General features: G+C 40.1%; 49 protein-coding genes (1 of these 49 only partly in view). 34 read left to right on the top strand and 15 right to left on the bottom strand.

From position 1 onward, the window contains the following. Positions 1-122 precede the first annotated feature (122 nt). The 6 genes from ACXAF2_RS10730 to ACXAF2_RS10705 form a co-directional block, all read right to left on the bottom strand. Entirely contained in the window at positions 123-2948 is a 2826-nt protein-coding gene (locus tag ACXAF2_RS10730; protein WP_475138622.1) for a DEAD/DEAH box helicase, read from the bottom strand. Next, positions 2941-4584, bottom strand: a complete 1644-nt coding sequence (locus tag ACXAF2_RS10725) for an SWIM zinc finger family protein (protein WP_475138620.1) — start codon at positions 4582-4584, stop codon at positions 2941-2943. The genes ACXAF2_RS10730 and ACXAF2_RS10725 overlap by 8 nt, the downstream gene beginning before the upstream one ends. 394 nt (positions 4585-4978) lie before the next feature. Further along, positions 4979-6598 carry an alkaline phosphatase gene (locus ACXAF2_RS10720; protein WP_475138619.1) on the bottom strand — a complete coding sequence of 540 codons (1620 nt, stop codon included), beginning with the start codon at positions 6596-6598 and terminating at the stop codon, positions 4979-4981. A gap of 158 nt (positions 6599-6756) precedes the next feature. Further along, positions 6757-7995: an efflux RND transporter periplasmic adaptor subunit gene (locus ACXAF2_RS10715; RefSeq protein ID WP_475138617.1), complete on the bottom strand. Its 1239-nt coding sequence runs from the start codon at positions 7993-7995 to the stop codon at positions 6757-6759. A 19-nt stretch (positions 7996-8014) separates the two neighbouring features. Continuing rightward, on the bottom strand, positions 8015-8680 hold the full coding sequence (locus ACXAF2_RS10710) for a hypothetical protein (RefSeq protein WP_475138616.1): 666 nt from the start codon (positions 8678-8680) through the stop codon (positions 8015-8017). A gap of 129 nt (positions 8681-8809) precedes the next feature. Then, positions 8810-8938, bottom strand: a complete 129-nt coding sequence (locus ACXAF2_RS10705; RefSeq protein WP_299744173.1) for a hypothetical protein — start codon at positions 8936-8938, stop codon at positions 8810-8812. A gap of 281 nt (positions 8939-9219) precedes the next feature. On the opposite strand from ACXAF2_RS10705, the gene ACXAF2_RS10700 reads away from it, so the two are divergent. The 12 genes from ACXAF2_RS10700 to ACXAF2_RS10645 all read left to right on the top strand — a co-directional run bounded on the left by ACXAF2_RS10700 (position 9220) and on the right by ACXAF2_RS10645 (position 20536). Beyond that, positions 9220-9378 (top strand): YwzD family small protein, encoded by a 159-nt coding sequence (locus tag ACXAF2_RS10700; protein WP_187443716.1) that lies wholly within the window; start codon positions 9220-9222, stop codon positions 9376-9378. 393 nt (positions 9379-9771) lie between these two features. Then, positions 9772-9993 (top strand): hypothetical protein, encoded by a 222-nt coding sequence (locus ACXAF2_RS10695; protein ID WP_475138614.1) that lies wholly within the window; start codon positions 9772-9774, stop codon positions 9991-9993. Positions 9994-10175: 182 nt separating this feature from the next. Further along, on the top strand, positions 10176-10769 hold the full coding sequence (locus ACXAF2_RS10690; protein ID WP_475138613.1) for an REP-associated tyrosine transposase: 594 nt from the start codon (positions 10176-10178) through the stop codon (positions 10767-10769). A 90-nt stretch (positions 10770-10859) separates the two neighbouring features. After that, positions 10860-11342 carry a hypothetical protein gene (locus tag ACXAF2_RS10685; protein ID WP_475138611.1) on the top strand — a complete coding sequence of 161 codons (483 nt, stop codon included), beginning with the start codon at positions 10860-10862 and terminating at the stop codon, positions 11340-11342. A gap of 267 nt (positions 11343-11609) precedes the next feature. After that, on the top strand, positions 11610-12056 hold the full coding sequence (gene hutP, locus ACXAF2_RS10680; protein WP_262372014.1) for a hut operon transcriptional regulator HutP: 447 nt from the start codon (positions 11610-11612) through the stop codon (positions 12054-12056). Positions 12057-12324: 268 nt separating this feature from the next. Beyond that, a complete protein-coding gene (gene hutH, locus ACXAF2_RS10675; protein WP_475138609.1) occupies positions 12325-13857 on the top strand; it encodes a histidine ammonia-lyase in 1533 nt (510 codons plus the stop codon). Further along, positions 13850-15520: a urocanate hydratase gene (gene hutU / locus ACXAF2_RS10670; RefSeq protein ID WP_475138608.1), complete on the top strand. Its 1671-nt coding sequence runs from the start codon at positions 13850-13852 to the stop codon at positions 15518-15520. The genes hutH and hutU overlap by 8 nt, the downstream gene beginning before the upstream one ends. Before the next feature lies 1 nt (position 15521). Then, the gene (gene hutI, locus ACXAF2_RS10665; protein ID WP_475138606.1) at positions 15522-16817 is read left to right on the top strand and encodes an imidazolonepropionase; all 1296 of its coding nucleotides are present in this window, start codon (positions 15522-15524) and stop codon (positions 16815-16817) included. Then, positions 16795-17739: a formimidoylglutamase gene (gene hutG, locus ACXAF2_RS10660; RefSeq protein WP_475138605.1), complete on the top strand. Its 945-nt coding sequence runs from the start codon at positions 16795-16797 to the stop codon at positions 17737-17739. Before hutI ends, hutG begins: the two co-directional genes overlap by 23 nt. Positions 17740-18150: 411 nt before the next feature. Further along, the gene (locus tag ACXAF2_RS10655; RefSeq protein ID WP_187443718.1) at positions 18151-18717 is read left to right on the top strand and encodes a sigma-70 family RNA polymerase sigma factor; all 567 of its coding nucleotides are present in this window, start codon (positions 18151-18153) and stop codon (positions 18715-18717) included. Further along, positions 18710-20041, top strand: coding sequence for a hypothetical protein (locus ACXAF2_RS10650; RefSeq protein ID WP_475138603.1), 1332 nt, complete (start codon positions 18710-18712; stop codon positions 20039-20041). The genes ACXAF2_RS10655 and ACXAF2_RS10650 overlap by 8 nt, the downstream gene beginning before the upstream one ends. Positions 20042-20215: 174 nt before the next feature. Then, a complete protein-coding gene (locus ACXAF2_RS10645) occupies positions 20216-20536 on the top strand; it encodes a hypothetical protein (RefSeq protein WP_475138601.1) in 321 nt (106 codons plus the stop codon). 59 nt (positions 20537-20595) lie between these two features. On the opposite strand, the gene ACXAF2_RS10640 is transcribed toward ACXAF2_RS10645, so the two are convergent. Together ACXAF2_RS10640 and ACXAF2_RS10635 are read right to left on the bottom strand one after the other, a co-directional pair. After that, positions 20596-20919, bottom strand: a complete 324-nt coding sequence (locus ACXAF2_RS10640) for a hypothetical protein (protein WP_315635382.1) — start codon at positions 20917-20919, stop codon at positions 20596-20598. A gap of 211 nt (positions 20920-21130) precedes the next feature. After that, positions 21131-21262 (bottom strand): hypothetical protein, encoded by a 132-nt coding sequence (locus ACXAF2_RS10635; RefSeq protein ID WP_315635384.1) that lies wholly within the window; start codon positions 21260-21262, stop codon positions 21131-21133. A gap of 198 nt (positions 21263-21460) precedes the next feature. On the opposite strand from ACXAF2_RS10635, the gene ACXAF2_RS10630 reads away from it, so the two are divergent. Next, complete coding sequence (locus tag ACXAF2_RS10630) at positions 21461-22342, top strand: helix-turn-helix domain-containing protein (protein ID WP_315635386.1); 882 nt, start codon at positions 21461-21463, stop codon at positions 22340-22342. Between the two features lie 427 nt (positions 22343-22769). Continuing rightward, positions 22770-23456 (top strand): hypothetical protein, encoded by a 687-nt coding sequence (locus ACXAF2_RS10625; RefSeq protein ID WP_475138599.1) that lies wholly within the window; start codon positions 22770-22772, stop codon positions 23454-23456. 20 nt (positions 23457-23476) lie between these two features. Here ACXAF2_RS10625 and tagU read toward each other — a convergent pair whose 3' ends face one another. Then, positions 23477-24418 carry a polyisoprenyl-teichoic acid--peptidoglycan teichoic acid transferase TagU gene (gene tagU / locus ACXAF2_RS10620; protein WP_475138598.1) on the bottom strand — a complete coding sequence of 314 codons (942 nt, stop codon included), beginning with the start codon at positions 24416-24418 and terminating at the stop codon, positions 23477-23479. 200 nt (positions 24419-24618) lie between these two features. On the opposite strand from tagU, the gene ACXAF2_RS10615 reads away from it, so the two are divergent. Then, positions 24619-26358, top strand: coding sequence for a cell wall-binding repeat-containing protein (locus tag ACXAF2_RS10615; RefSeq protein ID WP_475138596.1), 1740 nt, complete (start codon positions 24619-24621; stop codon positions 26356-26358). A gap of 40 nt (positions 26359-26398) precedes the next feature. Here the strand turns inward: ACXAF2_RS10615 and ACXAF2_RS10610 are convergent, their stop codons facing one another. Then, positions 26399-27646, bottom strand: a complete 1248-nt coding sequence (locus ACXAF2_RS10610) for a C40 family peptidase (RefSeq protein WP_475138595.1) — start codon at positions 27644-27646, stop codon at positions 26399-26401. Positions 27647-27745: 99 nt separating this feature from the next. After that, the gene (locus tag ACXAF2_RS10605) at positions 27746-28543 is read right to left on the bottom strand and encodes an SGNH/GDSL hydrolase family protein (protein ID WP_475138593.1); all 798 of its coding nucleotides are present in this window, start codon (positions 28541-28543) and stop codon (positions 27746-27748) included. Between the two features lie 204 nt (positions 28544-28747). Between ACXAF2_RS10605 and ACXAF2_RS10600 the strand changes: the two genes are divergently transcribed. From ACXAF2_RS10600 to ACXAF2_RS10530, 15 genes are all read left to right on the top strand, one after another. Then, positions 28748-29494: a YveK family protein gene (locus ACXAF2_RS10600; protein WP_475138592.1), complete on the top strand. Its 747-nt coding sequence runs from the start codon at positions 28748-28750 to the stop codon at positions 29492-29494. A 16-nt stretch (positions 29495-29510) separates the two neighbouring features. Continuing rightward, positions 29511-30182 carry a CpsD/CapB family tyrosine-protein kinase gene (locus ACXAF2_RS10595; RefSeq protein WP_475139175.1) on the top strand — a complete coding sequence of 224 codons (672 nt, stop codon included), beginning with the start codon at positions 29511-29513 and terminating at the stop codon, positions 30180-30182. A gap of 104 nt (positions 30183-30286) precedes the next feature. Further along, positions 30287-31054 carry a tyrosine-protein phosphatase gene (locus ACXAF2_RS10590; RefSeq protein WP_475138590.1) on the top strand — a complete coding sequence of 256 codons (768 nt, stop codon included), beginning with the start codon at positions 30287-30289 and terminating at the stop codon, positions 31052-31054. A 375-nt stretch (positions 31055-31429) separates the two neighbouring features. Next, entirely contained in the window at positions 31430-32755 is a 1326-nt protein-coding gene (locus ACXAF2_RS10585; protein WP_475138588.1) for a UDP-glucose dehydrogenase family protein, read from the top strand. Positions 32756-32776: 21 nt separating this feature from the next. After that, positions 32777-33658 carry a UTP--glucose-1-phosphate uridylyltransferase GalU gene (gene galU / locus ACXAF2_RS10580; protein WP_475138586.1) on the top strand — a complete coding sequence of 294 codons (882 nt, stop codon included), beginning with the start codon at positions 32777-32779 and terminating at the stop codon, positions 33656-33658. A 15-nt stretch (positions 33659-33673) separates the two neighbouring features. Next, the gene (locus ACXAF2_RS10575) at positions 33674-34345 is read left to right on the top strand and encodes a sugar transferase (RefSeq protein ID WP_475138584.1); all 672 of its coding nucleotides are present in this window, start codon (positions 33674-33676) and stop codon (positions 34343-34345) included. Further along, positions 34345-35820, top strand: coding sequence for a hypothetical protein (locus tag ACXAF2_RS10570; protein WP_475138582.1), 1476 nt, complete (start codon positions 34345-34347; stop codon positions 35818-35820). Before ACXAF2_RS10575 ends, ACXAF2_RS10570 begins: the two co-directional genes overlap by 1 nt. Continuing rightward, positions 35813-36760: a polysaccharide pyruvyl transferase family protein gene (locus ACXAF2_RS10565; protein ID WP_475138580.1), complete on the top strand. Its 948-nt coding sequence runs from the start codon at positions 35813-35815 to the stop codon at positions 36758-36760. The genes ACXAF2_RS10570 and ACXAF2_RS10565 overlap by 8 nt, the downstream gene beginning before the upstream one ends. After that, a complete protein-coding gene (locus ACXAF2_RS10560; protein ID WP_475138578.1) occupies positions 36757-37971 on the top strand; it encodes an oligosaccharide flippase family protein in 1215 nt (404 codons plus the stop codon). Before ACXAF2_RS10565 ends, ACXAF2_RS10560 begins: the two co-directional genes overlap by 4 nt. Before the next feature lie 2 nt (positions 37972-37973). Continuing rightward, positions 37974-38951: a glycosyltransferase gene (locus tag ACXAF2_RS10555; protein ID WP_475138576.1), complete on the top strand. Its 978-nt coding sequence runs from the start codon at positions 37974-37976 to the stop codon at positions 38949-38951. Beyond that, positions 38948-39418 carry a PssD/Cps14F family polysaccharide biosynthesis glycosyltransferase gene (pssD, locus tag ACXAF2_RS10550; protein WP_475138575.1) on the top strand — a complete coding sequence of 157 codons (471 nt, stop codon included), beginning with the start codon at positions 38948-38950 and terminating at the stop codon, positions 39416-39418. The genes ACXAF2_RS10555 and pssD overlap by 4 nt, the downstream gene beginning before the upstream one ends. Then, a complete protein-coding gene (gene pssE / locus ACXAF2_RS10545; protein WP_475138573.1) occupies positions 39415-39903 on the top strand; it encodes a PssE/Cps14G family polysaccharide biosynthesis glycosyltransferase in 489 nt (162 codons plus the stop codon). Before pssD ends, pssE begins: the two co-directional genes overlap by 4 nt. Continuing rightward, positions 39900-41276 (top strand): sugar phosphate nucleotidyltransferase, encoded by a 1377-nt coding sequence (locus ACXAF2_RS10540; protein WP_475138571.1) that lies wholly within the window; start codon positions 39900-39902, stop codon positions 41274-41276. Before pssE ends, ACXAF2_RS10540 begins: the two co-directional genes overlap by 4 nt. Positions 41277-41339: 63 nt before the next feature. Then, positions 41340-43082, top strand: a complete 1743-nt coding sequence (locus tag ACXAF2_RS10535; RefSeq protein ID WP_475138569.1) for a phospho-sugar mutase — start codon at positions 41340-41342, stop codon at positions 43080-43082. A gap of 82 nt (positions 43083-43164) precedes the next feature. Then, on the top strand, positions 43165-44025 hold the full coding sequence (locus tag ACXAF2_RS10530) for an aldose epimerase family protein (protein WP_475138567.1): 861 nt from the start codon (positions 43165-43167) through the stop codon (positions 44023-44025). A gap of 2042 nt (positions 44026-46067) precedes the next feature. Here the strand turns inward: ACXAF2_RS10530 and ACXAF2_RS10525 are convergent. Then, on the bottom strand, positions 46068-46802 hold the full coding sequence (locus ACXAF2_RS10525; protein ID WP_475138565.1) for a PIG-L family deacetylase: 735 nt from the start codon (positions 46800-46802) through the stop codon (positions 46068-46070). Positions 46803-46922: 120 nt separating this feature from the next. On the opposite strand from ACXAF2_RS10525, the gene ACXAF2_RS10520 reads away from it, so the two are divergent. Then, positions 46923-48068, top strand: a complete 1146-nt coding sequence (locus tag ACXAF2_RS10520; protein WP_475138563.1) for a heparan-alpha-glucosaminide N-acetyltransferase domain-containing protein — start codon at positions 46923-46925, stop codon at positions 48066-48068. Positions 48069-48111: 43 nt separating this feature from the next. Here the strand turns inward: ACXAF2_RS10520 and ACXAF2_RS10515 are convergent, their stop codons facing one another. The 3 genes from ACXAF2_RS10515 to ACXAF2_RS10505 form a co-directional block, all read right to left on the bottom strand. After that, positions 48112-48669 carry a hypothetical protein gene (locus tag ACXAF2_RS10515; protein ID WP_475138561.1) on the bottom strand — a complete coding sequence of 186 codons (558 nt, stop codon included), beginning with the start codon at positions 48667-48669 and terminating at the stop codon, positions 48112-48114. A gap of 127 nt (positions 48670-48796) precedes the next feature. Continuing rightward, positions 48797-50197 carry a cell wall-binding repeat-containing protein gene (locus ACXAF2_RS10510; RefSeq protein ID WP_475138560.1) on the bottom strand — a complete coding sequence of 467 codons (1401 nt, stop codon included), beginning with the start codon at positions 50195-50197 and terminating at the stop codon, positions 48797-48799. 128 nt (positions 50198-50325) lie between these two features. After that, positions 50326-51702 (bottom strand): cell wall-binding repeat-containing protein, encoded by a 1377-nt coding sequence (locus ACXAF2_RS10505; RefSeq protein ID WP_475138559.1) that lies wholly within the window; start codon positions 51700-51702, stop codon positions 50326-50328. Between the two features lie 302 nt (positions 51703-52004). Here ACXAF2_RS10505 and ACXAF2_RS10500 point away from each other — a divergent pair, with 302 nt between their 5' ends. From ACXAF2_RS10500 to ACXAF2_RS10490, 3 genes are all read left to right on the top strand, one after another. Next, positions 52005-52952, top strand: a complete 948-nt coding sequence (locus ACXAF2_RS10500) for an NAD-dependent epimerase/dehydratase family protein (RefSeq protein ID WP_475138557.1) — start codon at positions 52005-52007, stop codon at positions 52950-52952. A 172-nt stretch (positions 52953-53124) separates the two neighbouring features. Next, entirely contained in the window at positions 53125-54438 is a 1314-nt protein-coding gene (locus ACXAF2_RS10495; RefSeq protein ID WP_475138556.1) for a cell wall-binding repeat-containing protein, read from the top strand. A gap of 441 nt (positions 54439-54879) precedes the next feature. After that, positions 54880-57671, top strand: the 5' portion of a protein-coding gene (locus tag ACXAF2_RS10490) for a cell wall-binding repeat-containing protein (RefSeq protein WP_475138554.1). The gene runs 1432 nt beyond the window's last position; only the first 2792 of its 4224 coding nucleotides appear in the window; its start codon is at positions 54880-54882; its stop codon lies off the right edge, out of view.

Raw genomic sequence — 57671 nt, 5'->3', positions numbered from 1 at the left:
TGTAAAAAAGGATTCAAACCTAACTCCTTAAATATAACCCCAATAGCGACTATCTAAACGCCAGCTCAGCCCATTTCATACAAAAAACCTCTTTCCCACACAAGGAAAGAGGTCACATGCAACTACTCCAACACCAACAACGATTCCAAATCCTGATCCGACAATTCCGTAACCCATTGATCACTGCGAATGATCTCATCGTTCAATGCCTGCTTTTTCGTCAGCATGGCATCGATTTTTTCTTCAAGTGTACCTGAAGAGACCAGTTTATGAACATGGACGAAACGCTGTTGTCCGATCCGGTAAGCACGGTCGGTTGCCTGGTTTTCTACTGCCGGGTTCCACCAGCGATCGTAGTGGACGACGTGGTTGGCGGCGGTCAGATTCAATCCGGTTCCACCTGCTTTCAGTGACAACAGGAAGACTGGGAACTTGCCATTCTGGAATTTCTCCACGAGTTCATCGCGCTTTCCTTTTGCCATGCTTCCATTCAGGAATGGGACATCGACGTTGAATTCTTCTTTCATCACTTCCTGGATCATTTCACCCATTGAAATATATTGAGTGAAGATCAGGCAGGCTTCACCGGATTCCAGTGCGGTTTCCACGATGTCCTTCAGCTTCTGCATTTTTTCAGAACGGGACAGGATCGATTTGGGATCCGGTTCTTTTAAGTAGAGAGCAGGGTGGTTACAAAGCTGCTTCAGCTGGTTGAGCATTTGCAGGATTAACCCTTTGCGCTCAAATCCACTCAATGTTTCAATTTTAGCGAGAGTGTCTTTCACCAGCTGCTCGTACAGCGCTGCCTGCTCAGTGGTCAGGTGACAATACTCTTTCTGCTCTAGTTTTTCAGGCAGATTCAATTCCACTTCAGGATCTTTCTTCGTACGACGCAGTAAGAACGGCTTGATTTTTGCCTGAAGCTCTTTGACTTTTTCTTCAGATTCATCCTTTTCAATGGGAGCGATATAGTTTTTCTGATACTGCGTGAATCCACCAAGGTACCCGTGATTAAGGAAATCAAAGATCGACCACAGTTCGGATAACCGATTCTCCATCGGGGTCCCGGTCAGCGCAATATGATGCTTCCCACTGAGTTTACGGATCGCCCGGGATTGCTTCGTATTGGCATTCTTGATATTCTGCGCTTCATCGAGGGAAATCGATGTCCAGACGACTTCTGATAACTCTTCAAAGTCGATGTGGGACAAGCCGTAAGAAGTGAGGACCACGTCTACGCCTTTGATTTCCTTGGCAAATTGTTCGCCTTTCGCCCGGGTCGGTCCATAATGAAGGTGGACCTTCAAATCAGGAGCAAATTTCTCCAACTCACGCTGCCAGTTTCCGAGAACGGAGGTAGGGGCCACAATCAAGGAAGGAGATTCCGGTTTCTCCGTTTCTTTTACATGCTGCAGGTACGTAATCAGCTGTACCGTTTTTCCGAGTCCCATATCATCCGCTAGACAAGCGCCAAAGCCGAATTTCCGTAAAAAGAGCATCCAGCTCATCCCCAGCTGCTGGTAAGGACGGAGCTCACCGATAAACGTGTCAGGTGTTTCCGTTAAAGGAATCGAGGACACATTTGTCAGCTGATGAATCATCTTTTTCATCGAACGGTTGAGTTCCAGCTGGATTTTGGCATATTTATATGGATCATGTTCGTCGTCATCGGGCTCAAGATCCGATTCATTGGAATCCCGGGGAACAAGCTCCTGCTCCAGCATATCCTGGATCGAAATCCCTTCCTGCTTCGCTTTCGTCATCATTTGCTGAATCCTTCTAATCATAGCGGGATCAAGCTTCATCCATTGACCGCGGATCTTCACCAAGCGGCGCTGATTATCGACGAGCTGATTAAAGTCATCTTCTGACAGATTGACACCGTTCATGGATAATCGCCAGTCGAAATCAAGCATGGCATTCAATCCTACGAATGAAGGACGATAGCTTGTATCCGTGTTTTTCAGTTTGGCTTTGACCAGGACCTGAGCATCTTTCATCGCTTCCCACCAGGATGGCAGGAGGATTTCAATATCCAAGTCGATAAGCTTCTCACTTAATACGGATAGAAAATCCCAGGCATCGTGCTCACCAAGAGCTGTACGGAAGGACCCATCCACGTCACGGAGAATCGGCATCATCTTCATCCACCGTTCCTGTTCTTCGGATACATCAGGCAGGTGCTTTTTCCAGGAAGGAGGGACTGTGTCTTCAGCCAGTGAAATGACGCGATTGGTTTTCTTGCGGTCTCTGAGGATCGTCTCAAGCTCCCAGGACTCATCCTCGTCAAGCGGCTCAGAAATCCTCAGGCCGATCGAAAACGGAAGTTCCTCATCTTCACCGGCAATCCACTCACTCCAGCGCTTCTCATCAAAATACGCATCCAGCTCCTCAGATGTAAGCGTACTTTCCTTCAGCTTCTGGATCCTCTTCATCGCACTCGATCCACCCGAAGCCATCGCCTCATTCAACGCACCCTGAAACCAATTTTCGGTGAGATTTTTGAGGGACGGACCTCCATCAGGAAGCTCTTCCTCCCAGAACTCATCATTAAAATTCGTCCAGACCTCATCGGGGATATGAAACTGCAACCCTTTTTCCTGCCATTCCTCGAAGCGGGGCAGCCAGCGACCGGTATCCACAGCTTCGTAAATCACCGGGGCAATTGCAATACACGCCTGCCCGGTTTCGTCCCAGTCCCATTGAATCATGCTGCTGAAATGCTCACCGGCAAGCAAGGTGAGCAGCTGCCACTGAGTCACTCTAATCCCGTTTCCCGAATCCTCAAGGAGTGTCCCGTAGTAACTCTCTTCATGCCAAAGAAACAACTGACCCTTCCATTCTTTTGGAGGCAGAATTTTGCCTTCGTCGTTTTCCGCAGTGATGAAGAAACGGTCTTCATATTCAGTTGTGTTGACGTTGATTTTTACGGAAGACAGTTTAAGCATCGATTAACTTACCCTTTCTGCACTCTTCTTGGAACGCACGTAATCGCTTGTATTTATCTAAAATGTAGGGGAGATAGACATCCCATTTGTCTGTTTTCTTCGTCTTTTTATATATTGTCCGAATCTTTTTCATATAGCGGACCGCAAGCTTATAGCTGTCCCGGTTTTTCTGGTCGATCGCATCCATTACCCCGGCGTAATAAATCGGAAGGGCAAGCTCAGGCGCTTCCTTCGTCACATCGCGGAGCCCCATGCCTTCCATTTCCTGAATACTGTAGCTCATGTACTTTTGCAATTCGACCCATTCACGATAGGCCTTCGCACTGATGAGATACTCATTGTACGAGAAGAAGCTGTACGGAAGCATGGAAAGAAGAAGTTCGTTCACAAGGGAGCTGTCCTTTTCCATCAGCCAATCCATCGGCAGGATCCGCACAAACCAGCGTACGAATCGGGTGGCTTCATAATAGTCGAGGGTTTCCAGGTGGTCCGGCATTCTGGATAAAATATTGCGTACCAGGAAGAAGCCGACTTCGAAACGCTTCCCTACGAAAAATTTACGCAGCCAGAATTCACTGAACGCGACCAGCTCGGTACCGAGTTCATCCACCATTTCACTCGCCTTGTTAAGGTCTTCAAGGAGTAGGTATTGATGAAGGATGGCGACGTTGTAAAAAGTAGAGTCCTTCGCGCTGTCTTCTTCTAAACGCGCAACCTCTTCACGGCGCCACGACTTTTGTTTGAACAAGTAATACCAAAGGAAGCGGTACACTTCGGCTTTCATCATCGTACTATTTTCTGTGGAATCACTCATTTCAATCGTCTGCTTTTTCAAAAAAGCAATGTAGGGATCGAAGCTGAATGGCATGGCGTGAATCGACAGTTTTTCAACCGCGTCTTCCATTTCCCCTAACAGAAAATCATACATGCTGTACTGCTCGCGGCTCAGTTCTACATTCCTTTTTTGTAAATAAAGGTCGATGTAAATCGACAAATAAAAGGTAGCAAAGAGCTGATAAAGAGGCTTCCATTCCCGTTCGAATGGAGCTTCCTTCATGAAGCGTTTTGTTATATTTTGAACGAGGACATCCATCAAATAGGGCTGTCTTTCAAGTAACTCCAGGTCTTCCTGTTTCAGAAGAGAGTTAAAGAATTGCCACCATTCCTCAGGCGTGTTCCCCCGTGTTTTCCGTTCGTTTAATAGATCGCTTGCTTTCTTTAGAGCACCGGTACTGCTGTGCTTCTTCAATAAATCCTCCAAAGACTGGGATTCCTGAGTAGCAGGCTGGGACTGACTCCGCCAATTCTGGATCCACTCACTGACCCGTCCAACCTTGTTATATAGCATAAAAAAGGTCGCCATTTGATGCCGGCACCAACTACCTTGAGGACACGAGCACTTGCTTAAAAGGGGAAACGAAAAATTCAGCTCGAGGGTGACAGGCGTCACATCCTGCACCTCTGCCGTCACTTCCTCATCCCGGACCTTTACGTTCGAAACCAGATTTTGACGGAACAAAAGAAGGCCCTTGGAAACGACATTCTTGCTCTCGTCCTGATTCGGGTCCAGTTCACCCTGTATCGACTGACTCATGGGAAGTAACTTATCCTTCAACTCCTGAATACGAATCGACATCAACCAACCTCTCCAATCTATAAAATCGCATTCTTTTATTATAACGCAAAAGGAGGGGGAAAAGGAACATGTGGCGGGGGAAGTGGTGGAAGGGGGTGAGGTGAGGGTGGAGGAGTTTGTCGAATTGTGTAGTGGTGGTGTGGTTCGTTGATAGGCAGAGTGGGATTGGGACGCTTGGGAGAGCGAAGTTGATATATGTAGAAAGTTGATAATTTATGGTCCCAACTCGATAATAAAATTTGAAGATGAGTAAAAAACCTACAAAAAGTTGCCTGGTACCGGTCGATGGAGGTGGATTTGAAAATGAGAAGTGCGTTTTTGATAATAATTCCCCCGAATCCCGAATTTGAAAATAAACCGCTAGAATTAACTCAAAACCTCCCCAATCCCCGCATTACTCCTCCACATGCACATAAAAAGTCTCCCCATCGTACACATTCACACTCTTCAGCCTCACTTTTTCACCATTTTCCCAATAAAAATCCTTATTTTCAGGAAAACGCAGCTCTTCGTCCCCACGTTTCACCACCATCACAGGATTTTTCGAGGTCCGTCCCTCAATCTTCACATCAAAACCTCTTTCACGATAAAATTCCGCACCATCCACGTACCAGGAGACATATTCACCTGAAGATAATGAAAATCCCAGATACTTAGATATCACTGTGGGTATATCGGTATTTTCTATAAGACCAACAGGCTTCCCAGGGCCATATGCATATAAAAAGACATCTTCACCGGTGTGTCCATGAGTCGTAAAACCAAGATTGGCCCGATTCGCCATCAGCTTCACCATTTCATCCTCCAAATCCGCTGCTTTTTTAGAAGCATCCTCCATCGCACAGAATTCTTTTTTACTCAAATTCCCTAACCCATAGTTTTTAAGGACCTCTTTTAAATTTGAACGATCCTTATTAAGCTGAGAAACAGCACCTTTAACCGTAAGCTCAGCTTTACGCAAAGGTTCCACAAACTTTTCAACAGGCTGATTTTTATAGTCCCCGTTCGTACCCTGATTCCCAAGTGTCAGCCCGCTATTTCCGTGATCGGTCACGGCTACCACCATCGTATTTCCGTCTTCACGAGCGAATGCCAAAGCTTCACCAACGGCGTCATCAAAGCTCAGTACCTCACTGATCATCCCTACAGGATCATTTTTGTGAGCTGCCCAATCCACCTTACTGCCTTCGACCATTAAGAAGAATCCCTTATCACTTTGAGAAAGGCGCTGGATGGCAGCGCGAGTCATCTCCGCAAGGGATGGTTGTTCAGGCTTTAACGTCTTCCTGTCCATTTCATAGGCAATGTCCTCTTCAGCAAACGCACCCCATAATTTAGATGCGCCTTTTCTTTTTAAAAGTCCGTCCCTCTTCAATACCAAATCATAGCCCTCTGAGCCGATGACTTCCACGAGATTTTCTCCATCTTCGCGACTGACTTCTTTCGTTTTAAGCATGCCGTCATCGTTTTTTACATGGTCTTTTGATTTCGGTTTCAGCCAGGCGGCACCTCCACCTAGGATAACGTCGAGACCTTGGTACACCTGTTGTTCGCCGATATCTCCAAATTCATCACGGTTCAAGACATGGGAAGTGAATGCAGCCGGAGTGGCATGTTGGACAGGTGAAGTAGCTACGATACCGGTTTTATAGCCGGCCAACTTGGCACCTTCAAGGACGGTCAAAACGGGACGACCATCCGGGCTCATTCCGATGTAATCAGCTTTCGTCTTCAGACCTGTGGACATGGCCGACCCGGCTGCTGCGGAATCGGTGATCGCTGACTGAGCTGAATATGTCCGGGCGCCACCTACCAGAATTTTATCCAGTTGTAGGTCCGTCCCTCGGTACCACCGTGACAGCGTGACGATGTCGGAGTTGGTGCCGTCCATGATCATGAGGATGACGTTTTTCTTGGGTGGGGTTGGGGCTGCGAATAGGCAGGTGGATGGGAAGGAGAAGGCTAGGAGGGATAGGAGAATGGTTAGGATGATGAGGCGTTTTAGTGTATTCATGGTGAGAGCTCCTTTTTTGAAGTAATTAACCAATAGTATTTGTTGGTTGAGAAGGAGTATGTATAGAAAAATGAATCATCCTTTGAATAGGTTGCATGAACATGAAATCATGAAAAAAGCCGCATCCGAAACGAACATAGTTTCAGATGCGACTCCCATTATTTCCGTTCCAATATTCCTACCAGCAGATTTTCTAAAACCGTTGGACGATCTACTTTTTTCAACTCACGCAATTTGATTTTATTCCAATCAATGCCCGTTACGAAAGGAGTACCGTTCTCTAACGCAGGGATGTCCCCGGGATAGACAATGTAGTATTCACCGGCCTTCACGCCGGACTTGATTTGTTGCTGCCCATGTACTTGGATACCGGTTTCAACTTTACGCTGTTCAACGGTTCCTTTTTCTGTGAGGATCCAGACGTATTCAGAAGAGCCTTCTTTTTCAATCGCAGTGACGGGCACGACCAATGCACCTTTTACTTCCTCCGTAATGATCGATAGGAAAACGTGATGACCAGGTAAAAGCTTATTCTCACTGTCCTGGAGCTTCACTTCTACAGGATACATGCTGTCCGTTTGCAAGTGTGGATCGTTTTTGGGGATAGTGGCAACACTGGTCACAATTCCTTTTTGAGTCTTTTTCTCGATGTCGGATTGAACGACCGCGCTCATATTTTCTTCCACGGTAACGATTTCTTTTTCCGTAAGATCAGTCGCTACAATGATGGACTGTGAGGCAATCGTAATCAATGGATTATCAATTGCATGGGATAGATCCTTGATGGTACCGTCGACACTGCTTTGCACCGTTAATGTTGTTTCATACGAATCGATATCTGAAATTTGGCGTTCAAGATTATCGATTTGATTCTCTAAGCGGTCAATCTCCAATTCTTTAGCGGCGATTTCTTTTTTTATATCGTACTCCGACTGAAGTGCACTGGCGTCAATCGGAATTTCTTTGTCGTCCGATGAAGTTGAAGGAAGGGACGATTCCAGACTTTCCAAATCATCGATGTTGTCTTCAATACTATCAATCTCATCTTCTAATTGCTCTACTTCTGATTCCAGAACACTTTTTTGCTGAGTATGATCAGTTACTTCATATTCATATAGTGGCGTTCCGGATTTTACCTGGTCACCTTTTTTAACAAGGAATTTCTTGAAGGAACCAAATTCGTCGTTGAAATAGATGTAGCTTTCTTCTTCAGCAGTAACGACACCCGGTTTGGGAAGCTCTTTAACCAAATTGTCTTTTCCGCTTATCTCCCAATTTGCTACCCGGACTTCGCGGTCGACCTTGCTGTTCGCTTTTTCAATTAGATATGTATTTGCACCAACAAACAAAAGAGAGAGCGTTAAAGTACTATAAAAAATGGTTCTTCTTTTCATCATGTTCACAGCCTTTAGAAAGTTAAATTAAGGTTGATATGTTTAAGAAAGCGAGTAGTGCGTTAAGAGACCACAAGAATAAATTGGTTAAAAGAATCACTAACCAGATGATCCAGTTTTTTTGATTGGTTAACTGTTTGATGCCTTTGTATTGAATGTAGAAAACCCAAACTTTAAAAAGTGAGAAACTTCCCATTAAATAGATGACATACGATTTTGATGTTATATATTGGGTAATTACCCCTAAAGAGAGTGGTGAAGAGTGCCATTCGAGTGAAAAGAATAGGGATAATGGTATATAGGTGAGTTTTTCAAGTAATAAAATGATTAAGACCAGGCCTTGAGTGATAACCAGTTTACGGTATTCACCTTCATTGGATATTGTCCAGAAGATTAATGATGAAAAAAAGAGAATGATAGCTGCATAAAGCATTCCAGCTATTAGTCTGCCTAAGAAAAATAAAAATTTCTCCAACTCGAATACAGTTGGGGATAGCTTCGTCATTTCTTTAGACAAAGGGTCCATTCCGATCCCGAAAGACGAGATCAATCCAAATATAACAATGGATAATAGGAAGAGAAATGAGACTCGTTTCTTAAAACCTTTTAATGCCTCCATCTCATTGAGTTGATAAAAGAAGATTGATGGTTGTTTCAAACCACTGAAAAGTCTGACTTCTCTATGCATAAAATGTTGTCCTCCAACTTGAATAGATTCCACCTCTTATTCTATCGAAAATCATCGAACTTTTCCATAAATTGTAGAACGAATTAAGAAATAAAATAAAAAAGCGTCGAATGGACGCTTTTTGTCAGCTTATGCTTGATAGGTTAGGTAGGTAGTCCCTGCTATTAGTAGAATCGTAATAATAACGAAACTTACATATGTAACTACTTTCTGCGTTTTCTTCTTTCTCATTGCCTCTTCCGGTGTTAAAAATGCCATTATAAAAATCCCCCTTTTCCCGACTTGAAGCTGCTAGACAATAACGAACGTATGTATATATTTTTTGACGAACGTTAATTTTTCCCCATACCAACATTTTATCGGAAATATATGCTAATAATTAATAGGTCTTTAAGCCTATTTAAATTGACGGATGTCGAAAAATATTTGTAGAATTTTGTATATATATGGTAATATAACTAGTAATTGATGTTTGAACTTTCGTATAATAGTGTAATAAAGTGATAGAAACTGTTTTATATTGTAGGAGGTTGTCTTTTTTGAAAGGAAACGTAAGCAAGGAACAATATGTTCTCTCTGTTATCCAGAAAGCGTATGACAAGGGTCAGCAAGGAGATATGAATACAGATAAAATGATTGATTGGCTAAAACAAGAATTGCAAACTGGATATGCTTTAAATCAACGAAAAGCGCTGTAGAATCCTTAATGGGAATCTCAGCGCTTTTTGTTTTTTATGAGGGACGGACCTCTATTGATAGAACAATAAAGTTAAAATGCAGATTTCCTCACATATTGAATTAAATTGAGGATCCTTGAGGTCCGTCCCTACTTCGCCTGTTAGAGGTGGTTGACCTGGGAGATAAATTTTTCATTGCGCTTTTCTGTGAAGGAGGATAGGTCCGTTTGAATTTAGGATGATCGTGAAGGATTTTAAGGATTTACCTGTTTTCTTCGTCTTTGAATTTTCTATTAGAATTATTGATCACAATTAAAGATAATTTGAAAAAGATATACAAAATTACACTAAAACGTATTGAAATGTAAATATAATTGTAATTTTGTCGAATTGGGGGTAAAGGTGGAAGATAGAATGGGAGATCAGAACAGAGGGAGAAATATATGCGCTATATGGGTCACGGAATCCAATTTAACGGGAAAGGTCAAATGGATACGTTTGAAATCAGAGTCAAACCTGGTATTCAGTACTAAAAATTACGGCAAACAGCGTGTGATCTACTATTCTCAAAACAGCTTTACCTGCGAGGAACAGAAAAGAAAAGATTACCTATTAATAGATAGAATAGAAGAATAAAGGTGGTTCACTAAAAAGATGAGGGACGGACCTCCAAAGTATAACTTGAAGCCAAGAAGCTTAATTTAACTTCTTTTGTGAATTACCAGAGGTCCGTCCCTCAAAAAAAGAGGATTTTTCGGAGTTGTGTCGAATAGGTAATTGTACGAAATTTAGTTTAAACCAAGAGAAGGAGTGATGTTATGGTCCGAACGCCTCGGGATTGGTGTCCGGGAGCCACTTATCATGTAACAGCAAGAGGGAACCGGAAGCAAGATTTGTTTCATGATATTGAAGACCGAAAGAAGTATTTATCCTACCTGCAGGAAACGAAAGACAAGTATCCCTTTACTATCCACGCTTACTGTTTGATGTCCAACCACATTCATCTTCTAATCGAAACCCATGACGTTCCACTCGAGCAGATCTTCAGAATCCTTCATACCCGTTATGCGATTTATTTCAATAAAAAATATGATTATGTCGGACATGTTTTTCAAGGAAGATATGGCTCAACCAAGATTGATACCCCTGCCTATTTCATGAAGGTCAGCAGATATATTCACCAAAATCCTGTCAAAGCCAAACTTACTGTCGTCCCCGAGTATTATCCCTGGAGCAGCTACCCCTCATATGTTCATTCCATCGACAATCCGCTTCTCTCAAAGGAGAGAACCCTGGCCTATTTTCCAGATTCAGAAGTGAAGCTTTATAAAGAATATGTAGACAAAGACGAAGAGAAGGAAGACCCAAACAAGGAATTTGACGAAAATACAACTAAAGTTGTAAAAAAATAAAATATTTTTGTAAAAGATTAAAGGGAATTAGATGTTTATGTCGAAATTCATCTTTGTAGGACCAAATTCCTATACCGAGGAGGAGGAAGTATGAAAAAAGATTTTATGTTGGTATTTGAGGATTTTCATGTTTCAAAGAGGAGCATCAAGAAATCGAAAAAACATTTAGTCGTCTTTCAAGGTCAGCATTATTACAATAAGTTAGTCGTTGTGAATCAGCCACCGGGATTTTCCCATGCACTGGAAAGCATCATGTATTCTGATAAGATACTTGAAACAGTTGGGTTTACCACCTTATTTGCCGTTCCAATCGATCGTAATCATTCCATCCCATTTAAGTTTGTCCGAATAGGTGACAACACACCAAAGGAATGTAAGGTTGTTCTGGAAAAGCGGGAGGGAGTGGAGCAACTGAATATACGATCTTTATACCCTATGGATGACCGTCTTGCCAATGAAGACAAACAGGATATTCTGTCCTACCTGAGCCTGAAGTCTGATGATGGAACCGTCACCTATCTCATGAACAACCCCCAAGTGTTCAAAGGAAAGGGCAAAAAACAAGAAGAGTAAAGGAGGAATGAGGCGAACCTAAATTGAATAGGTACGTCTTTTCTAGTTCTTATTGTTTATGAGGGACGGACCTCCAACCATTTGAACTAGTGAACACCCCCTATGCCTCTGCCAGAGAAGCTCTCCAAAACCCTTTACCACGCTACCAAACTACCTCTCTAAGTTTCTAAAATCACCACTTTTTTCGTTGACCTCTTATGAAACAGACCATACAATATAAGTAGTTATTAGTATTTTTAGAATTTTCACGTAAGGTGCGAATGCCACTTGGATAAGACAGATCATACTCGTATCGGAAAGAATGCCATGCTTCTTCTCCTCGTAGATAAAGAGGAAGAAGAATGGAATCGTCATTTCAATGAACTGAATTGGAGTTACTGCACTGGGAAAATCGGTTCCATGGATAGTCAAAAAATTGTGGCTGCGATTGAAACGGCAGCGAAGCGAAGTGATCTTGTCCGGGAAGATTTGTATCGTGAAATGCACGCCTTATATCACGCCATCATGGAGGCATTGACGGGTGTGACCCGCGGCCATACACAATTAGGTGAGGTTCTGCGCACAGTGGGATTGCGCTTCTCTGTTGTACGGGGGACTCCATATGCAAGTGAAGATGAAGGCGAATGGATCGCAGTAGCGTTATATGGAACGATTGGTGCGCCAATTAAGGGGTTGGAGCACGAGACAATCGGACTTGGAATTAATCATATTTAAATAATCTAGAGCCTAGAGATATTAGTTGAAAGGAGGCTCGACCAACGGCAGAAGTCTGTCTTTGGTCGAGCCTCTTTTTGTGTGGAGTTTTTGGGGTCAAGATTTTCGGAAGTGGACTGTGCAGATTTGGAGGTCCGTCCCAGAGTGGTTTAAAGCGTTAAAGAATGAAACAACAAACATAGCGATTCAGAGGGGTTTGGCCAGATTTGAGGTTGTGCAGAGGCGACTTATGGAGGTCCGTCCCTAAAAATATGAAGAGGTGATTGTAATGGTTGAGTTGACGGGTTGTAGTTTGACGCTGGATGAGGCGAAGAGGGTTATTTATGGGAAGGAGAAAGTGGAGCTTTCGCCGGTTAGTATGGAGCGGGTGCGGAAGAGTCGTGAGGCTGTTGAGCGGATTGTGAAGGAGAAGCGTGTGGTGTATGGGATCAATACGGGCTTTGGGAAGTTTAGTGATGTTTTGATTGATTCGGATGATGTGGAGGAGCTTCAGCTGAACCTGATTCACTCTCATGCGTGTGGAGTGGGTGATCCGTTCCCTGAGAACGTTTCTCGTGCCATGCTCCTACTGAGATGCAACGCTCTTTTAAAAGGCTATTCTGGCGTTAGGCCCGTGATCGTCGAAAGGCTAGCGGAGTTCTTGAATAAAGGAATCCATCCTGTGGTCCCGCAGCAGGGATCACTTGGAGCAAGCGGAGACTTAGCGCCACTTTCACACCTTGCCCTAGCATTGATGGGAGAAGGAGAAGTTCACTATCAAGGAGAGGTACATCAAACCCTTCCTGTCCTATCGAAAGAAAATATCTTCCCAATCCAGCTTCAGGCGAAAGAAGGATTGGCACTCATCAACGGAACACAAGCGATGACTGCAATGGGAGTCATCGGATACCTGGAAGCGGAGGAACTTGCTTTCCAAAGTGAGATGATCGCAAGTCTGACCTTGGAGGGACTTAGAGGAATCATGGATGCCTTCGACGAAGATATTCATTTAGTAAGGGGTTATCCTCAGCAGGTCGCAACGGCAAAAAGAATCCGGGATTACCTGGTAGACAGTAAACTGACAACGAAGCAAGGAGAACTCAGAGTCCAGGACGCCTACTCGTTACGATGTATCCCGCAAGTACATGGAGCATCTTGGCAGGCACTTGACTATGTAAAAGAAAAGCTGGAAATCGAAATGAACGCGGCAACCGATAATCCCCTGATTTTCGATGATGGAGAAAAGGTGATTTCAGGAGGGAACTTCCATGGACAGCCAATCGCATTCGCCATGGATTTCATGAAAATTGCCATCGCAGAGCTTGCCAACATTTCAGAAAGACGAATCGAACGTCTCGTGAACCCGCAGCTGAATGATCTGCCACCATTCTTGAGTCCACAACCGGGACTTCAATCCGGTGCCATGATCATGCAATACTGTGCGGCATCACTCGTATCCGAAAACAAAACACTCGCCCATCCAGCGAGCGTCGATTCCATCCCGTCATCAGCCAACCAGGAAGATCACGTCAGCATGGGAACCATCGGATCGAGACACGCCTACCAAATCCTGCAGAACTCAAGAAGAGTCCTCGCCGTCGAACTTATCTGCAATCTGCAGGCAGCAGAACATCGAGGGACGGACCTCATGGCAAGCAGGACACGACAATTTTACGAAGCAGCGAGAAAGGTCATCCCTTCCATTACAAAGGACCGGATCTTCTCGAAAGATATAGAAAAAGCCAACCAGTGGCTGCAACAGATCTCGTTAAGCACACTCATCAAACCTAACAAAACAAAGGAGGAAACGACAAATGGTTAAGGCAAACAAACGAATCGTACAAATCAAAACAGGGACGGACCTTGAATGTAAAGGATGGGAGCAGGAAGCAGTTCTTCGCATGCTCTATAACAATATTGATCCTGAGGTAGCTGAAATTCCGGAAGACCTTGTTGTATACGGTGGTATCGGGAAAGCGGCCCGTAACTGGGAGTCCTTCGACGCCATTGTTCACACGCTCAGAAACTTGGAAAACGATGAAACCATGCTTGTTCAATCCGGGAAACCGGTTGGTGTGTTCAAAACCCATAAAGCGGCTCCGAGAGTTTTACTTTCTAACTCGGTCCTTGTACCAAAATGGGCAAACTGGGAGCACTTCCACGAACTCGATCAAAAAGGCCTCATGATGTACGGCCAAATGACGGCGGGAAGCTGGATCTATATCGGGACGCAAGGAATCCTGCAAGGGACATATGAAACGTTCGCAGCACTTGCGAAGAAACATTTCAACAACTCACTTAAAGGTACGATCACTCTAACTGCAGGACTAGGCGGAATGGGTGGAGCACAACCTCTCGCCGTCACTATGAACGGGGGAGTCGTGATCGCAGTCGACGTTGATGCAGAACGCATCCAAAAGCGCCTCGACACGAAATACTGTGACGTGAAGACAGATTCCATCGATGAAGCGTTAATGATGGCCTATGAAGCACGTGATCAAGGCAAGCCTCTTTCCATCGCCTTACTTGGAAACGCGGCAGAGGTTCATCATGAACTTTTAAAAAGGAATGTTCAGATCGATATCGTAACTGACCAAACATCAGCCCACGACCCATTAAACGGCTATGTACCAGAGGGATATTCGCTTACAGAAGCAGCAGAGCTCCGTAAACAGGATCCGAAAGCCTACACAACGCTTTCACAAAAAAGCATGGCCAAACACGTGGAAGCTATGCTTGAGTTCCAGAATAGCGGATCGATCGTATTCGACTACGGCAACAACATCCGTCAGGTAGCGAAGGATGAGGGAGTCGACAATGCCTTTGATTTCCCTGGCTTCGTCCCAGCCTACATCCGTCCATTATTCTGTGAAGGAAAAGGACCTTTCCGTTGGGCGGCACTGTCAGGTGATCCAGAGGATATCTATAGAACAGATCGCCTGATCAAAGAGCTTTTCCCAGAAAACGAAGCACTGAATCGCTGGATCGATATGGCACAGGAACAAGTGGCATTCCAAGGACTGCCTTCACGCATATGCTGGCTTGGATACGGTGAGCGAGTGAAGATGGGTCTTGCCATCAATGAGCTTGTTCGAAACGGAGAACTGAAAGCGCCAATCGTCATCGGTCGTGACCACCTGGATTGCGGATCCGTTGCTTCACCGAACCGTGAAACCGAAAGCATGAAAGACGGCAGTGACGCAGTAGGAGACTGGGCAATCCTGAACGCCCTCATCAACACAGCGGCAGGCGGCTCATGGATCTCCTTCCACCACGGCGGCGGAGTAGGCATGGGTTACTCACTGCACGCTGGTATGGTGGTTGTGGCAGACGGGACGGACCTTGCACAGGAAAGATTAGAACGCGTGCTCACAACAGACCCTGGAATGGGTGTCATCCGCCACGTCGACGCAGGCTACGACATAGCAGAAAAAACAGCCGAAAAACACAACATCCACATCCCGATGAACAAAGGAGGAGAATAATATGACCGCAGAAAAACACTTCGACACCATCATCGACAATATCGGACAGCTCCTGACGATGGACCATGGGGATCATGGGGACGGACCTCTTAAAGGAAAGGAAATGAGTAAACTCGAGGTTTTAGAGCATGCGGCCCTGGCCATCAGGGACGGACTTGTCGCATGGATCGGAACACATGAAGAAGCACAATCCTTCAAAGCAACGGAACGAATCGACGCAGAAGGAAAGCTGGTCACACCAGGTTTAGTAGACCCGCATACACATTTAGTCTTCGGCGGCTCACGTGAACACGAAATGGCCCTCAAACAGCAGGGAGTTCCATACTTAGAGATCCTGAAACGCGGGGGAGGTATCCTATCTACAGTAGGTGCCACCCGCGAAGCATCAGAAGAAGAGCTGCTCACTAAAGCGCGTTTCCACTTAAACAGAATGATTTCATACGGAGTCACAACTGTCGAAGCGAAAAGCGGCTACGGCCTTGACCGCCCAACTGAACTAAAACAGCTGCGAGTTGCCAAACAACTGAACGAATCGCACCCGGCAGACATCGTTTCCACATTCCTTGGAGCACACGCGATCCCACCTGAATTCAAAGGTCGCTCCGATGAATTTTTAACGGAAATGCTTGAGCTGTTGAACGATATTGAAAAAGGTCAACTTGCCGAATTCGTCGACATTTTCTGCGAAACAGGGGTATTCACAGTAGAACAATCCCGCGAATTCCTGAAAAAAGCCAAAGAGAAAGGCTTCTCCGTTAAAATTCACGCCGACGAAATCGATCCACTCGGTGGAACGGAAATGGCAACGGAAATCGGGGCAACAAGCGGAGACCACTTAGTTGGCGCATCCGAAAAAGGTATCCAGGCACTGGGCGAGACGGACACCATTGCGGTCCTCCTGCCAGGCACGTCCTTCTATCTGAACAAAGGCAAGTTCGCCAACGCAAGAGGCATGATGGAAGCGGGAGCAGCAGTCGCCCTGTCAACAGACTTCAACCCGGGCAGTTCACCAACAGAGAACCTGCAGTTCATCATGAATCTGGCATCCCTGCAATTGAAAATGACGCCGGAAGAAATCTGGAACGCTGTAACAATCAACGCAGCATATGCCATCAACAGAGGGGATTCAGCAGGAAAGCTAGTACCAGGTCGAAATGCAGACATCGTCCTATGGGATGTACCTAACTATCATTACGTACCATATCACTACGGGGTGAACCACACCCACACCGTCATGAAAAACGGCCGGATCATCTACCGCAAGGAGAAGCTTCATGAGCACATTTCATCACATTAAGCAGGCAGGTAAAGCTCAATTCAAAGACCGCTACACAACAAAGGCAGCAGAACTCCTGACGCCTTGGGAAGAAGGAATAAAAGGGGACATCGCCATCATCGGCGCTCCGCTTTCCAAACCTTCCATCTCACACTCAGGGGCAAGCTTCGCACCCGATGCGATCAGACGATGCCTTAACTCGTTTACAACGTACAACATCGAAAGAGGGACGGACCTCGCCAAAGACAAGAAAACCATCATCGACTTCGGCGACATCACCATGCACCCAACATCAATAGAAGACTGCCATCAACGAATCTATGAATCTGTCAAAGAAGTCAAACAAACAAACGCAGCACCCTTCACCATCATCCTTGGAGGCGACCACTCCATCACCACTTCAACGGTGAAAGCTATCAAGGAAACGAAAGGGACAGTCGGGATCATTCAGTTTGATGCTCACCATGACCTTCGTAACACGGAAGACGGGGGACCAACGAACGGAACACCTTTTAGAAGGTTAATAGAAGAGGGGCACCTCAAAGGTGGGCACCTAATTCAAATCGGCATCCGTAATTACGCCAATGCCAAAGCCTATCATGACTATGCCATCGAGCAGGGTGTTACAGTTTATACCATGAAGGACGTCAGACAACAACCCATGACAGAGCTAATCAATAATGCTCTAAACCAACTAGAATCCCAAGTCGACACCATCTACCTCTCAGTAGACATGGACGTCCTCGATCAGGCATACGCTCCAGGCTGCCCGGCAATCGGTCCAGGAGGCATGCATCCGGATGCGCTGACACAAGCCATCGAAACCGCCCTGCAGCATCCTAAAGTCCACACCATGGACATCGTAGAAATTGACCCGACTCTCGACACCCGAGACATGACGAGTAGAGTCGCAAGCCTTCTTATCATTAATTCACTTCTATAACAAAGGTCCGTCCCTCACCGCATTAAAGTGGTGAGGGACGGACCTTTGACGGTTTTGGTCGGTGTTGCCCCGATCGTCTCCCCTCCATCTCATCTGTTATGTTGAATTGTCCTTTATCTTTTGTTTCAGTAACTTCTATTGTCAATCACTCTCTTTCCTATTTGGGATCTGAGAAGATACACCATTTTTAATCGATTGTTAAGTGAGTTTATAACAAGATTGTTTTTTTGTGGATATAAATTTTAAATAATCTCAAAAAATGAGACACCTTAATCCCGACAAACGTCTAATTCAAGAATAACTTACAAAAATGTAAAAAAATTCATTAAACTATAGCGGATGGGGAACGGACCTGGGTATAATGAGGACTTGGAAATAGCAGCCATCCAGCCTAATCAAGGGGGATATAAAATGGGAGAAGTTATACAGCATGAGAAGAGGGGAGTGATGCAGATGGAAGTAAGTGGGGAAAGGCTGATTGAGAATTTGATTGACGAGTATGAAGCACAGGTTACAAAATTGGTGTATTTGTATGTGAAAGACTGGTCAACTGCTCAGGATATTACGCAAGAGGTATTCATTAAAGCATTTCATGCTCTCCATCAGTTCAATCAAAAATCCTCCTACAAAACGTGGATTTACAGAATAGCCATTAACCAGTGTAAGGATTATAAACGTTCAGCTTATTTCAGGAAGAATATGATTGTGAATAAATTCCATAGCATTCTTAATAAAGAGACGGCAGTTACCCCGGAACAAGAAATCATAAAAAACGAAGAAAATGACTCTGTTGCATTTCATATCTTCTCATTGCCCCTGAAATATAGAGAAATCATTTTATTATACTACTACGAGGAATTATCGACCCAGGAAATCGCTGAAATGCTGGGTATTAATCCTTCAACGGTCCGGACAAGGTTAGATCGCGGAAGAGAAAAGTTGAAGAAAACAATGGAAGGGAGGTTTCCCAATGAATAAGGACCCTTTGCATAATTTGAAGAATGAAATAGAACGGGAAGTATTCAAGAACACCGACCCTGTCAGTCAAAAAAGGGCCATTCTGACGAAGATAAGGAGTGAAAAACAAAAGAAGTCATCGCCAAAATCTATCTTCATCAATCTAGGTGTTTCTTTATGTGTCATCATGATTCTTTCTATTCTAAGTTCCAGTTATCTGTTTAAGGATGACCTCGTGAAGGAGAACGATAAAGAGGAGTCTATAGATCAATTCACGTTTATACCTAATGACAATTCAGATGAACACATAAAAGATGAAAAATCCATAATCAGGAAATCCGCGAAACCCGTTGATCGTGTAAATGAGAATGAAGGACAAGAAGAAGAGATAGAAGAGTTAGAAGAAGGGTCATCTGTTAAAAATGAACAGGAAAACAAGCCTGAAAAGGTGGATGTACCATCTTTAAATCCCTTTGACCTGTCTATCATCCTAAGTCATCCGGATGAATTTAAGCGTGAAGCGAAGAATGGAACTTTCATAGGGACTTCTTTTACCATAGGAGATTCTGTTGACGAGATACAGGAGTTATACAAGGATACGTATGAAGATATTAACATTATGAAAGGTCATAAAGATTATGATCGGATTAACAATTATCTACTTCATTTTCTTCAAGATGAAAAGAAGCTGTTACAGATTCGCTCTAATATCAGCCCAGTATACAAACTGGATCAAGTTATCGAGACGCTTGGTGAACCGTATTATTTTTATAATGTGATGGAAGGCGTTTATACTGCGGATTTTCACTACGGTGAATATATTGTTGAAATGCAGTTAGACGGTCTTAACAAACTTAAACCAAATACGGCTGGCGAGATTCAAACCATTGATCGCGGATCGTATATTACATCAGTGGCACTTCTTAAGAACAAGGGAGGTGCGGATTATTTAAGTAAGGATGTTCAGTACCTTGGCGAGGAAGAAGTGGTAGATTTTCGAAAGGAATGGTTCAACGAAGCGAGAGACTATATCGTGCAAAATACAGTATCTCACGCAGTCATCCTTCACTCTCAACAGGACCCGTTGGAATTTAACATCGTAGTCCCGCAGGAGACACCAGAGGACGAAATGAGAGCCATAGCAAATCAATTCCTGAAGAGATTGACGGAAGTTTCGAACGAAGCAATCGAAGAAGGAACAATATGGAATGATTACACCTATGTTATTCATATTGAGAATAGTATAGACGGTTATTACGATACGGGATCGAGCAGTTCGAAAAGTACTCATGAAGGGGGTTATCCAGACATCAATTGGACCGGTGATTTAAGCTCCATTGAGTAAGGTCCGTCCCTCACATAAGAACTTTGGCATATGCCAAAGTTCTTTACGTATGTATGAGAAGCGTGCAACATATATGCAGTTCAAACTTCATTGAAAAAATTAGATTGGCAGGAGTTTTGTTAAGAAAAGGTGAAATGAATCATAGGTAAGATTTTATGAAAATGAGGAATCATTATGATTGAAGCCCTTATAGGCTTATTATGTGCATTGCTTTTCCTGCTCCTTTCATCCATAATCGTTGCAGTAATCCCGGCATATTTGATTAAAAAGAAATTAACCTATGAAAAAAGGGTAGTAGTGGAGGCAGTGTTATGGGGCTTATGCTCAATGGTGGTATTCATACTCAATCTACCATACTTTTTAATCAATTCATTTGCCTGCGCAGCCCTTACAATCAACGGAGTGAAATTAGTTGCCCTTCCAGTATTGGGTATGTTGAAACGCTCGAATAAAAGAAGGTATATCGTTTTGAGACGATTTATGAGGAAATTTTAGAATGGCAGATGCAAAAAGAGGCAGCCCAGATGGGATAGCCTCTTCAATCTAAACAACATTTAATTACTAATTCTTTCCCGCGTCATGTCATAACCAGAATGAATTTCTTTCATCCCGATCACTTTCAGAAAGTGGCGGAGCTTGTTCATGCAGGATTCCCCAAGGTCACCTGCGATTTCGAACTGATCAATGACGGCACACTTCTCAACTTTAGAAGTTGTTACGCTTTGAGTTTTACGATGCTCCACATGGTTGTTAATGGCGTACGTGGATACCATGGCTTGCCCGACCTTACAATCACCTTTGGAAAATTCGAATTGGAACTGGATCGACATATCCAAATCCGAGTATAGAGGATTTACTTTCATGCTTATGCTTTTCATCATGAAGCCCCCTTTCTTTTATTGTACTTTTATCCTATCACAATATGGAAAAGAGGGAATTTAGCCTTATGAACTAATATCACACATGCAACTTTGTTTATAACATGAATAATCCGTTTTTTGGCAAATTCTATAACTGTAGGAATATTACTATAAGAATATTTTTCATCGTAAAAAAAGCTCCCTTTTAAGGGAAGCTTTAAAGTATTTATTAATGTGGGTTTCCTGGAAGTTCAGTTTGTTGGATTTGTCCCCCAGCAATCTCATTTGAACCAGTAGCAAATCCATAAACACTAAGTAAAAGGATAGATGCTGTAAAAACAGTAAGAAAACGTCTTTTCATAGGACTTTCCTCCCTTTCTTGTTTAAATAGATTTTAGATAAGATTAATATTATATATGTTAGTTTAATTAAAACATATTTTATTTTTATGATAGTTCCCCATATAACATCAAATTACCTAATTAATTAACTGTAATATCGTTTATTCATCAGTTTTCATTTAGAAATATAACTTTAGGCATATTTAGGAGAGGGTTTAATGGATTTTGCAGCAGTTGGAAAAAAAATCAAAGAACTCAGAAAAAATAGCGGGTTATCTCAAGAAGAACTTGCAGAAGGAGTATGTACCCAAGCACAAATAAGTAAAATAGAAAAAGGAGATGTTTTCCCTTATGCATCCACCTTATATCAAATTTCTCAGAAGCTAGGGGTGGATGTCAATTATTTTTTTGATATTGGTACTACACCTAGACTGGATTATGTACAAGAGGTATTTCAACAATTACAAATTCTTCGGAGAAGCTTAAAGTTTGAAGAAATGATGGAAATTGTAAGGGCTGAAGAACACAATCCTTTATTTATGCAAAATAATAAAAATAAACAAATTTTATTGTGGCACAAAGGAATATACTTATACGAAGTAAGAAAAGATCTTGATAAGTCGGTGGAAACCCTCCAAGAGGCTATAAATATTACAAGTCTTAAAGGGAAAATTCTTCAAGAAAGAGAATTAGAGATTTTGTTATCTCTCGGAGCTATTTACTTTAATGAAGACCTTGATAAAGCTTTGGAGGTATTTGAAGAAATTAAAGTGCATTTGCAGATTTTACCGCACTTGAATAACTATTCTATTAAAACAAGGCTTCTATACAATTTAGCAAGAGTACTAACGAGACTAGTTAGAATAGAAGAATCAAATAAATATTGTGAGGACGCTATTAAGTGGGCTCTTCATAAAGATAGTTTGTATCTCTTAGGAGAGTTACACTACCAAATCGGATATAATTTGGAACTGTTAAATCAACCACAAAAAGCCAAGAGCTATATGGAGAAAGCACTTATTGTATTTGAACTTCAAGAGGATGACAAATATATCAATTTTATCAGGAATAAAATTAAAGAATTGTCAGAGGTTAAATAAGCTTTTAGACACTTAATAACGTAAAGCACCAATTCCCTAAATTTATGATTAGCTTTCTGTTCTTTCTTCTGAAGAGAAATTATCTATTTAATATAAAGAGAAAGAGAGAACCAGTTGTGAACTGGTTTTTTTTTCGTCTCCGTGGTCAATCGAAAGCGGGGGATATCGATACAGTCTCAACCTCTACGTTTATACTTCTACCAATCGGTTTGGATGTACAAACTGGTTTGAAGTACATCTAATAAACATTACTATCTATAAGAGTTACGCGTTATTTGTCGGAAAGTAATTGAATCCACTCTACAAATATTTACAAACTCATTAAATAAAGTTCACTAAAATAGTAGAAAGTTACATAGAAAAAGTGATGATCAAAGAAACCTAGAAATGTACTCCATTCGAACAAATAAAATGGGAGTGATAGACAATGAATAAAAGACAAAAATTATGGCTGAAAATAAGTGTTTCTTTCTTATTATTAGGAATCATCATCATGTCTATCGTAGCTTACTTCCTAATCCAATCCATAAGAGAGGGCTTTTATCAACGTGCGTTTGAGAAGCAATATGACTATGTGTCTTTAGAGGAAGAGGGATCGATTGATGCGGTCCAGGTCTTTCACGGGGTGAAAATAAATACGTATGTTGAAAGTGAGAGTAAGGCGACCATCGTTCTAGAAATAAATGACGAAGTGGAAGCGAAGATAAAAGGACTTAAGGTAGATCCTGAGGAAGAGGGGATGCAGCCCTTCTCTAGTGTGATCCAATATAAATCAGTAACAGACAATCAATCAGGCAAAGAGCAGTTCATCGTCAGCCTGCAAACGACTCCTGCTAATCAAAAGGACGGCATCATCAAGTACAGAACCTACACGATCAATGAAAATGGCATCGTCAAGAAGAGTGATTTCACCGAAGACACCAAGTCAAAGCTGGAGACCCAATGGATAAGGGGGATTTCAGATGAAACAAAGGGACATTATACTAACATTCTTTACCAGGATGGTTCAGTAGGAGCTATTTTGTTTCTTATGTTTATCGGAACCGTCAGTATCGCAGGTGGGGTACTGATGAGAAAAGCGGTTATTACAAGTGAAAGAAGGACAGCTGCATAGACAGCTGTCCTTCTTTCACTTCATGATTCATTCAAATCCAAATGATCCTTCAAATCACTCTGTACTTTTTGTTTTTCTTCTTCAGGAACGATGTAGTAGTAGATACCACCCAGTTTGGTACCCTCACCGGCAATCTGGCTTTGAGAGATATCTTTTGTCGCCGATTTGTAGTTCTTCTGAATATCAACCATCTCATCAAGAGTAAGATTTGTTTTCACATTTTCCCCAATGGCTCCGAAGATATCGCCATAGTTCCATAGGGATGACACGCTCGCACCCTCTTTAATGACGGCTTGGATCACCTGGCGCTGTCTTGCCTGACGGCCGAAGTCACCACGTGGATCTTCATAACGCATACGGGAATAAGCAAGGGCTTCTTTCCCACTTAATGATAATGAACCTTCTTTGAACGTATACCCCTCGTAATTAAAAGTAAAATCATTCTGAACAGTTACTCCGCCTACAGCATCAACAATATCTCTGAATCCTTCCATATTGATCTTTGCATAGTAATCAATCGGTATATCAAGGAATTCTTCAACTGTATCCATCGTCATTTCTACACCACCGAAGGCATAAGCATGGTTGATTTTATCATCCACTCCTTTTCCTACGATTTCGACGCGGGTGTCACGAGGTATACTAATCATTTTAGTTGTTTTCTCGTGGGGGTTTACAGTCACCACAATCATAGAGTCAGATCGGCCTCTGTCGCCGTCTCTTTCATCTACCCCTAATAGGAGCACAGAGAATGGATGTTTCTTCTCAAACTTCACTTCCTCTGTCCGCTTCTCCGATTTAGGTCTGTCAATGTTCTCGTTCATCGTTTCAGCCGTTTTATTCAGTGAATGATAAATGGAATACGCATATCCTCCACCAGCTAACAGTAAAAGGATAAAGACAATCCCAACGACTTTCGGCCACTTGCGTTTTCTTTTTTTGTTGTGTTTATCTGCTCTCAAAATATTTCCCACCTATAAATAATGAATTTTACACATATGAAAAATATACTAGAAATAAAGGCAAAAGGGAATACATTAGTAAAATTTTGTCTCTTTTTGTCAGAAGTATTAGAAATCAGAAATCAATTGTCAACTTCCTCTCAAAAAGTTGGATTTATTTGGTATTATTAGAGTAGAGTAAACATAAGGAGGGGAATCATTTGATCAAAAAAATCGGCATAACCATCTTATTAATCATCCTTGCATTCAGCTTGTTAAGGTTGTACACAGCAAAGGCAAATGTAAACCGAATAAGTGGAGAAAATCGCTTTGATACCGCCGTACAGATTTCGTTAAGAGGATGGAATCAGTCCGACACGGTTGTGCTGGCAAACGGACAAACGTTTCCCGATGCCCTTGCAGGGGGACCGCTTGCCTATAAAATGGGCGCACCAATTCTACTAACCTACAAAAATCGCCTGCCTTCTGAAACAAAAGAAGAAATTGAGCGTTTACAGGTGAAGCATATATACATATTAGGTGGAACCGGCGCAATTGATGCAACCATTGAAACCGAATTGAAAAAGAAAGATATGAAGGTTACAAGAATCGGAGGAGACGACCGTTTCCAAACGGCCGCCAAAATCGCCAGCTACTTACCTTCTAATAAGGCAATCGTAGCCAACGGGCGGAACTTCCCGGATGCATTGGCCGTGGCTCCATACGCCGCCAAGAATGGTATTCCGATCGTATTGACGGAATCCAGTACACTGCCTTCATCCACCAAAAAGATTACAGATCAAAAAGCAGAGACCACAATAGTCGGAGGTAACGGAGTGATCTCTGCGAATGTCGAATCAAAGCTCCCAGGCACAACCAGATATGGCGGAGTCGACCGCTATGAAACCGCCAGGAACATCATAGAAGGGCTTCCGATGGAAAAGGAAAGGGCTTATGTAGCAACGGGGACAAACTTCGCAGATGCCTTATCGGGGTCAGTGCTGGCAGCGAAAGAAAACTCACCTATTCTATTAGTGAAGAAAGAGGCTATTCCTTCACCAATGAAGAGCCTGGTAAGCTCTTACGATTCTTTATATATTCTTGGAGGGATCAACGCCGTTTCAACAGTTGTGCAGGAGAAATTAACCGGCAGCTTAGTAGAGTTCCGATTCCAAGGAGTTCATGTCAATGCCACAGAAGAATTACTGCGCTCTTCTTTAGGTGATCCCCAACGAGTCGATGAAAGCAGATTCAGCTTCGATTGGTATGTTTATAATCAGGATCCCAAGAAGTACATCCAATACGGTGTATTTAAAGGAGTAGTGGTGGCTGTCTATTCCAATTCGGATAGCTGGGTATCCCAATCAGGACTTAAGCTTGGTCTGAGCAAAACAGAAGTAGAAGCCAAAATGAACCAAATAGGCGCCATTCATAATCAGGCCAATGATTATGATTACGATGAAATGCTTATTCGAGCCTATTATGATAAAAATGATGGAAATACACTTTCCGGAGTCTTACTCATGAGAGAAGATTTCACGATAACCAATCCGGACGTGAACGAAACAGAATTAAGAAACAGCATGGAGAAGCAGATTCTCGACCAGGCAAATGCATTACGGGCAAGACACCTAGTGGCTCCTCTTCAGGCAGATGTAAAAGCTCAAGAAGTAGCAAGAGCACATAGCAAAGACATGGCCATAAGAAATTTCTTTAGTCATGATAACCCGGATGGTCTATCCTCCTTTCAGAGAATGGACCAGGCTGGCATCTCCTACTCATCAGCAGGGGAAAACATCGCTGCGGGTCAGTTCAATGCCATTGCGGTCCACGATGCCTGGGTCAACTCACCCGGCCATCGTCAGAACATCCTGAGTCCCCTCTTCAAGAAGCTGGGTACAGGCGTATACTTCGGCGGTGAGTACGGAGTTTATTATACGCAGGATTTCTATACACCATAAAAAGAACCCGGTGACATATGTGTCATCGGGTTCTACTATTCTACAATTCATAAAATCTCTTAAATCCATCAAACTTCGATTTCCAATAAGAGTTACTCAAACTGGTAACCTGGACACCGTTGTCCCCGGCATGAATGAATTCATTGTTTCCGATATAAATGCCTAAGTGAGAAATGCCTTTTTTATATGTATTTTCGAAGAATACAAGGTCACCCGGCTGTGGTGTATTCACGTAATAGGAGCGACTGTAGTAACCTTCGCTGGATAGACGCTTTACACTTTTGGCACCGGCTTCTTTAAAGACATAATAGATGAAGCCGCTGCAATCAAAGCCGCCGGCGGATGAGCCTCCCCACACATAAGGGGTGCCCATATGAGACGTTGCCTCACTTAATAATCTATCAACGGAAAAGGAAGAAGATTGGCTTGGTGCCGGTGCTGAAGGAGGTTTGACTGTCTGAGCCGTTCCCTTCACCTTCAGGACCTGTCCGATGCGAAGGAAGTCGCTCGAAAGGTTATTCCAACTTCTTAAGTCACTTACACTTACACCGTATGCAGCACCAATATGAGACAGGGTATCTCCCGACTTAACGGTATAGCTTGTCATTGAGCTGTCAGGTTTAGGAGGAGCAGGTTGTGCCGGTGCCGGACTGACAGGTGCAGGTTTAGCCCCTGATTTCGAGACTTTCAGGACTTGTCCAATCGATAAGAAATCACTCGAAAGTCCATTCCAACTTTTCAATTGAGCTACCGTCACCCCAAACTTCATTCCAATATGAGACAACGTATCCCCTGACTGAACCGAGTAGCTTGTCATCGAACTCTCCTGTTTAGGTGGAGCTGGAGCAGGACTGCTCGGTGCAGGTTTGGAACCCGCTTTCGATACTTTCAACACCTGCCCGGGATAGATCAGATGATTACTCAAACCATTCCAGCTCATTAAATCAGAAAGGGAAATCGAATGCTTACCGGCGATCTGTCCCAGTGTATCCCCGGACTTGATCGTATACGTTTTAGCGTTCGTTTGCCCTGTGTTTTGCTTCGGAGGCGCCGGCGCTTGTGGAGCTTGGGTACCGCTAGCGGCAACCTTTAATACCTGATTAGGAAAAATCATTTCCGACTGCAGCTTGTTCCAGCTCTTTAAGTTGGAAACGCTTGTGTCATATTTGTTTGCGATCAACCACAGGGAGTCGCCTGATTCCACCTTGTGAGTGCTTGCCGAGGCATAGCTAACAAACGAAGAGGAGAGAACAGCCGTAGCTGCTACAGAAACCAATGTCTTTTTCACGTACACTTCTCCTTTATTGTCATAGTTTGATAGATAATACCGTCATTTTATCACATAATTTGGTGAAAAAAACTAAATTATTCCTTAAATAGTAAAAATTTAATCCTTTTCCACTAGGAAGTCGGTGATTCCTTTGGCCCATGCTGTGTGTCCCTGATCATTCGGACTGCTTACATCATCCAAAAACGTTTTGATTTCTTCATCTTCAACATCGGGCCAGTTGGACCAGTGGTCGATAAAAGGAATATCATTCTCTTCCGCGTACTCTTGAATTTCAGAAACTTGTGCCGCATAATTCGCCGGCTGATAAATGGGCTGTGGGGGTGTAAGCACAAAAGCTGATCCTGGTGATAACTCTTTTACCTCATCTATTATCGTGCTGATGCTTTGAAGAGTGTCCTCAATCGTAACGTTTCCGTTATCTGTGAACACAAACGGCTCAAAAATGACGAGTCCGGGTTGTAATTCCCCAACTTCTTCATATCTCTCCTCACGAACGAACTCAAGTGTATTGGTTTCAAAAGAAAGACTTTCGATTGAAACAGTGTCCCCGTACTCTTCTTCTAAAGCTTCGGCCACCTTGTCATTCCATCCCTCTTCAATGGAATCCATTTCGGTTGACCCCATTAGAACAATATTAAAGGGTTCTCCAGCATCCAGCTTCTCTTTATAAAGGGAACGGGCATCTTCCGGCCAATTGACTATAGTAGATAGATACTCCCCTTCTTCTGTTCCAAGCGATGATAAATCATCTTTCTGAGTTTGCTGTTTTCTCTCAGGACTTGAAGACGAATCAGCAGACGTAGAACCCGACGTCATCGACTTCCAGTGAAGATTTCCATACACGATAACCCCACCACATAATATAAGTAGGAAAAATATTAAGACTTTTTTCATTACGAACCTCCTATGAATATTGAACTTGGAAAATGGAACCAAATCCGAATAGCCCCTTCCAATAATAAACAATCTATTGTTTAATAGATATGTAACAAAAGATTTCAATTCTATTAAAATTATGACAAGATTCCCTAAAAATAACAAGAACTTATGATATAATATGACGAGATTTTTATTTTTGAAGAAATGTAGGAGGCTATCATGGAAGAAACCATCAGTTTAAAAGAGCTCATTCAGACGTTGAAGAAACGCATGAGTCTCATCATCATACTGACCCTTATGGCAGTATTGGTTAGTGCGGCAATCAGTTATTTTTTCCTCACACCAATCTATCAATCGTCCACTCAATTGCTCGTGAATAAATCGAAAGACGACCAACAGTCATTTAATGTAGGGGAAGTGCAAACCAACCTGCAGTTAATCAATACGTATAATGTCATTATGAAGAGCCCGGCTATTCTGGATATTGTTATTGATGATCTTAAATTAGATATTACGACTAAAGAGTTAAATGAGAAAATTATGGTCCAAAGTGAAAAGGATTCACAAGTCGTTAACATCTCAGTTGAGGATGAAGACCCTCAGCAAGCAGCGGCCATCGCGAATAAGATTGCCGAAGTCTTCCAGACAGAAATTGTGAAAATCATGAACGTGGATAATGTGAGCATCCTTGCAAAGGCAGAACTTGGAGAAAACCCATCTCCCATTAAACCTCAACCCCTATTAAATATTGCTATAGCATTGGTAGTTGGTTTAATGGCCGGAGTCGGACTTGCATTCTTATTAGAATTCTTGGACAACACAGTCAAAACAGAGCAAGATATTGAGAAAGGTCTCGAGCTTCCTGTACTAGGGGTGATCCCGACGATTACCGACAGTGAATTTCAGAAGGTAGCCCACCGCCAGGAAAGAACGTCAAGACGCAGAGGTGAAAGTGTCGGTGTTTAATAAACAGAAGAAATCAATGAATGCAAATATTCGTAAGCTTATAGCGAAAGTTAATCCGAAGTCTCCGGTATCGGAGCAATACCGTACGATTCGTACGAATATCCAATTCTCATCCGTCGATCAAGAGTACCGATCGATCATGGTATCATCAGCTGGCCCCGGGGAAGGAAAGTCCACAACGGCCGCAAACTTAGCCGTCGTCTTTGCCCAGCAGGGTAAGGCCGTCCTTCTTGTTGATGCAGATATGAGAAAGCCAACGGTTCACTATACGTTTAACTTCCCTAACACGACGGGATTAACGAATATTCTATCAAGACAAGTGACCCTAAAAGAAGCCGTTAAAGACAGCGGCGTGGACAAACTTCATATTCTTTCGAGCGGTCCGGTGCCTCCGAATCCGGCGGAGCTTCTTAGTTCTAGAGCGATGGAGAACTTCTTTGAAGAAGCTTATAAAGAATATGACTTGATTCTATTTGATACGCCACCAGTACTGGTAGTAACAGATGCACAGATCATGGCAAACCACTGTCACGGAAGCATTCTTGTGGTTTCAAGCGGGAAAACAGAAATGGATCCGGCAAAGAAAGCGAAGGAGCTTCTACAATCAACAAAAGGAAAACTGCTAGGATGCGTCCTTAATAATAAGAAAGCTTCAGAAACAGACTATTATTACTATTACGGAAACTAAATGGAATTCGACAAAATTCACCCCTTTACAAATATACCTAGTGGTGTAAAATGGTAATCGGTGTAAAAATAAGTCGAAAGAACTAGAAAAAGGAGGAGTTAGTAGTGATTGACATTCATAGCCATATCCTTCCAGGGGTAGACGACGGAGCCAATACGATCTACGACAGTATCGACATGGCAAAGCAAGCTGTCTCAGAAGGGATCCATACAATCATTGCGACTCCTCATCACCGTAATGGAAAATACGACAACGTGAAGTCAGACATCCTTCCACTTGTGAAAGAAGTGAATGATAGGTTAAGAGAAGAACAGATCAACTTGGAAGTTCTTCCGGGGCAGGAATGCCGGATTTATGGTGAAATTTTAGAAGATTACCAAAAGGGTGACATATTAACACTAAACCAAGTATCCCAATATCTTTTTGTTGAATTCCCATCAAGTTCAGTTCCAAGATATGCGGAAAAGCTTCTCTACGACATTCAGGTAGCAGGTCTGACTCCTGTCATCGTTCATCCCGAACGGAATGCCGAGCTGATCGAGCGACCGGAAAAGCTTTACAAGCTAGTACAAGGTGGAGCAGCTACACAGCTAACCGCATCCAGTCTTACAGGGTACTTCGGCAAAAACATCCAGAAGTTCTCACAGCAAATGATCCAAGCCAACCTAACACACTTCATCGCATCAGACGCACATAACATACGCAATCGCACCTTCAAAATGGAAGAAGCGATGGACTTTATAGAGAAAAAGTACGGGATAGACATGGTCTATTACTTTACAGAAAATGCAGAATTGCTGATAGATGGGAAAAATATTCATAAAGAAATCCCTGAGTTGATCAAGAAAAAGAAGTTCCTGGGAATCTTCTAACAGAATCAACATAAAGGTAATCCTAAGGTACTATTGTCGTTGGTAGATCAGAAACAAAAGGTTGCACACAGACAACAGTAGAATTTTGGGAATGTCTCCTTACCGTTACCATTGGAGGCACTCGGTCACACCGTGGGTGAAGAGGAAATGCTTTAACCTTAGACGCTTGTCGTCGGTGGTGGGATGTGAGGAAGGGTTAGATGCCCAATTAATTATTTTATCAAAAAGAAGTAAAGAAAAACATTGAAAACGCTTTATTTTGCGGTCGATTCAGGTTCCAATTGGATACCTAATGAAAAAACATTTGGAAATGGTGTTTTTTCATTAGGTATTTATTATGTCGTTATGACAATTCAAGAGAAAAAGGAGAAGGTTATGAACATAGCAGTAGTTGGTACAGGATATGTTGGGTTAGTAACTGGTACGTGTTTATCAGAAATTGGTCACCATGTAACGTGTATAGATATAGATGAAGTCAAGGTCAATTCAATGAGAGAAGGAATTTCCCCAATCTATGAACCAGGCTTGGACGAGTTGATGAAGAAGAATATCGATAACAATCGTTTAGCCTTCACGATCAAGCACTCTGAAGCATTTCAATCAGCTGATGTTATTTACATTGCAGTAGGAACTCCCGAGAAAGAGGATGGGTCGGCGAATCTCGCTTTCGTTGAGCAAGTAGCAATTGATATTGCAACCGGAATAACAGCTGATGTGATTGTTGTAACGAAAAGTACAGTGCCAGTTGGAACGAATCATTGGATTAAGGATACGATTCAAGAGCACTTAGTTCATCCGGTAAAAGTAGAAATCGTCTCAAATCCAGAATTCCTACGTGAAGGTGCAGCCATCTATGACTCTTTCCACGGTGACCGAATCGTTGTTGGGGCGGATAATCCAACCGCAGCGGATGTCATCGAAGAAATCAACAAACCATATGGTATCCCAGTGTTTAAGACAGATATCCGAAGTGCAGAAATGATCAAGTATGCTGCCAATGCTTTCTTAGCAACAAAGATCAGCTTCATCAACGAGATATCCAACATTTGTGAGAGAGTGGAAGCAAATGTAGAAGATGTAGCGGTGGGGATGGGATTAGATAACCGTATCGGCTCACAATTCCTAAACGCTGGAATTGGGTATGGGGGTTCATGCTTCCCGAAAGATACAAAAGCACTTGTTCAGATTGCCGGTAACGTAGAATACGACTTCGAACTATTAAAAGGAGTCATTGAAGTAAATAAGAAACAGCAAAGCATCCTACTAACGAAACTAGAAGATCGTTTCAATAGTTTAGAAGGTAAAAAGATTGCAGTACTGGGCTTAGCCTTCAAACCAAACACAGACGATATGCGAGAAGCAGCCTCTATTCCAATGATAAACCATTTAATTGAAAAAGGAGCTAGTGTCATTGCTTATGATCCTGTAGCAATGGAACAAGCAAAAAAAAGCATCCATTATGATGTGATATTTGCAACCTCAACGGAAGAGGCACTAATAGATGCTGACGCAACACTTATCCTAACAGAATGGTCAGAATTCAAAGACCTAAATATAGATATTTTCAAGTCAACCATGAAACAACCGATTATCTTCGACGGTCGTAACTGTTATGAAATCGAAGAAATGAATGACAAAGGGATCGAGTACTACTCAATGGGAAGACCAGCTGTAAATACGAAAGAAAAAGCTGGCGTTTAAAAATCAGAGGGGGACTATAATATGAAAAAAGTAAGAAAAGCCATTATTCCAGCTGCTGGATTAGGAACTCGTTTCTTACCGGCTACGAAAGCAATGCCGAAAGAAATGTTACCAATTGTAGATAAACCAACAATTCAGTACATAGTAGAGGAAGCCATTGCTTCTGGAATTGAAGACATCATTATTGTAACTGGAAAAGGGAAACGTGCAATCGAGGACCATTTCGATCTTGCTCCAGAACTAGAAAGAAACTTAGAGGAAAAAGGAAAATTAGATTTATTAGAAAAAGTTCAGCATTCTAGTAACCTTGTAAACATTCATTATATCCGCCAAAAAGAACCTAAAGGATTAGGTCATGCGGTTTGGTGTGCCAGAAACTTCATTGGAGACGAGCCATTTGCTGTGTTACTTGGTGATGACATCGTTGTTAGTGAAACACCTTGTGTCAAACAACTAATCAATCAATATGAAGAAACAGGTTCTTCTGTTATCGGAGTACAAACGGTTGAATACAACCAGACCAACCGATATGGAATAATCGACCCTGAGGCAAAAGAAGATAGGAGATACCAGGTTAAAAATTTTGTGGAAAAACCAGCAATAGGAACAGCTCCGTCAAACTTGGCAATAATGGGACGTTACTTGCTTACTCCAGAAATATTTGCTCTTCTTGAAGACCAAGAGACAGGAGCTGGTGGTGAGATTCAGCTAACGGATGCAATTCAAAAGTTAAATGAGAAGCAAATGGTGTATGCATTTGACTTTAGAGGTAAACGGTATGATGTTGGAGAAAAAATTGGATTCGTAAAAACAACTATTGATTTTGCCTTAGAAAACGCAGAGATAGGTCCAGAAATATTAGAGTATATTACTAAGCTTACAAATAACAGAATTCACGCTTAAGAAAGGTGAGGAAAGATGAGGGAAACTTCACATTTGGTTTTAACTAGTATTGATCCAAAGATAAAGAGAAGTTTGGTTACCCATCAGACTTATGAAAAGAGAAAGCGAATAATTGACTTTATTGGATCACTGATAGGTATTGTTATTTTAAGCCCATTATTCATAATTGTTGCTATTCTTATTAAATCCGAAGACCCTAAGGGAAAAGTTTTTTTCTCTCAAAAAAGAGTAGGGTTGAATGGTAAGGAATTTGTTATGTTTAAATTTCGTTCAATGATTCATAATGCTGAGGAACGACTTGAAGCATTATTGAAATATAATGAAGTTTCTGGGGCGATGTTTAAAATGAAGGAAGATCCTAGAATAACTAAGGTAGGGAAATTTATTCGCAAAACTTCAATAGACGAATTACCTCAACTATTTAATGTATTAATTGGGAATATGAGTTTAGTAGGTCCTAGACCGCCCCTAGTTAGAGAGGTGAAAGAATATAATGAGTACCATAAACAAAGATTATTAGTCAAACCAGGTTGTACAGGGTTATGGCAAGCAACAGCAAGAAATAATGTTGGGTTTAGTGAAATGGTTGAACTTGACATAAAATATATCAAGGAAAGATCTATTTTATTTGATATTAAAATAATATTCTTGACGATAAAAACTTTAATTAAAGGGAAAGCATATTAATGAACCTGAGTACTGAAAATAAAATAGTAGTTTCTATTTGTATACTGATAGTACCAATTATGTATGCATTAATATATATAATATCAAAATATAATGTTGAAACTGGAACTCTTTATTTATTACTAATTACATTTGTAGGTGTTGTCACTTTTTTTATATCTAACAAATCTACTTTTCTGTATTGCTTATTATTTGGAACTCTTGCATTTAATATTGAATATCCTATAATTTCTGAAGGATTAGGATATGATGTCTTACACATCGGTGGGTTAAGAGCTGCAATTGTTCTAAACCACTTCCAAATAATAATTATTAGTCTTTTTCTGTATAACTTTTTTGTTGGAGAATCAGTTCAAGGATCATTAGTCTATAGAAAAAGTAATAGAAAAATCAATCTATTGCTTTTCTTTTTTGTAATAACCGCGTTATTTTCTACAATTTTTTCTGTTAATATTCTTGCTTCTCTCTATATCTTATTAAGGTATCTTACTTTACTTTTACTCGCACACATTTTGCTGAAAAATAATATCTTTAAAACTTTAGAATACATAGTTCTAGGTTTGATAGTAATTGTTTCCAGTCAGACCCTTATAAGTATAATTCAATATCTAACAGATAGTTATGCTGGCTTTAGAATTTTAGGAGAAAGCTACGAGCCATTTAGAGCAACTTCTTTAATAGATGAATCAGAAAAGGGAGTAAGTGGTACTTTATCACACCCAGGAATTATGGGTCTCTTTTTATCATTGACTGTCCCACTTCAAGTTTACTTTTTCCTATCTAAAAAAGATTATAAGTATAAAAAAATTAGGTTTGTTTCTTTTATACTAACAATTATTTTAGTAATTCTAACTGCTTCAAGAACATCGTTTGCTATAACACTTTTTTCTATGATCTCAATGTGGAGTTTTAACTTACTTCTCAAAAAATCAATAAAAAAAGCTACATTACTAATAGTTGTAATAACTTTCATTCCATTACTTTCAATTTTTTTATACTCACTATTTGAGTTGGGGATAATTGAGAGATTTACAAACAGTGACTTTATATATCAAATATTTTATAGGAATGATTTAAACATCTTAGCCTTATCTGTTTACGAAGAATCTTCCAAAAATATTATTCTTGGAACTGGATTAAATGCTTATACCGATGTAATCTCCTCACGGGGAAGTGGATTTGCATTTGAACACCCAGTGCATAATTTTTTTCTACTTTTATTAGTAGAAGGGGGATTATTACACTTCCTAAGTATAGCAGTGATTGTACTTTATATTGTAATTATATTAATTAAGAATATTATTAATGGGAAACAAAAGTTTTTGGCATTTACATTATTCTTAACCTTAATAATTTCTTTTGTTTATAATATGTTCGGTTGGGCTATGTATCATAATCAAAATACCTATCTGATTACAATAATATTAATTCTTTCCTATCAAGTTGGGAATTTAGAGGGTGGAGACAATGAGTAAAACGTATTTAGGCTATTATGGAATGTTGAATCTTGGTGACGATTTAATGCTTAAAACTATTTTAGACTCTAACGTTAATGAGGAAATTAACGTAATACAGTTTAAGGATAATCCTATCACTGGTAAAGAACAAGGAGTAAATTACTATACTTGGCCAAAAAGAAGGCTAGAAAAAATTAAATTCGCCTTAAATTTTATAAGTAAATCAAAAGAGTTAATTTGGGGAGGAGGCACGTGTTTTACTGATGAAGATGGTGATGGATTTTTTAAATACATGATTCTCGGGAAATTATTGGGTAAAAAAATAAAATACAAAGCCATTGGAGTAGGTAATTTAAATAGGTTTTCAAGAAGAATGAAGACAAAGATATTACTTAATATCGCAGATGAAATCACAGTAAGAGATGAGAAATCTTTATACAGAACATTAAAATTAATTAAAAATAAAGGTAAAGTCAAAAAAGAAGAAGACTTAGCAATAAAAAGTGTAAAGAACTACATTTCAAATAATATTGTTATTAATAATAAAGAAGAACCTTTTTTAGCAGTGGGTTGGAGAAATTTAACCAGGTATAACTGTAATAAGTGGAATGATTCCGATTTCGTTATAGAGAGAATATTGAACACGTGCAAGGAACAAAAAATAAAGAAAATAGTCATTTTTGATGTTGATTCATACTTTGATAAAGATACAAATAATGTGATTTTTAATAAATTAAAACAAAATAAATTAGATATTAGCTATGATAAAACAACAAACATGAATGAAAAAATTGAAATAATTTGTAAATCTAAATTTGTTTTCACATCGCGTTTACATGTAGCAGTTATTGCAGAAGAAGCTGGTATTAATTGTCTAGCTTTAAATTATTCTCCTAAAATAAGATACTATGCTGAAGAAGTAAATAGTAAATATATAGAAGTAGTTGAATGTAATTGAAATTAATTATTTTATATTTATTTCAATTTCTCACTGTTTTAGCTGGTTTTTTCTATCAAATTGTTCTTGCTGAAAATTCTTCTACTGAAATTTATGGAATAATAAATATTATTTTAACTTCGGTTATTATTTTTGGGACTTTGGGATCGTTTGGGATCGGTCCGAATATATTGAGGATATTCCATAAATATAATTTATCATCATCAGTTAATCATTTATTTAAATTATTAATAATAACAAGTTCAGTTGCTTGCGTATTATTTCTGGCATATTTATGTATTAGTATTGATGGATTTTCACCAATAATTTTATTTTTTTCTTTACTCTTGCTGTTTACTAGAATTTTCACACCAGTTACAGAGGCTTATTTTCAAATTACTGACAATATGATGTCTTTAGTATTATTAAGATTTTATCAGCAATTTTCAAGGTTATTAGCGGTAATTCTTTTGGTTGTTTTTGGATTAAACGGGGAGTATTTTTTAATATTTGCTGGTATGCTTTCTTTGCTTTCAATAATTGTATCATTAGTAATCTTTAAAAAGCTAACTTTGAAAAATAATAAAAAAGTTAATACATTATTTAGTAATTTGAAGACCGCTTTTACTTTTACTGTTCCATATGCAGGTGCAAGTATATATTATCAATTGTATTTTCAGGTTAATATAATTATTTTTGGAGTATATAAATTAAACGAAGAGGCAGCATATTATTCAGCAGTATTTAACTTTATTAGTGTAGTAAGTGTTTTTCTTTTACTTTATTTTCAGACATATAAATTGCCAAAAATTCATCAGAATTATAACTTTGGATACATTAATCAATATAAAAAGAAGATTATATTATTATCACTTCTTTCAATTCCACCAACTCTTATTGTAAGTTTGTTTAGTGAAAACATTTTTAATATCGTGTATAGTGGAGAATTAATTAATTCTTATTCTTTCTTTTCTTTTATGATCTTTTTTATTCCACTTAGGATATTAATAAATGGATTCGGCTCTATATTGATAAATGAAGCCACAGTTATAAAAAAATCAATAATACAAAGGTATGCAGCAATTATTTCCATAGTATTAGGGTTTCTATTTATTAAAATATGGGGAATTGATGGAGCAATATTGTCATTTTTTATAGTAGAAGCCTATATATTAATAAGCTTTACTAAAATAGTTAATAGAACAATAAAAAATTTGAGGAGTATTATTTAATTATGGAGTTTTTAATTTGGGGGAAATATCAATCTAGAGCAGAACGATTGTCAAATCATATAAATTGTAATATTCATTATATTCATTCTGAAAAAACGTTGTTAGTAAGGTATCTAATAAGTTTAGTAGAGTCTTTTAGGATTATAATTAAAGCTAAAAGAAAAGAATTTATATTCCAACTCCCACCAAATTTAATAGTGTATATTTTCCCTATAATAAAATTATTATGGAGAGAATCTTATATTGTTTTGGATATGCATAACGGGGCAACTCGAGGAGCATGGGGGAAACTCCCATTTGTGTGGACTATTATCAACAAGTATTCAGATTTGACTCTGGTTCATAATGAAGACTATTTAGACGAATTAATTAAAATAGGTTTAATAACGAGTAATAAAATCGAGGTTTTACCAGATCCTCCTGCTGATAATCAAGTCGAAGAGCTCCTAATAAATGATCATGAATTTATTAGGGAAAACAAAATAAATATATTGATACCATGTTCTTATAATCCTGATGAACCATTAATGGAGATAATTAATTTGGCAGATTTAAATAAAGAGTTTAATATAATGCTAACTGGAAATAAAAATAAAGCATTAAAAATTCTAGCAGGAGTAACCATTCCTAAAAATATTACCTTTACTGGGTTTGTAAGTGCTGAAGAATATAAATTTCTTTTTCTAAATTCTGATGTGGTTATGGGGTTAACGAATAATGAGAATATACAACTTAGTGTATCTACTGAAAGCCTTTCTCTTAACAAACCAGCTATTTTATCTAATACTCAAACTTTAAAGAAAATTTACCCTAAGGGATATTTGTTTACAGACAATAATGCTACTGATATGGCGAAAACCATTTATAAGTATTTAGCTAACTATGCCGAATTATTAAAAGATAATAGTACAATTAGAGAAGAAAAAATATATTCTTGGAATGGTAAGTTAGAATCAATTAAGGCGGTGTATAGATTATGAATATATTATATACTTCCTCTACCGGTGGACATTTAGAGCAGTTAAAAATACTAATTAGAGAATTGGAATTTAATAATAATGTTAATAAATACGCATTAATAGAGAGAAGTCCTTTTGAAAATTCTTTTGACAAAGATTTAAGTGAAATATTCTATCTAGTCCAGCAAGATAGGAAGGAGAAATTATTTCTACTTAAACTAATACAAAACATCTCTATCTCAATTGTTACATTAATTAGAATAAGACCTAAATATGTAATTAGTACCGGTGCAGGAGCAACACTGCCGCTCATAATACTTTCGAAATTATTTGGTTCAAAAGTTATTTATATAGAAAGCTTAGCTAAAATAAACAATCTAACTATAACGGGAAGAGTCGCTAAGTTATTAGCCAACAGATTTTATGTTCAATGGCCGGAACTCGAAAGTAAAATACCAAATAGTATATATAAAGGAAGATTATATTGATATTTGTTACGTTAGGAACCCAGAGATTTCCTTTTTGTAGAATTATTAATCAAATAGAAAAAATGAGAAAATTATATGATGGTAAGATTGTGATCCAATGCGGATACACTAATTGTGATATAGATGGCGTTATCACTTATAAGTTTATGGACAGTGCTACTTTTATGGAATACATTAATGAAGCAAAAGTTGTTGTAACCCATGGAGGTACCTCAAGTATTATAAAATCAATCAATGCAAATAAAAAAGTTATAGCAGTACCTCGATTGCAAAAGTACAAGGAACACGTTGATAATCACCAATTAGAGATATGTGAAACGTTGGAAAATAAAGGGTATATTGCAGTATTAAATGAAGATGAAGAATTATATGAAAAAGTTGAGTTGGTGATTGATAATACTTATAATTCTTATGAAAGTGATAAGCTTGGCTTACTCTATGATATTACCGACTATATAAATAATAATAGAGGAAGTGGATTATGAAATTAGTACTTTTATCAGGAGGTTCAGGAAAGCGTCTATGGCCACTATCAAATGACGCTCGCTCTAAACAATTTCTAAAAGTTCTTGAAAGTAAAGAGAGTAATCCAGAGTCTATGGTTCAAAGAGTATGGAATCAGTTAACTAGTGTTGGTCTCAATGAATCCTCTGTAATTGCAACGAGCAAATCTCAGGTAGATATGATCCAAAGTCAAATTAACAATGAAGTAGGAATAGTTATTGAACCATGTCGGAGAGACACCTTTCCAGCAATTGCTCTAGCTGCTACTTACCTATACAGTGTGAAAAAAGCACCTTTAACAGAAGTAATATCAGTATTACCAGTTGACCCATACGTTGATGATGCATTCTTTGAAAGAGTAAAAGATCTTGAAGAAGTTATTAACAAGACTTATTCTGATCTAGCATTAATAGGTGTAGAACCAACTTATCCATCATCTAAGTATGGATATATTGTACCTAATGCAGCAGATTCACATCAAGAATATAGAGAAGTTAATCGTTTTACTGAAAAGCCTTCTGAAGCTGATGCGAAAAATTTAATTGCTCAAGGGGCTTTGTGGAACTGTGGAGTTTTTGCGTTCAAACTTAGTTATCTGATAGACATGTTGATTGAAAAAGGTTTGCCAACCGATTATGCTGATTTACTAGAACAATATGAGAGTCTTCCGAAAATCAGCTTTGATTATGAAGTAGTTGAGAAGGCGCAAAATATTGTAGTTTTACCTTATGAGGGTTATTGGAAAGATTTAGGTACTTGGAATACACTTACTGAAGAGATGAGCTCGAATCAAATTGGTAAAGGTGTTATTAGTGGAGAGTGTGAAAATACACATCTTATTAATGAACTAGATATTCCTGTTACGGTGATGGGAGTTTCTAATTTAGTAGTGGCAGCTAGTCCTGATGGAATATTAGTTTCAGAAAAGGAAGCTAGTCCAAGAATTAAAGAAGTGGTAGGACAATTTGAGAATAGACCAATGTATGAAGAAAGACGTTGGGGTTGGTACAAGGTTTTAGATCATACTAAGTTCGAAGATGGGAATGAGGTTCTCACTAAAAAGATTGGAATTGCTGCAGGTAAAAACTTAAGCTATCAATTCCATAATCTTCGAAAAGAAGTTTGGACGATCGTAAAAGGTGAAGGTGTTTTTGCATTGAATGGTAATCTTAGAGTTGTAAAACCAGGAGATGTATTACAGATAAACCAAGGAGACCATCACTCTCTAAAAGCAGTTTCTGAGCTAGAATTCATTGAGGTTCAAAGTGGGCAAGAACTCATTGAGGAAGACATTGTAAGAGTGTTTATGAAGTGGGAAGAAATTGAAGAAAAGTGTTACGAACTTACGAAATAAATGACTACACCGCTAAGAGAATTCTTAGCGGTGTTTTTAAGATGAATATTGGAGGAAAAGAGTATGTCATGGGAATTCAAAGCAAAACAATGGCTTTCAAATGAGTCTTTAGATACTGAATTAAAAGAACAATTAATAACTATTCAAGAAAACCCTAAAGAGTTAGAAGAATGTTTTTATCGTAACCTAGAATTCGGTACAGGTGGAATGCGAGGAGAGTTGGGTGCAGGAACCAACCGTCTAAACATTTACATGATTCGAAAAGCGACTGAAGGTCTTGCTCTATATATAGAAGAACAGGGACAATTCGCTAAGCAACAAGGACTAGCTATCGCATATGATTCTCGTCATAAGTCACCAGAGTTTGCATTAGAGGTAGCAAAAACGCTTGGACAACATGGGATTAATTCATATTTATTTGAAGAACTCCGTCCGACACCCGTGCTTTCATTTGCTGTCCGCCAATTAAATGCTTTTGCGGGTATTGTTATTACGGCCAGCCATAATCCATCTGAATACAATGGATATAAGGTGTATGGCCAAGATGGTGGACAGATTCCTCCAGAGATGGCTGACGAATTAATTCAGTATGTGAACAGTGTTGAAAATGAGCTGGAAATAAAGGTTGCTGACGAAACTGATTTAGTAAGTAATGGAACTCTTACATATATAGGGGATGAAGTGGATAAAGCATATCAAAAAGAATTACTTTCCATTCGACAAAATGCTAGTGTCATCAAAGAGACTTCGGATGATCTTAAAATTGTTTTCACTCCTCTTCATGGTACGGCAAATATTCCAGTAAGAGAAGGTCTCACTAATTTTGGATTCAAGAATGTTACGATTGTGAAAGAGCAAGAATTGCCAGATCCGGATTTCTCAACAGTAGAATCTCCTAACCCTGAAGAACATGCTGCCTTTGAATTGGCTATTCAGTATGGTGAGAGAGAAAATGCTGATATTCTAATGGGGACAGATCCTGATACGGATCGTTTAGGGGTTGCAGTTAAGAACGCTGAAGGCAAATACGAAGTGCTAACAGGAAACCAAATGGGAGCTTTGATGCTACACTACCTTTTGACTCAGAAAAAAGTGAATGGAACAATACCTGAGAATGGAATCGTGATTAAAACGATTGTTACTTCTGAAATCGGGAGGGTAATTGCTGAGAGCTTTGGGATTTCTACTCTTGATACACTTACTGGCTTTAAATTCATAGGAGAGAAAATCCAGCTGTTTGAAGAAACGGGTGAGCATACATTCTTATTCGGTTATGAAGAAAGCTATGGTTATCTGATTGGAGATTTCGTACGTGATAAAGATGCTGTTCAGGCAGCCATTTTTGCTGCAGAAGTTGCGGCGTATTATAAGTCACAAGGTAAGTCTTTGTATGATGGTCTAATGGACATATTTGAACAGTATGGATATTTTAAAGAATCCCTTATGTCATTAACGCTTAAAGGAAAAGCGGGTGCTGAACAAATCGCTGAGATTCTCGCTGATTTTAGAAGTAATCCTCCTAAAGAAATTGCGGGTGTAAAGGTGGCTACCATTGAAGATTACAAGACTTCAGAGAAGATTAATTCTATGAATGGTATGAAAGAATTGATCAACCTGCCTAAATCAAATGTAATTAAATACTTCCTGGAAGATGGTTCCTGGTTCTGTGTACGCCCTTCTGGAACAGAGCCGAAAGCCAAGTTTTACTTTGGAGTTCAAGGCTCATCTCTAGTAGACAGTCAGCTGAAACTTCAAAATCTAGAAGAAGCTGTAATGGAACGGGTAAACGGAAGGGTCACTAATTAATGTAAGTGATGGGGTAATCCTTAAAGGGTTACCCTCTTATTTTAGTTATTTAAAAATTTCTTATGGAGAATAGGACGAGAAAATGTATTCAGTTCAAAGTTACAAAGATCGTACATTTAATATATATGAATTAAGAAGTGAGAAATCCGACAGTTGGCTTAAAGTATGTCCAGAGCGTGGTGGAATTATCACTGGGTTTGGGGTTAATGGTCAAGAGCTTTTGTATCTAAACAAAGAAACGTTTTATAATAATTCTTCTAATATAAGAGGGGGTATCCCGATTCTCTTTCCTATGTCGGGGCAGCTGTCAAATGGACAGTATGAGTGGGATGGGAATGTATACTCAATGCCTAATCATGGTTTCGCCCGTAACCTACCGTGGAAAGTAGAAGAGGTTAAATGTGATCCTCAACAAGCTTCTCTTACAATCTCACTTTGCAGTACCCCGGATACTTTAAAAATGTACCCATTTGAATTTGATATCGAATATACATATATCTTAAGAGATAATGCGCTAACAATTAATCAAAGGTATCACAATAAAGGCGGAACTAAATTACCTTTATATGTTGGCTTTCACCCTTACTTCTTGTCCAAAACGAAAGAGATAGATATTGAGTCTGATGCTACAAGATACTATGACTACAATACACACACAGAAAATGCCTTTTCTAAGGTTTTAGATTTGAAAGGATTAAGTGAAGCAGTGGTATTATTAGATGCCAGTAGTATGGAGTTAAAAGCAAAACTCTCAGATTGTACTATTACTATCAAAGCGGACGAAAACTTTAAATACATTATGTTTTGGACTCAAGAAGACCATGATTTTGTATGTATTGAACCTTGGATGGCTAAGACTGATGAGATGAATAGGAAAGAAGAACTTCAATGGATCAAACCGGGAAATACACTGGAAACAAATGTGATTATTTCTGCGAACTAAAAAGATAAACTGGTGGAAACTTATGCTATGTATTTCACTATGATTCTAATACGCGAAAAATTATAATTTGTACTCGTGTATTGTAATAAAAATTTACCGAAAAAGACTTCAAAGTAGAGTACCCCTTTCTTTGAAGTCTTTTTATTATGATTTGACTTTAATTTTGGGTTCAGACCCCCAGCCATCTAAAGTGCATAGCGTCAAAGTATTAAATTGAAGAGGGAGGGATTTTGTGTAGCTGGTGGAGGGGTGTGATCGCTAGAATAAAGTTGACAGTTTTTGCTTGATAAGATTTTACACTTTTGCTCAATCACCTACTACTTTAATAAAATCGATCGTGACGTTATTTTACTAGAGGTTAGGATTTTGGAGGAGAAGTTAGTGTTATATGTAAAGATTCATGAACTACGTAAAAGAAAATTTGAAAGTAGCACAAATCGCTAAGGAACTTAAGATCTCCAGACCCACTGTATATTAGAAATGACATTTGATAAAGCAAGAGCATACACGGAACAGCCTTTGGTGATTTTGCTTGCGACCTTCAGGGGCGGAACCTAAGATTAAGTTTTAATTTAGTGGGGTTAGGAACTCTTTAGAAGATAGTCAATTGAAGTTAAATCAACTTAAAGGAAGAGCTAATGTTAAGAATTAATAACATGTTGAATGTTCCGAGAATTTATTTGTTTTCCAAAACAATTATCCCTTAGAACAGATTCACTACCTTATTTTTCATACCTTGAAGACAGACATTAAGATTACTCAACACATCACAAATGCAAATTCCTATACCCTAAATAGTCTCCCATGCTTCTATGCATTTAATAACCACTAAAACCACAATGAAAATCCAATGGGAAAAGCATACATCCTTGGTAACAAAACCACCCTTCACTCATCTCCATCAGTCATGAGAAAATAAATTCAGTATCTCTTAGAACGTTTAACCAATAAGAGAAATAGTTTAAACCATTGACGAAACGGGAAATTAATATCAACTGGAGTATTATTTTCGATTAATTCTGATAAAAGATCTTATTAAATTCATCTCTGTTCTGACAATCTTTTTAACTACCATTACTTATAATGAGTTTATACAGTTCAGTTCAATAGCTCCAATTGATTAAAAACTGTTAGGGGTGCTTGAATGATGAAGAAGGAAGGCAACTTTATAGTAGGTATGTATTGGGGAACATTGCTTAGTATTCCACTCTGGGTTTCATTTTTTGGGTGGGTGAAGTTAGTTAAAGGTTTTTTCTATTAATATATTTTTTGAATATATATTGAATATAAAGACCTCCATTATACAATTAATTTTGTATAGTGGAGGTCTTTAATGCCGAATGAAAGGGTAAAATCAATCTATGTGACCTAAGACATCATCCAATTTCTTCATAACTTTACCCGAACATCACCCGGTATTTCCTACACTTTATAGTGCTTAAATCGATTTATAAAAACTTAGTAGGAGCCTAAATTGATTTGGAGTAACCAACAGTATAGGTGTATTATTTTATGCTGCCGGTACAGTAGTGCTAGATAGAACCTCCGGGAATTTAGTTCCTGTAGCCACAAATCGCTCTCTTATCCTATTGCAGGTTTTCGCTAATTAGTTCCCTGTTTCAACCGCCATTTCGAACAGGACTTGGAAGCTGCTTTTTCACCCAGTCGCAAACCACAAATGCTCATAATGATTGAACATATCACCCTTGTTAGTGTTGACTTTATTGCAGAAGGGAGAGTGTCCTTTGGTGATAGATAGCTGGATATGGGAATTGGGTTCTTGATAGGGAATCCTTTCCTATTTTTGTTACAGTACCATAGAGGCCCTTCCTGCCAAAATTTCTGAATAGGAAACCCTCCGGATTTTCGCAGCTTATCTTCAACTGCCTTTGAAGTCGCCCTTTCACTATCAAGAAAGCTGACTTTTTTAGCTTTTAATCTGGTAATCTCTTTTTTCTTGGACTTCATTCAGACGGAGAACCTATATTGGAAAGATGTTTAATAAGTCTAAGGTTGCTTATTCCCATTCAAAACCTATTTTATCACCTATGCCAACGACTCTCCCCATACTTCCCAGCCTCCACAAAATAAGACTCCACCGAAGTATACCCAATACGATAAAACCCTTCACCAGGCTCCCAAATCCGATAAGCATCCAAACTCTTAGTATATTCATCAGAGAGATTGTCAGGTACGGGATATGTGTCGTCGTACTCCAAATGCTCAAACTCTTGAACTGGGAGGTAATAGAGGGCAGATTGTATGGTCCCGTCTTCAACCAGCTTTTTCAAGGCTTTCCCTGAAGTGGCATGGTCTTTGTGAGGATCGTTGTAGGTTAACGCATGATGTCTGGCTTCAGGATATCGTTCGTTCATTTCTTTCATGATCTCGATGACATCATCTTCCTTGATTTCGCCATCGGGTAGGTCATATACGAAAACGTTCTCTGGCTGGACTCCCAATTCTTCAACGGATTTCTTAAATTCTTTCACTCTTGAGTCACCGAACTCTTCTTTAGAAATAGGTGGCAAATTTTTTTCTCGTAAGTTTTCGTTGACTTTATTAATGGATTGGCTGGCTTCACCGTGTGATAGCAGCACCACGGCTACTTCATTTCCCTTGTCGATTTGACGAAGGATGGAAGGCCCTAAACTTAGAGTTTCGTCGTCTGCATGTGGAGCGTAGAAGACAGAGGTATCAGGTTCTTTTTCAAAAAGAGTGCAACCGCCAAGGAAAGCGGATAATAATAAAATGAGAGATAGATAGACAACTCGCATGTGGACCTCCAGGTGAGAAAAATAGTTAAATCTTTACTAATTGATTCTATCAAAGTTTTGGGGGCTGGTGTATACTTTCATAGTAGGAAAGTATAGAACGTGAAGTGAAAGGAACGGAGTATGGAACAAGTTCAACAAACAGAAAAACAGGTACTAGTGAAAAAGAAAAAAAGAGTCTATTCCCTTGATATGTTGAGAGGGATTATTGTAGCATTATCCGTGTTTTTAAGTACGATTCCTTATGGGAAGGTGGACTACCCTTATTTCCGTCATGCGGATTGGTATGGGGTCACTTTGATTGATATCATTTTACCGACGTTCATCACCATTTTTGGTGTGAGTATGGCGATTGCGTATCAGCGCGGGGTGAAGTGGGGGAAGATTTTAAAGCGGACCGTTCGCTTGATTGTGTACGGTATCATTTTTACAATCATTGTGGAATGGACGTTGGATTTCCCGACTATTCGACTGACCGGTGTATTACAGATGTTCGCACTTCTGGGAATTGTTACGGTGGCGATCACCAAGTTTGTACAATCTCCTTTGAAGTTAATGATGATTGCCTTGTTGGTGTCGTCGGTGTATGGGGGGCTCATCCTATACACAGGTCAATCGTGTGAAGGAGGGTTGCCTCAGCCGGAATGCAATCCTTCACATGTGGTGGATAGTGCTGTGTTTGGGGAGAGTCATTTGTATCATCATGGCGAGCGGGGGTATGACCCTGAAGGGCTGGTCACCAGTTTGTCGGCCTTATCGAATGTCCTCTTCGGATATGCGTTTGGACGATTAATATTGACCCGTAAAGAGACAGGGGCATGGCGGGAGTTATTAGGGATAGGTGTTCTATTGATTGCCGTTTCTCTCGCTTGGGATCATTTCCTGCCATATAACAAACGTTTATGGACTCCTGCGTTTGCTCTATTGGCAGCTGGATTCGCAGCTAGTATGCTATCGATTCTTTATCTAATATTCGATAAACGAAAAGTAGACGCCAAAGAGTCGGCGCTTAAGCCGGTTGTTTGGTTCCTGGAAGCCTATGGACGGAATAGCTTCTTGATTTATTTTGGTAAATTCATGCTCGGTTCTGTGCTGATCCATCTTTCAGTCAGGGATGACGGTATAGAAAAATCGCTTTCCAGGGTCATCAATGAATGGATGGCAACGTTTGCCCCTCATCCCCAGCTGGCTTATGGCTTATTGAACCTGATTTTCTGGACAATCGTTGCATTTGTCTGTCATAGGAAAAAGTGGTATTTGAAAGTATAAAAGAAAGAAGGTCTGTCCCTCTCATTGAGGGACGGACCTTCTTCTATTTCTGATTTAAAGTCTTTTCAAATATAAGGCTGGCATAGGTTCTTGTGTATTTCAGAATGGTTTCTCCAACCTCTTCAGCCGGAAAATCAAATAAAGGTTGGAACAGCTCTTTATTGCTCTCTGTACCGAATGCGTCGACAAAACGGTACGTTAATCGAAGTTCTGTGAAGGTCGTCGTAAAGTATATTTCCAATTGTGTAACGAGATCATTATTGGATTCTTCACTCTCGATCTGCTCTTGATAAAGGGGGATTAGTTCATCCATTTCATTTTCAATGCGTACTTGTGCGCGATTCATAAGCTGCGAAACACCGTCTAGGTTAGGATATTTTTCATTTAACAGAAGTGGCTGCAGAATTCCATGAAGAGCTTTGGTTGATTCAACATGAAATACAATAGCCTTCACCAAATTTTTTGTGTATTCTTCCTCTGCTGATGAGCTTTTCATCGTTAGAAGTAATTGATTATTTACCTCTTCACGAAGCTCGTCCTTATCAAGGTGTATGACTAGTTTTTTATAGATGGTAGCAACTGATTGTGTGAGGGACTCCATGGGTAATGTGCCTTCTTTCTTATGTAAGGATTGAAATATGATACTATTTTACCATTAAAATACAGAAAATTCTATATATTATTCTGGGTAAAAAAACGCGCTCTAAATAGAACGCGCTTCGTACAGCTTATTGGTTGCCTTCCAGGACTGCCCAAATGTCCTTCTCTACTTTAGGTTGTATGGCTTTGATTCCGCCAAGGATCTTAACATCATATGTGTAAGCAATCATCAGGTCTTTGATTGCTGGATGTAATCTGTCCGGAGGAGTCAATAATAAAGGCTCACCGATATGTGCTGCAAGGGCGGAACCTGTTAATGCATCGGCAAATTGAGTACCGGTTGCAAAGAACACCGAACCAGTATGGACGTTGAACTTCTGAATGATGCTGGCGTTCGTTTCATAGCGATTCATACCGTAAATTCTTGTTGGATGGTTTAATTTATTCATGATGGACTGACTGATGACACCTGTTCCGCCAATGACGTAGTTTTTCTTATATGTGTTCGCTTGAGCAAGGGTGGAAGCAGGGATTTTGTCCTTCTCAGATAACAGGATCGGATAGCCCTCTTGTGCAGCGATGGAAGCAATGGAAAGGGCATCAGGGTAGTTCTTTCCACTTACGACAAACGCTGCATCATGATTGGGAAGAGACTTAGAAATGGCAACGGCTGTTTCATAACGATTGTTTCCGCTGATACGGGTAACAGAAACCCCCAAATCTTTAATTTCCTCTACTACGTTATCAGATATTACGCCTGCGCCCCCAAGGATGGTTACTTTTTCGACATCCAATTCTTCAATTCCTTTTTTGGCTGAAGAATGCAGAGTTTGCTTGGAGGTTAATAGAATGGGAGCACCCTTATGGTAAGCAAGCGGTGCTCCGGCCAGGGCATCAGGATAATTGGTACCGGTAGCTAAAATCATTTCATCACTACCTGAATCCCAACCCTTTAATGCAACTTGTAGAGCCGTTTCATATCGATCCGCCCCGTAGATCCGTTCTACATTAGGCTGGAGATAGAACTGAGACACCATCAACGCATATTCTTTGTCTACTCCCAAATCACTTTTATTCTTAACAGAAACATAGTAAGTTCCAGACGTGGATGGGTAAAGGGCAGAATATCCTTTTTCTTCATTAACAAAGAATTCGTTGGGTTCAACTGCATTTTTATTCTCATCATATAAAGTGATTTCCATTGGGATACTGGTCGTTTCCTGCCAAAACCAACCGTATAAAAACAATGGATTGTCGTTATCCAGCACTACTTTATATATATCGACATCATCTTCAGGAAGGGATCCTTTTACATAGGTGGGATTGACAAGATCGCCGGCCGTAATATCATTTGCTGCGTCAAACGTATTATTTGGTTCTTCTTCTGATAATAATTCTTCCTCTTCATCACCTAAAAGCTCCACTTTTTGTTGTAGTGTAGCTGCTGGATTCTCTGCAAATGCAGACGCACTAAATAAGCTGGATGCCAGCAAGGCGGATCCAACCGAAATAATAAACCTTTTCTTCATCTTTTTCCCCCATTTTGTTATTCTCTCTATTTTTGTGAAATCTTGTATAATACCATTTTATCACAATGATATTTACTATTTTAGGAGGACATAAAAAAAACGCGCTCCTCTAGTGAGCGCGTTCGATATTATTCTATCCCTTCGATAATGGACCAAATCTCGTCTTCAACCTTAGGCTGGATCGCTTTCTCTCCACCAAGGATCGTCACACCGAATGTATAATCCATCATTAACTTCTTGATTTCAGGATGTAACTCATTTGGAGTGGTCAGTAACAATGGCTCTCCCCAGTTAGCTGCTAGAGCAGAACCTGTTAACGCATCGGCGAACTGAGTGCCGGTGGCAACGAAGACAAAGCTAGTCGGAACGTCAAACTCGCGAATGATATTTGCATTCGTTTCATAACGATTTGCACCTGCTATCCTCGTCGGATCGTTTAGCTTCTTTGTAACTGTATTACTGATGACACCGGTCCCGCCGATGACATAGTTCATCTCGTATGTTTTTGCCTGTGTCAGCGTTGCAGCAGGGATGCTTTCTTTATCTGATAAAAGAATCGGATATCCGTTTTGTGCTGCGATGGACGCAATGGATAGGGCATCTGGGTAATTCTTTCCGCTGACGACTACGGCTGCGTTATTGTTTGGCAGCTTTTTTGAGATGGCCACTGCCGTCTCATAGCGGTCCTTGCCGCTGATACGTGTAACAGATACATCCAGCGCCTTTAATTCCTTCACTACATTATCTGAAATGACACCTGGCCCTCCAAGGATCGTCACCTTATTTACTCCCAATTCATAAATGGCTTCCTCCACGGATGGGTGAAGGGAACCCTTCGTAGTTAATAGAATAGGGGCATCTCTATGGTACGCAAGCGGTGCACCGGCCAATGCGTCAGGGAAGTTGTTTCCTGTAGCCAGGATGATTTCATCTGTCCCGAATCCCCAGCCCTGTAGTGCAATTTCAAGGGCGGTTTCATATCTATCTTTACCGAATATCCGGTCTACGTAAGATTCAAATAAGAATTGTGACGCAACGACTACATATTCTTCCCCAGTTGCTGCATTCTTCTTATCCTTCACAGACATATAATAAGTACCTGGAGCAACCGTGTAATCAGCCATTAATCCATCTAACACATCTGTGCTCATTTCGTTTGGTTGAATCACATTCTTATTCTCATCATATAGAGTGATATCTAATAGAATCCCAGGGTTTTCATCCCATGATCCCCCGTATATAATCAATGGATCTTCAGTGTCGACTTGAATCTTATACATATCCACATCATCTAAAGTGAATGTCCCCTTTACGGCATCCTCAAGAAGGATTTCATTGGAATTCGTAAACGTATTATTCGGTTCTTCCTCAACGAAGAAACCATCACGGTCGTACCCTAAAAGCTCCATCTTTTGTTGAGAAGGGCTTTCCGCTAGTACAGATGTGCTGAATAAACTTGAAGCAAGTAACGCTGAACCCACTGAAGCAATGAACCACTTTTTCATCTTTCTTTCCCCCGATAATAATCTTGTTTTTAAGCTGATGTCTATGGCAATCCCGTACCAATATTTCATAACATCTAGAATAGTATAATTCCGTTTAGAACATTTGACTAGATAGTTCCAGATAAATAATTTTCGCCTTTTTTTGACATTAGTGAAAGGGGTATTTGAATGGGGGAATAGGGAGAAAATTAAGGGTGTTTTACATTTTCATGACCGAATAGAATCCGTTTAGGATTTTTGCTATACTTACATGAGTGAAAAAGTAAAGAATAACTCTCCATACTGAAAGGGGAACAACATACATGAGCAAGATCCTTGTCACAGGCGGTGCCGGATTTATCGGCTCTCATATTGTAGAAGAATTGTTAAACAAAAATAAACAAGTGGTAGTGATAGATAATTTCTCAATGGGTTCAATGGATAACCTACCGAAGGACGATAGGTTAACAGTGGTAGAAGGAGATATCTCTTCAAAAGAGACTATTGAAAAGCTATTTCAAGAACATCAATTTAAGAAAATCTTTCATTTAGGTGCGATTGCCAGTGTGGCGGCTTCAGTAGAAGATCCACTTCATACCCATCAAACCAATTTGGAAGCGACTTTATATTTATTGGAGGAAACACGCAAACAAGGCGGAATGGAGCGGTTTGTATTTGCTTCTTCTGCAGCGGTGTACGGAGATGAGCCAACGCTTCCTAAGAAAGAAACATCGACGATCAGACCATTGACGCCATATGCCATCGATAAATTTGCCTCTGAGCAATACGTACTGGCATTCAGCCGCTTGTATGATATTCCAACAACGGCGGTTCGATTTTTCAACGTCTTTGGAAACAGACAAAATCCATCTTCACCGTACTCAGGTGTGGTATCGATCTTAACGGATAAATTCAAACAGCTGGTAAACAATGAAGAAATATCCTTTACTCTTTATGGTGATGGGGAGCAAACGAGAGATTTCATCTATGTGAAAGATGTTGTGCAGGCGAATCTTCTCGTGTCGGAAGATAAAGAAGCGATCGGTAAAGTATTTAACGTCGGTACAGGCGACTCTACAAGCTTAAACGAACTGATCGGAATGTATGAAGAGATTACAAATACTAAACTTCCTATCGAACAGCTGGAAGAACGCTCAGGAGATATTAAAGAATCCTACTCTGATATATCTGAGCTTAAATCTTTAGGATTCGATCCAAAGTTCAGTATGAGAGAAGGACTTTTGGAGTATTGGAATAAAGAAAACGAATAACGAAAAATGCCCGTTTCTACAACAGAAACGGGCATTTTTGTGTCGTTTGAAGGAAGGGGTATTACAAAAAAGGGGTAAATATGACGAATTTTGTTACATAACTGTAAAATTATTTTGAAAATTTTAATGATAAGATAGTTTTTGTAGATTTATAGAGAAGGGGAATTGAGAAATGTCAAATTATCGTAAACCTGTATCTATTACTTTCGTCACGGTAGTAAGCTTCATGTTCCTATTATTTTTCCAGAACCCTGCATCAGCTGCAGGTACACAGATAGATCGAGTAAGTGGTGTGGACCGGTATGAAACTGCAGTTAAAGTTTCCAGAGAAGGGTGGAGCAGTGCCAATACCGTCGTCATTGCAGTGGGAAATAACTTTCCGGATGCGTTAGCGGGTGCACCGTTAGCAGACAAATATAATGCGCCAATTCTATTAGTAACAAAAGATGGCGTTCCTTATAGTGTGAAAGAAGAGTTAAAACGATTAAAACCAAGTAAAGCATACATATTAGGTGGAAGTTCTGTCATTTCAACTTCAGTCGAAGCTCAGCTTAAGAGTTTAGGTATTACCAGTACAAGAGTGGGAGGGGAAAACAGATACGAAACAGCGGCAAAAATCGCTGCATTAGTTGGTGGCTCCCAAGCCATTGTTACATATGGAAGGGATTTCCCGGACAGTCTGGCCATTGCTCCTGTTGCTGCCAGTAAGTCTATGCCGATTCTTTTAACAGAAAAGAACCATGTCCCTGAAGAGACAAAGAAAGCGTTAAGTAAATATAGTTCCTCTATTCTTGTAGGAGGTACAGGTGTGGTAAGTGACGGCGTTAAGAATCAATTGCCAAGAGCGACCCGTATTTCAGGGAAAGATCGATATGATACGGCAACAAAAGTCGCTGAGAAATATTACTCTGCTTCAAATAGTACAGTCATTGCTACGGGAGAAAGTTATGCAGATGCATTAACCGGGTCCGTTCTTGCAGCCAAAAAAAGCTCACCTGTCATGCTGATTCAATCGAATAGTGTCCCATCTTCTGTGAAGTCGACAGTTGATAAATTAGGTATTAATCAGTTTACGATTATTGGTGGAACGTCCGTGATTTCTGAGAAAGCCCAAAGTCTTTTTGGTTTTGATACAGATGGTTTAATCAAGACGGCGAAACAATATATAGGAACACCTTATAAATGGGGTGGAACGACTCCAAGTGGTTTTGATTGCAGTGGGTACTTAAACTATGTATATGATAAATATGATATCGATCTCCCTAGAACGACATCAGACATCTGGAATTTTGGAAGCCGGTCAAGCTCTCCCGCAGTTGGAGATATTGTCATGTTTGAAACGTACAAGCCCGGCCCGTCACACGGTGGAATCTATATAGGGAATAACCAGTTCATTCATGCTGGTAATGATGGAGTAGAAATCACAAGTATGAGTAACGTATATTGGAAGCCTCGTTATCTAGGAGCAGTGAAGGTTGTAAATTAATAGAATGATAGAAAAACTGTTTGTCACATGGCAAGCAGTTTTTTTCTATTTACCCGATTCAATAGTCCTTAAACATTTTCTTTTAAATATATTGTTTCCAAATAGATTGTTAAATTTCAAATTGTTAAAAGTAAAGTTATGTTGATTCTCGCTGCAGGTACTCGACTCACGCCCCGCTAGAAGCGAGAACCTGAAGGGGAAATCAACCAGCACTCGTTCTGAGACAATGTTTACAAATAAAGTTTATATAATAAAACGAATATGAAAAACAATAGTAAAAATATATTATTTTTTCTGAAAATAACGTCTCCTTTTATTGACTAAAGAACTAACTGAGATTAAAATGGAAATTAGAGTTCGAATTTTTCCATAATTATATTTTTTTGGAAGATGCGGAGTATTTCGGACCACTACTATTAATCTATCAAGGGGGAAAAGGGATTGACGTTTAAGAAAAAGGTATTTTCGGTTATGGCCAGTGCTGCTTTGGTAACTTCATCATTCGCTGGAATCACAGCTTTCAATCCTGATAAAGCAGAAGCTGCTTTACAGGAAACGAAAAAGTTCAAAGTTTCGAATTTCTCAGAGGTTGTGGCACTTTCTATGAGTGAGCAAGCTGTTCAAGAGCTTGTCATCGTAGGTAACGGTAAAGTAGATGCGACTAGTCAATTAGAGAAGCTTGGCGTTAAGGTAAAACAGAATTATAAGAACTATGTTTACTTAGCGGATGTACCTACACGCAAAGTGATGGAAGTTCTTGACCTTAAGAGTGTTCGTACAGTGGGTAAAAATGCTGAAATCGAATTAGGCGAGGTCAAGGATCCTGAATTAGCCGTGAAGGATCAAAATAAAGTCGATGAAGATGCGGTTGTAAAACCAAATCAGGCAGAAACTCATGCTCCAACGGGAGTGGATGATTTTCACGATAAGTTTGATGGTAGTGGCACACGTATCGGAATCATTGACTCAGGTCCCGATCCGGGTCATGAATCCTTTACAGAAGGTCTTGAAGAAGGAACACGTAAATATGGGGATTCCAAAATTGTGGCAGTAAGAGACTACACGATTTCAAACCGTCAACTTGCTTACGGTATCGAAGAGCGTTATAAAAAATATCTAGGTGATGGAATCAACTACCTTTCAGAGGGCGATGTATTTTTTGATGGCGGACATGCTGAGGGTGACTCCATTACAGTAGGAGAAACTACATATAATACAGCAGGACTTGACGCTTCCGATGACAAATTTTTCTTCGGGAAAACGGCATTTGAAACAAATCCATATCCGAAAACAAATCCTAACTGGACGAACCAGGATTTGAATGCGGATGGAGTGAATGGAAATTCGGATAATTTCGCTGTTCTCTTGGTAGGGGATAAAGTCTATATCGATACAGATATGGATAATGACTTCACGGATGAAACTGCTTATGCAAACAATGAAACAGGTACATTTGATGTGAATGTGGAAGATGAAATGCTTGGAGCAAATTTCCGAGTGAATGATATGGAATTGAACTGGTTCGGTGCAGGTCTGAAGAAGATCAATCTATTCACTGACTTCAACGGGCACGGTTCACACGTTTCGGGTATTTCTGCCGCAAACGGTCCGGCAAAAGCGAATGCCTTCGGTGCCGTGGCTGGTGAAGGGGTTGCCCCTGGAGCCGAGCTTGTCGGTATGCGCGTGTTCAAAGCAGCTGGCGGAGCTCCTACATTCAGTATCCAAAAGGCTATGGTCGATGCTGCGCTTCCTGAATCCGAAGGCGGATTTGGCGTCGATGTTGCAAACTTAAGCTTAGGTTCTTCACCAGATTTAAATGATGGTTTAGGATCCTATGGAGAATTAATGACAGTCCTAAGTGAAGATACAGATATCGTATTCGTTACATCTGCTGGAAATGCCGGGCCTGGTGCAGACACAGTCGGATCACCTGGTGACGTAGCTCCTATCATTTCTGTTGGTGCTCATATCACGGCTGACATGTGGGCAAAAGAATACAATTCCTATCCATATGGTAAAAATGCAGACGGTACTCCTAAAGAAGGACAAGGATTATGGTACTTCTCTTCTGTAGGGCCGAACGAAGCTGGGAATCAAAAGCCTGATATCGTTGGACCTGGATCTGCATTTGCTGCTCATCCGGTACAAAATGGACCGTACGTTGTGATGCAGGGTACAAGTATGTCTTCACCATATGTTGCTGGAGCTGTAGCATTGCTGAAATCTGCAGCTGAGAAAGATCGTATTCCATTTAATTATGAAATTGCCCGTGAAGCATTGATTAAAACGGCTAATCATTTGGATGGGTACAACCGTGCTCAAGAAGGTGGCGGATTGATTGATGTTCCGGCAGCTTATGAGTATCTGCGCAAGAACTTCATCACAGATATTAAAGATGTAGACGTGACGGTCTATCACGGAGAGAAAGTGTCCGGCGGTCCGGGTCTATATGTAAGAAATAAAGAAATTCCGGAAACAGTTGAAGTATTAGTAGAGAACAAGACGGATGAAGATAAGAGCCTGGATGTATCTCCAACTGGCGATTGGATTAATCCATCAGTTTCAAAATTAAACCTTAAGGCTGGAGAAAGTAAAACGATTACAGTTGATTACGATTCTTCGAAATTAGAAACAGGCGTAAATGCTGAGACATTAGTCTTTGATGATGCGTCTACTCCTTATGTAGAAGCTAGATCAGCTCAAACAATTGTTACTGGATATGATTTTAACCAAGAAAATCGTTTCCGCTTCCGCGAAGAAGGTGAAGTACAATCTTCTCAAACAAAAGGTTATACATTTGACGTAAAACCTGGTGTAAGTGAAGTTCGTTTCTCACTAAATGCAATCAGTGAAAATGATGATTATAAAGGCCGCGTACGCGCGATCGTCTTTAATCCTGACGGAGTGGAAGTAAGTGAGTTCCAAGGATATGCTGGATACGGTGCCGGTGGATTGGGCGTTGAAGATCATGTATTCAAGTCTCCTAAACCAGGGGTATGGGAAGTACATGTATACGGAACTTCCGGACCACAAGCTGGTAAGGAGGTAAACAAATACCAACTTGAAGCTGTTGTTCAGGATGTAGTCGCTCAACCAGGTGAAATCGATCTGGGTAATGTTGCATCGGATACTGAAATGACGAAATCTGTAACATTCTCAAACTACTTATCTGAAGCGAGAGAAGTGAAGGTTGTCGGTGCACCATTCAGCACGCCTAAGCTTTCTTCCGAGAA

The sequence above is a fragment of the Rossellomorea sp. ABR4_004 genome (assembly GCF_056159585.1).
This window is presented reverse-complemented; position numbering and strand designations above follow the sequence as displayed.

Excerpts from the sequence above, each read along its gene's own strand:
- ACXAF2_RS10730 (WP_475138622.1), bottom strand. The coding sequence starts at position 2,948 with ATGCTTAAACTGTCTTCCGTAAAAATCAACGTCAACACAACTGAATAT.
- ACXAF2_RS10725 (WP_475138620.1), bottom strand. The coding sequence starts at position 4,584 with ATGTCGATTCGTATTCAGGAGTTGAAGGATAAGTTACTTCCCATGAGT.
- ACXAF2_RS10720 (WP_475138619.1), bottom strand. The coding sequence starts at position 6,598 with ATGAATACACTAAAACGCCTCATCATCCTAACCATTCTCCTATCCCTC.
- ACXAF2_RS10715 (WP_475138617.1), bottom strand. The coding sequence starts at position 7,995 with ATGATGAAAAGAAGAACCATTTTTTATAGTACTTTAACGCTCTCTCTT.
- ACXAF2_RS10710 (WP_475138616.1), bottom strand. The coding sequence starts at position 8,680 with ATGCATAGAGAAGTCAGACTTTTCAGTGGTTTGAAACAACCATCAATC.
- ACXAF2_RS10705 (WP_299744173.1), bottom strand. The coding sequence starts at position 8,938 with ATGGCATTTTTAACACCGGAAGAGGCAATGAGAAAGAAGAAAACGCAG.
- ACXAF2_RS10695 (WP_475138614.1), top strand. The coding sequence starts at position 9,772 with ATGGGAGATCAGAACAGAGGGAGAAATATATGCGCTATATGGGTCACG.
- ACXAF2_RS10690 (WP_475138613.1), top strand. The coding sequence starts at position 10,176 with ATGGTCCGAACGCCTCGGGATTGGTGTCCGGGAGCCACTTATCATGTA.
- ACXAF2_RS10685 (WP_475138611.1), top strand. The coding sequence starts at position 10,860 with ATGAAAAAAGATTTTATGTTGGTATTTGAGGATTTTCATGTTTCAAAG.
- hutH (WP_475138609.1), top strand. The coding sequence starts at position 12,325 with ATGGTTGAGTTGACGGGTTGTAGTTTGACGCTGGATGAGGCGAAGAGG.
- hutU (WP_475138608.1), top strand. The coding sequence starts at position 13,850 with ATGGTTAAGGCAAACAAACGAATCGTACAAATCAAAACAGGGACGGAC.
- hutI (WP_475138606.1), top strand. The coding sequence starts at position 15,522 with ATGACCGCAGAAAAACACTTCGACACCATCATCGACAATATCGGACAG.
- hutG (WP_475138605.1), top strand. The coding sequence starts at position 16,795 with ATGAGCACATTTCATCACATTAAGCAGGCAGGTAAAGCTCAATTCAAA.
- ACXAF2_RS10655 (WP_187443718.1), top strand. The coding sequence starts at position 18,151 with ATGGGAGAAGTTATACAGCATGAGAAGAGGGGAGTGATGCAGATGGAA.
- ACXAF2_RS10650 (WP_475138603.1), top strand. The coding sequence starts at position 18,710 with ATGAATAAGGACCCTTTGCATAATTTGAAGAATGAAATAGAACGGGAA.
- ACXAF2_RS10645 (WP_475138601.1), top strand. The coding sequence starts at position 20,216 with ATGATTGAAGCCCTTATAGGCTTATTATGTGCATTGCTTTTCCTGCTC.
- ACXAF2_RS10640 (WP_315635382.1), bottom strand. The coding sequence starts at position 20,919 with ATGAAAAGCATAAGCATGAAAGTAAATCCTCTATACTCGGATTTGGAT.
- ACXAF2_RS10635 (WP_315635384.1), bottom strand. The coding sequence starts at position 21,262 with ATGAAAAGACGTTTTCTTACTGTTTTTACAGCATCTATCCTTTTACTT.
- ACXAF2_RS10630 (WP_315635386.1), top strand. The coding sequence starts at position 21,461 with ATGGATTTTGCAGCAGTTGGAAAAAAAATCAAAGAACTCAGAAAAAAT.
- ACXAF2_RS10625 (WP_475138599.1), top strand. The coding sequence starts at position 22,770 with ATGAATAAAAGACAAAAATTATGGCTGAAAATAAGTGTTTCTTTCTTA.
- ACXAF2_RS10605 (WP_475138593.1), bottom strand. The coding sequence starts at position 28,543 with ATGAAAAAAGTCTTAATATTTTTCCTACTTATATTATGTGGTGGGGTT.
- ACXAF2_RS10600 (WP_475138592.1), top strand. The coding sequence starts at position 28,748 with ATGGAAGAAACCATCAGTTTAAAAGAGCTCATTCAGACGTTGAAGAAA.
- ACXAF2_RS10595 (WP_475139175.1), top strand. The coding sequence starts at position 29,511 with ATGAATGCAAATATTCGTAAGCTTATAGCGAAAGTTAATCCGAAGTCT.
- ACXAF2_RS10585 (WP_475138588.1), top strand. The coding sequence starts at position 31,430 with ATGAACATAGCAGTAGTTGGTACAGGATATGTTGGGTTAGTAACTGGT.
- galU (WP_475138586.1), top strand. The coding sequence starts at position 32,777 with ATGAAAAAAGTAAGAAAAGCCATTATTCCAGCTGCTGGATTAGGAACT.
- ACXAF2_RS10575 (WP_475138584.1), top strand. The coding sequence starts at position 33,674 with ATGAGGGAAACTTCACATTTGGTTTTAACTAGTATTGATCCAAAGATA.
- ACXAF2_RS10570 (WP_475138582.1), top strand. The coding sequence starts at position 34,345 with ATGAACCTGAGTACTGAAAATAAAATAGTAGTTTCTATTTGTATACTG.
- ACXAF2_RS10565 (WP_475138580.1), top strand. The coding sequence starts at position 35,813 with ATGAGTAAAACGTATTTAGGCTATTATGGAATGTTGAATCTTGGTGAC.
- ACXAF2_RS10555 (WP_475138576.1), top strand. The coding sequence starts at position 37,974 with ATGGAGTTTTTAATTTGGGGGAAATATCAATCTAGAGCAGAACGATTG.
- pssD (WP_475138575.1), top strand. The coding sequence starts at position 38,948 with ATGAATATATTATATACTTCCTCTACCGGTGGACATTTAGAGCAGTTA.
- ACXAF2_RS10540 (WP_475138571.1), top strand. The coding sequence starts at position 39,900 with ATGAAATTAGTACTTTTATCAGGAGGTTCAGGAAAGCGTCTATGGCCA.
- ACXAF2_RS10535 (WP_475138569.1), top strand. The coding sequence starts at position 41,340 with ATGTCATGGGAATTCAAAGCAAAACAATGGCTTTCAAATGAGTCTTTA.
- ACXAF2_RS10530 (WP_475138567.1), top strand. The coding sequence starts at position 43,165 with ATGTATTCAGTTCAAAGTTACAAAGATCGTACATTTAATATATATGAA.
- ACXAF2_RS10525 (WP_475138565.1), bottom strand. The coding sequence starts at position 46,802 with ATGCGAGTTGTCTATCTATCTCTCATTTTATTATTATCCGCTTTCCTT.
- ACXAF2_RS10520 (WP_475138563.1), top strand. The coding sequence starts at position 46,923 with ATGGAACAAGTTCAACAAACAGAAAAACAGGTACTAGTGAAAAAGAAA.
- ACXAF2_RS10515 (WP_475138561.1), bottom strand. The coding sequence starts at position 48,669 with ATGGAGTCCCTCACACAATCAGTTGCTACCATCTATAAAAAACTAGTC.
- ACXAF2_RS10510 (WP_475138560.1), bottom strand. The coding sequence starts at position 50,197 with ATGAAGAAAAGGTTTATTATTTCGGTTGGATCCGCCTTGCTGGCATCC.
- ACXAF2_RS10505 (WP_475138559.1), bottom strand. The coding sequence starts at position 51,702 with ATGAAAAAGTGGTTCATTGCTTCAGTGGGTTCAGCGTTACTTGCTTCA.
- ACXAF2_RS10500 (WP_475138557.1), top strand. The coding sequence starts at position 52,005 with ATGAGCAAGATCCTTGTCACAGGCGGTGCCGGATTTATCGGCTCTCAT.
- ACXAF2_RS10495 (WP_475138556.1), top strand. The coding sequence starts at position 53,125 with ATGTCAAATTATCGTAAACCTGTATCTATTACTTTCGTCACGGTAGTA.